Origin of the sequence: Arcicella lustrica (assembly GCF_034930985.1) — a bacterium.
GTDB lineage: Bacteria > Bacteroidota > Bacteroidia > Cytophagales > Spirosomataceae > Arcicella > Arcicella lustrica.
Genome location: NZ_JAYGIM010000008.1, coordinates 230,686 through 288,356, shown reverse-complemented (window position 1 = coordinate 288,356; position 57,671 = coordinate 230,686). Strand labels below are relative to the sequence as shown.

Below are 57,671 nucleotides of genomic sequence, written 5' to 3'. Positions count from 1 at the left end.
ACGTGAAATCAACTTCTTTTATTTGGACAATGGTCTGCGTGAACGCATTATAAAAGAAGAAAATACGTATAAAATCCTCAATACTGATTTATCTTTTTCTGAAACAGAAATACTGACGATACTTGAGAATGAACCAGAAAAGTTCAGTCCGAATGTGGTATTAAGACCTGTTTACGAAGAAGTAATTCTTCCGAATTTGGCTTATATCGGCGGGCCTTCAGAAGTGCCTTACTGGTTGCAATTGAAGAGTATTTTTGATTTTCATCAAGTTGAATTTCCAATTTTAATGCCACGGAATTTTTGTTTGGTAGTTAACAAAGCAACAGCCAAGAAAATGGAAAAATTGGATTTAACGAGCGAAGATTTATTCTTAGATGAAATTAGTTTGAAAAAGAATTTCATTGAAAAACATACTGAAAATAGTTTAAGTTTATCAAGTGAGAGTAATGCTTTTGTGCAGGTTTTTGATGAAATTTTGGTAAAAGCTGTTAAAATTGATAAAACGCTTGAAGGCGCAGTAAAAGGCGAACAACAAAAAGTATTGAATGCCCTTGAAAACTTAGAAAAGCGTTTGAAAAAGGCTGAGGAAAGAAATCATGAAACTGAAGTAAATCAGCTTTTGGGCGTAAAACAAAAGCTTTTCCCGAATGGAACGCCACAGGAACGAAGCGAAAACTTCTTGAATTTCTATTTGAATAATCCTGAATTTTTAAATCAGGTTTCCGGAGTATTTGACCCGCTGAATTTTAAATTTTATGTAATTATAGAAGAATAAAAACATTTGTTCATAAAAAAAGAGGAAAGTATTCTTGTATACTTTCCTCTTTTTTTATGCCTTTTTGGATGATATTCAAGGAATTGGTAATACTTTGCTTTCCTTAAAAGTTGACAGAATGACCATCGTTTGTGTACCTGCAACTTCTTCAATTTCATTGATTTTTTCAAGCATCAATTTTTGATATGAAGCAATATCTTTAGCAATTATCTTCAATAAGAAATCTCCAGAACCTGTAACGTGGTGACATTCAATGACTTCTGGAATTTGGTTGATTTGTGCAACGAACGATTCTGTTACTTGTTTTTTATGTCCAATTAAAGTAACAGTAACGAATGTGGTAACTCCTAAGCCTACTTTTTCACGATTTAATTGTGCGTGATAACTTTCAATAATCCCCGCAGTTTCTAATTTTTTAACACGTTCAAGTGTTGGTGCAGGTGATAGTCCTATTTCTTTTGATAATTGTGCATTAGTAATTTTAGCATTTTGTTGTAAAATTTCTAATACTTTATGGTCTATTTGATCTAGTTTAATACTCATTTCTTCGGAGTTTAGAATTGATGAAAGCCAAAAACACCATTGATAATTTCAATGGTTTTCAGAATTACATGATTGTTAGTAATGGGTTATTTTTAGTGCGATAGGAAATCTATTGCAAATCTAATAGCTTTTTTGTGATTTTTATAAGAAATTCTACAAAAAAGCAGTTTTTTAGAATAATATTTTTATTATTCGGTAATTATATACCTATCTATTAATAAAATTCTGTGAAAACAGAATTTATAAATGAAAATAGGAAAATTCAAAACAGAATCTTATTTTGTATAAATGCCTACTTTCGCTTAGAAATTTTGTTGAAAGAAATTTTTCTTTGCAAAGTACATTTAAAACGAAAGTCTTCAGCAAGACTTTTAGCTTGATGTTTCGTTGCTCTGCCTTGTACACGTTCACGCCACATTCGCCACGACGAGGCTTTCATTTCTCTTCGCATCAATTCGATTACTTCTTGTTCTTTCAGTCCGAATTGTACTAGAATGGCGTCGAATGGAGTGCGGTCTTCCCATGCCATTTCAATTATTCTATCAATATCTTGTTCGTTAAGTAATAAATCTTTCAATGTTATGTTTATGAATTAGTGAGTTGTGATTGCGGAAATCGTTTCAACAATGGTCATTCTGATAGTTGATATTTTTAAACTATGTATAAGTTATGAGTTGGAAACTCGTTCCACTGACATTCTAAAGCCCATTGCTTATAACCTTCGTAGCTAAAAAATGTTTTTTAAATCTGATTTGCTAGAAAACGCTGATTCATTCCCTAAAAAATCCGTAATTTCGTAAGATAGTCTTGTCACGATTTTGTTAATTAGCAAAACAAATGCTAATATGCGATAACCAACAAATTGATAACGATTCAGCTTATGGCAGAAGAAGAAAAAAAATCACTTAATTTCCTTGAACAAATTGTAGAAGAAGATTTACAATCGGGTAAACACGGTGGACGTGTTTTGACTCGTTTTCCACCTGAACCTAATGGATATTTACACATTGGGCATGCTAAATCAATTTGCTTGAACTTTGGCTTGGCTGCAAAATATGGCGGACAAACGAATCTTCGTTTTGATGATACTAATCCAGAAAAAGAAGAGACAGAATATGTAGATTCTATCAAAGCTGATGTACGTTGGCTTGGATTTGAATGGGCTGGCGAAGAATTGTATGCTTCTAATTATTTTGAAAGCCTTTATCAGTTTGCTGTAACACTTATCAAAAAAGGTTTGGCTTATGTAGATGACCAAACGTCTGAGCAAATCGCTTCTCAAAAAGGTAACCCTAATTTCCCCGGTGAAGATAGCCCTTACCGTTATCGTACTGTGGAAGAAAATTTAGATTTGTTCAGTAGAATGCGAGCTGGTGAGTTTGGAGATGGAGCCAAAGTATTGAGAGCTAAAATTGATATGGCGCATCCGAACATGCACATGCGTGATCCTTTGATGTATCGTATTAAACACGCTCCGCATCACCGTACTGGTGATACTTGGTGTATTTATCCGATGTATGATTTTGCCCATGGCCAGTCGGATTCTATCGAAGAAATCACCCATTCTGTTTGTACTTTGGAGTTTGATGTTCATCGTCCATTATACGAATGGTTTATCGAAAAATTAGGCATTTATCCTTCGCATCAATACGAATTTGCCCGTTTGAATCTTACTCATACAGTAATGAGCAAACGCAAATTACTTCAATTAGTGAACGAAGGAGTGGTAGATGGTTGGGACGACCCACGTATGCCAACGATTTCTGCATTGCGTCGTCGTGGTTTTACGCCAGCGTCAATTCGTAATTTTTGCGAGAAAATTGGTGTTGCCAAAAGAGATAATTTAATCGACGTAGGAGTATTAGATTACTGCGTTAGAGAGGATTTGAATAAATTGGCGACGAGAGTAATGGCGGTTTTAGACCCATTAAAAGTAGTTATTACCAATTACCCTAAAGGCGAAGTAGAAGAATTACAAGTAGAGAACAACCCAGAAGACGTAAATTCAGGAAGTCGTGCTGTACCATTTAGTCGTGAGATTTATATTGAACGAGATGATTTTATGGAGGTTCCGATGAAGAAATTTTTCCGTTTAGGTCCTGGTTTGATGGTTCGTTTAAAAGGTGCTTATATTATCAAATGTGATGATTTCATCAAAGACGAATTTGGTAATATTACCGAACTTCATTGTAGTTATATTCCAGAAAGCCGTTCGGGTTCTGATACTTCTGGTATCAATGTAAAAGGGACGATTCACTGGGTGTCAATTCAACATGCCGTAAAAGCAGAAGTAAGAATCTATGATAGATTATTGATTTTGGAAGATGCTTCGCAAGTAGGAGATGACTTCAAGAAATTTATCAATCCAGATTCTTTGACAGTTCTTCCTGAAGTATTTGTAGAACCTAGTCTGAAAGAAGCGAAAGTAGGAACCAATTACCAATTTATGCGTAAAGGCTATTTCTGTTTAGATTTAGATGCTACAGAAGAACACTTGGTTTTCAATAGAACCGTAGGCTTGAAAGATACTTGGGTAAAAGAGAAAAGTAAGTAATAAGGATTCTTTGCTATAAAAAAGGTTGCTAATATTTGTACAAGAACAAATGTTAGCAACCTTTTTCTTTTAGTAAGAAGCTTGATAATCAATCGTAAAAACAGTAATTGATATTTTGTCTTTACTTACTTTAATGGGGAAAATATTACCATTGCCATCGAAAGAGTTTGCGTATAATCCTTTATCGCCTTCACGAACAAATAAAGAATATCGTCCTTCTTCTAGGCTTACACAAAATTTACCATCTTCATCAGATTTTACACTTTTAATAAATTTGGTAGCAATGGTTTGATAAAAACCGTTTTCACGGGTTGTTTCTGCGGTATTTGTAAGGTCGTAAACAACTAATTCTCTTTGTGCTGGTTTGGCTTTCGGTGTTGGTTTATCAGGTGAAGGCATCATATTTCCAGCCTTCCAGAAAATAGTTCCACAAATTCCCTGCTGTACCAAAGCCGAACTACTGGAGTCTGCTTTAGCACCAGTGGATGTTTCGTTGTTTGAAATTATCTTTTGTACAGAAGCAGGAAGTGTAATTTTCCTTTTTAATTTTTTCTTGGTCTTCTGTCCAAAAGTACCAATCATCGAAAGGCACCCTAGAATGAGTATGAAGATTTTTACTTTGATCATATCAAAGATTATTTTCTCTTGAACAATGAATCAACAAATTCTTTTTTATTGAAAACCTGTAAATCTTCTATTTTTTCACCCACACCAATGTATTTCACAGGAATTTTAAATTGGTCAGAAATTCCGATTACTACACCACCTTTGGCAGTCCCATCTAATTTAGTGATAGCCAAAGCCGTAACGTCTGTAGTTTTTGTAAATTCTTGTGCTTGGATAAAAGCATTTTGTCCTGTAGAACCATCTAAAACCAATAAAATCTCATGCGGAGCATCAGGTAAAAACTTCTGCATCACACGCTTGATTTTAGAAAGCTCATTCATCAAGTTTACTTTATTGTGCAAACGCCCAGCCGTATCAATAATTACAACGTCAGCTTCTTGTTCAACTGCTTGTTTTACGGTATCATAAGCCACAGAAGCAGGATCGCTGTTCATTCCGTGGTCTATTACAGTTACGCCTACTCTTTGTCCCCAAAGTTTCAATTGGTCAACAGCAGCGGCTCTAAAAGTATCGCCTGCACCTAATATTACTTTGTTTCCTGCTTTATGAAATTGCGAAGCCAGTTTTCCAATGGTAGTTGTTTTACCAACGCCGTTGACGCCCACAACCATAATCACATAAGGCTTCACATTTGCTTTGAAGGCATTTGAAACATCGTCAGATTTATTTTGTGCCAATAATTCAGCAATTTCTTCTCTGAGTAATCCGTCTAATTCGGCTGTTGTTACAAATTTATCTCTGGCTACACGTTCTTCAATTCTACGGATAATTTTAAGGGTTGTATCAACGCCAACATCCGAAGAGATTAAAATTTCTTCTAATTCATCTAATACCTCTTCATCGACTTTAGATTTGCCGACCACCGCTCTACTCAATTTAGAAAAAAGCCCTTCTTTGGTTTTTTCTAATCCTTTATCAAGCGTTTCTTTTTCTTCGGTATTTAAGGTTTCTTTTTTCTTAAAAAAATCAAATAAGCCCATGTTTTGGTTATCAGTTTTCAGTTATCGTTTTGGTTTGTAGCAGTCAACTATTGGAGATTCAATATCATTAGCTGAAATTACCCAATTTTTTCTCTTTAAACTAATATTAAATAAGCTACAAATTTTCCAAATATAAAACAAAAAAAGTCCCCTAACTTTATTTAGATAGGGGACTTTCTTTAAAGTCGAAAAGATTAACCTTTCAACGCTGCTGCTACTTCGTCTTGAAGAACGATTTCTTCTTTGAATGTGTAAGCACCAGTAGCAGGGTTTTTCACTGCTTTAACGATTTTTGCGTATTTTACGCCACCTTCTTTCTTAAGGGTTGCAACTACTTTCTTTGCCATTTCTTTGTATAAGTTATTGTTATCCGTTTTGAGTTATCGACTGATTACAACCTAATTGATGAGCAAACTCAGCAATTACGATAACACAGACTTGATAACTTGTAATTGACAACTAAATGAATTACTTAATTTCTTTATGAACAGTCACTTTCTTCATGAAAGGATTGTATTTCTTCAACTCTAAACGAGCTGTAGTGTTTTTACGGTTTTTCTTAGTGATGTAACGAGACATCCCTGGAACGCCTGAAGTTTTTTGCTCAGTACATTCCAAAATCACTTGGATTCTATTGCCTTTCTTAGCCATTGCTTTGTTTGCTTAATTGGTTATAAAAAATCGTTTTCTATTGATTATCAGTAAATTACAACCAAATCAAACTGAAAAACGAAGATGTGTCTTTGAAACAGGACTGCAAAGGTAGTAAATGTTTGAGTTTTAGACAAATATGTTTTCAAAAGTTTTTAATAAATATTTGTATAAAGTGAAAAATAGTCAATTTTAGCCCTTTTTAACCCAATTTATCTTTGAATCTTTCATTTTTCAAGAATATTTGTTCGCCTCTTCAACGATTCTTCGCTTCTTAAAATCTGTATTATTTCAAGATTTTGATAATCAAACTTGTAAAATACCTGTTTTAAATTCTTTTGTAATTGGTGAATGATTCGCCGCTGCAATACTTGTTGAAATGATACTTCTCGTAGCTAATGGCTCTATAATTTCATCTACCCATAATCTTGCAGCAGCATAATAAGGCGTAGTTTGTGTGTTGTATTTGTCTTTGATTTCCTTCAAAATATTATCCTCGTCTTCTTTGCTGATTACTTTTCCTTTCGCTTTCATTGATGCTACTTGAGTTTGTAATAAAGTTTGCGCAGCTTGTTCACCGCCCATTACGGCAATTTTTGCACTTGGCCAAGCATAAATAAAACGTGGGTCGAATGCCTTGCCACACATGGCATAATTGCCTGCTCCGTAAGAATTTCCAATGATAATTGTGATTTTTGGAACGATAGAATTAGACACTGCATTCACCATTTTAGCACCATCTTTAATAATTCCTGAATGTTCTGAACGGCTACCGACCATAAAGCCTGTAACATCTTGCAAGAAAATCAAAGGGATTTTCTTTTGATTGCAATTCATGATAAAACGAGCGGCTTTATCGGCTGAATCATTATAAATTACTCCACCGATTTGTACTTCACCTTTAGTGTTTTTGATGACTAATCGCTGATTCGCCACAATACCAACTGCCCAGCCATCAATGCGAGCATAGCCACAAATAATTGTTTTTCCATACTCTTTTTTAAATTCATCAAACTCGGATTCATCTACCAAACGTTCGATGATTTCACGCATATTGTATGGTTTGGTTCTGAGTTCTGGCAAAATATCCAATATTTCTTCCAAATTTTTAGTCGGACTCTTTGGAGTACTTCTATTAAAGCCAGCTTTTTCAAACTGTCCTAATTTACCAATGGTTCTTTTGATTTGGTCGAGACATTCTTGTTCGGTATCAAACTGATAATCGGCATTGCCCGAAATAGCATTATGCGTATTGGCTCCGCCCAAGGTTTCAGCATCAATTTCTTCACCAATGGCAGCTTTTACTAAATAAGGTCCTGCCAAAAAGATAGAACTTTGTCCTTTTACCATTAGCGTTTCGTCCGACATGATTGGCAAGTAAGCACCACCTGCCACACAACTTCCCAACACAGCAGAGATTTGGGTGATTCCCATCGCACTCATGATAGAATTATTGTAGAATACTTTACCGAAATGTTCTTTGTCAGGAAAAATTTCGTCTTGCATCGGTAAAAAAACGCCTGCGCTATCTACCAAGTAAATGATTGGTAATTGATTTTGCATGGCAATTTCCTGAAAACGAAGGTTCTTTTTACCCGTAATCGGGAAGTAAGCACCTGCCTTTACAGTTTGGTCGTTGGCAACGATAACACACAATTGTCCCGAAACATAACCTAAACCACCAACTGTTCCACCCGCTGGACAACCACCATATTCTTCGTACATTTCATATCCTACAAAAGCGCCAATTTCTTGAAATTCGCTTCCTTCATCTATTAAATAATCAATGCGCTCACGGGCTATTAATTTGCCACGTTCATGTTGCTTTTGAATATTTTTAAGACCACCACCTTCTTTTATTTTTACTAAACGTTGCTTCATTTCTGAAAGCAATTGTTCATGAAATACTTTATTTGATTCAGACATAATTTTAGGAGATTTGAGATTATTGATGAATTGTAAATGGTATTATTGTTGGATAATTTACAATTATTTTTTGATAGTGTAATTTTCTGATAAAAATGGATTTTCAGTAGAATGTTTGGAGATAAGCTTGATAAAGTATTTTATGATGTTGGATAATTCGTATTTTGATACGCTAAGAATTTGTTTTCGTTTTAGAATCGAAATATTATTTGTTTGAATAAAATTTAAAAAACTTTTTTTAGATTACTCCACAAAAAAAGCCAGAAGAATTGCTTCCTCTGGCTTCAATATAAATCATACTTTATTACTCTTCTAAATCTGCTTCTTCTAAGATATAATTCATTTCATAAATATCATCAGCATTGAGCTTGAGTTTACCTTTGAAAGTGTGCATTTCATCTGTTTTGTATTTATGAGTGGCACCTTTTTTAGGCTTTAAAGACATGACAGATTCTGGACCAGCACCACCACAGAAAAAGCACTGACTGTATGGAAATGCCGAAAGTACATACATATTCGTAGCAGCATCCACAGGAATTACATAGCCTTTAATGATTACTTCTTTATTTTCTAATTTCTTTATGCCTGGGCCAAAAGTTGGATATAGCATAAAAATAGATTCTTGTGGATACCATTTTTTCTTGAAAACGACATCTTTCAGAATATCCCAAGTAAGTTTTTCAGCAGGTAAAGCCACTGGCTTTTTCATGGGTGTTGCAGCCGATAAAGCCAAAAATAAAACACCGAATACGAGTAATGATTTTATTTTCATTTTTAGTTTTTTGTTGATTTGTTGTTAGCCTTGAGCAAAGAGCCATAAGCTGTGAGCTAAAAAATGGAAAACTTAAAGCTCGTAGTTCAAGGTTTATTTAGTTTTTACTGATTTTTTAGTAAGCTTTGATGAGCTATGAGCTAAAAAAATGAAAGCTCAAGGCTCATAGCTCACAGCTAAAAGCTATTCATCCGCTAAAGTTCTTGAAATATCTATTTTATAAATACCCAAAGATGGAATAGCTGCTGCCAATAAACCAATGAATAATGCTCCGAGGAATAACCAAAATTCTTCTGTCAACAAAGATAAAACGTTGAAGTCGTAATGAAAATTTTGTTCTACATTTTTCGACATCAACCAAAGTCCAAGCCTACTTAATGCCACGCCAAATACAAAACCAATCGTGCTGATTATCAAGCCTTCTAAGAGTAAAAGAAAGAATAATTTGGTTCTACTTGCTCCCATCGAAAGCATCAGAGCCATCTCATATTTTCGCTCTTTGAGTGAATTATACAGTGAAACAAATACACTTAAACCCGAAACGATGATGATGACCAAAGCAATAATTTTTAAAGTATCAATGCCAAAACCCATCAAAGCAAACAAACGATTGATTTCGATGGCAGGTGAAGCCGTTTGCATAGTAGTATTTTGATTGATACTCCTTGCCATCATCATGCCCATCGCAGGATTTCTGAATTTTATCAGCATCGAAGTAATTTCTTTAGCTTCTTCGTCATGATGATGTTCTTCGTCCATACTTGTTTCTTCTTCTAAAAGCTTCAAGGCATTTGCTCCTTTGCCAACTTCTTCTTCGTGGTGGGAATCATGTACCGCCCAAACACTTTCGAGCGGTGTCACCATCAATTGGTCGAGTACCGAATTGGTATTTTTCAAGATACCAACTACTTTAAATTTCTTTTCTTCGTGAACGTCTCCTTCTTGATCGTAGCCATGTTGCGAAGCAAAAGTATCACCAACTTTTAGTTCCAAATTTTTGGCAACTTTCGAACCTACGACCATTTCCATTGCTCCCGAAAATACTTTTCCAGCTTCATATTCAGCTTCAAAATGTTGTAGGTACTTTTCGTTTGTACCCACAATTCTATAACCTTGATAGCTATCGCCCATAGATAATGGAATGACTGATTTCACTAAAGGATTACGAGTAAGACGGTTGGCTTCGTCCAAAGAAATATTCCCTGTCGGAGCGTCAATTTGGTAAATACTGGCTAAAATTAATTGTAGCGGACTCCCTTTTGCCCCAACAACCATATCGATGCCTGCTACATTTCGGGTAAATTTTTCTTCTAACTGTTTACCAGCCAAGAGCAACAACGAAATAATGGCAATACCCAAAGCCATTAATAAAATACTTAAAAAACTGGTGAGTGGTTTGTCTTTAAGGTTACTCCAAGATATTTTTAGTAAGTTCATCTGCTATAAATTTATACGTTTTTCCACCACATCTTTTAGGCGTTGGTCGTGCGTAACTACTACCAAGCTTGCTCCAATTTCTTCAATTTGCTTTTTCAATAAATCCACTACTTTCAAGCAATTATCATCGTCCAAACTTGAGGTTGGTTCGTCTGCCAAAATCACAGAAGGTTTATTCATCAAGGCTCTGGCAATACTTACTCTTTGCTGTTCGCCTTGTGATAATTGCGTGGTTTTTTTATGCAAATGTTCGGCAAAGCCCAAGCTTTCTGCCAAATGTTTGGCGAGGTCTTTTGCTTGAGATTTTCCTGCTAAATAATTTGCTAAAAGTAAATTCTCTAATACCGAAAGTGAATGAACAAAATGAGGTTTTTGATAAATAATTCCTACATTCTTTGCTCTGAAATCTGCTGCTGAACTGACTGAAAAATCACTAATTTCTTGGTTATTAATCTGAATTTTACCACCCGAAGGTTTCAATAAAAGAGCCATTAAATGTAAAAAAGTAGTTTTACCTCTTCCTGATTTACCCAAAATAAGCATTGTTTCACGGTCTGAACAGGAAAAGTCTGGAAAAGTAAAGCTCTTTTCACAGGAATAAGAGAAGGTTAAGTTTTGGGTGGCTATCATGCTGTTGATGTTTTTACAAAGATAACCAATGCAATGATATTGCAAGAAGTTTGAAGAATAGTTTAATAATTAGGCTATAGGAATTTAATGGGACATAGCTAAATAAATACAATATCGTCCATTGTTTTTGTTTTGGTAATAGTTTAGCTTTAGCGTAGATTTTATATTATAATATCACCTGTTTTTGTGTGATTTAAATTTAATAAGTTCTGTAAAGCATTTTCAATCAAAAATTCTATAATCAAACATTACATGAAAAAACTACTATTTTCTTTATTCATTACAGTTCTGTCACACTATTCTAGCAAAGCTCAAAAAGAGTTTATGGTGGGTTATGTTGTTAATAATGCGGGCGATACTATCCGAGGCAAAATTGATAACAAAAAATGGGTTCAAGCTCCTTCTCAGATTACATTCAAACAAGAAAATCAAAATGCTATTAAGTATAGACTAAGCGATATTCAAAGCTTTGCTATCAATAATGAGGCAACTTATGTACGCAAGAAAATATCCTTGGATATTACCCCACACATGTCTGCTAAGTTATTACATAGCTATGATAGAGTACTTGTGGATACTACTGTGTTCCTGAAACAATTGATAAAAGGAAGGCTAAATTTATACTACTTGAAGGATGGTAACACAAAAGGACATTTCTTTATAGAGAAACTGAATGAACCAATTCAAGAGCTTATCGACCATCGTTTTCTTAGAAAGACGGAATCTGGTACTTTTGAAGTACATCTTGATACATACAACAAACAGTTGTATGATTTATGTGAGGACTGTTCAAATTATTCAGGGAAAATATTCAAGTACCCTTATCAAGAAACCGCACTAAGTCCATTAATATTAAAATATAACCTGTTTTTTGGAGATAATAAAGCTCTTGAATTATCAAAAAAAGAGAAGTTTAAATATACCTTTTTCCTACATGCTGCCATAGGAACTTACAGCTTTAATATTGATAGAAATTTATCTTATTATTCAGAAAACTATAATAAATCGGGATTGAAATCTGCATCAGTTGGAGCAGGGGTATTGTTTGACCTACCTTCAAAAAGAGGAAGATTAGGCATTAAAATAGAATTATTATATAATCACTACGAAGAGGATGTACAGTTATATCATACATATGAAATACCTACTAATACTTCTTATTTAGGATTATACATTGGTCCCCAATTTTCAATTTATAAAAATGTGCCTAAAAAGATTAATGTTTATTTGAATGCTGGGTTATCTCTAGAAAAGAGATTAGCTGAAAAAAGTACAGACTTTATTTATCAGGGTTTAGGTAATGCAGTGGGCTATAAACTGGGAATAGGTACAAAAATTAGTAGAATGAATGTTGAACTATCTTACAGTAAAACAGACGCTGGACTTAGACCTTTTGTTTACATAACAGGTAATATCCAAAAAGTTTCACTTGCACTTAGCTATGCGCTTGGGGAAAATAAGTAATATTTCATAATGATACTCTTCCTACAAATTTTTGGGAAGAGTATTGTTTTAAAACAAATAAAACATTCCTAAGCTAGTGTAATTAGATAGATTTCCATTAATGTCTAAGCTATGACTATTTTGTGAAAAGAAATCGTTACTACTATTTAAATAAGTATAATTCAGTGCAAATTGTCCTAGACTCATATTGAGCATGATTTTGTCCTTTATTTGATAGACAAAACTTAAAGGGGAAAAATCAATACTTGTATTTATTCCTTTGTTGTTTAATATCTCTGAAGACTCTGTTTTTCCTATCACTCCAGCCAAAGTAAAATTACTTTTAGGAGCAAAATAGAATTGATCAAATATCTTTATGAATTTTCCAACTTGTACAGCTGGACCAAGACTAATTTGTTGGGAGAAGCTTGTTACTTGGTTAAGAGAATGTCCTCCTAAAACAAAACCATAGGCTACATAGGAATTATTTTTTCTGATTTTCCCCGCTAAAAAGCTTATACTTACATTTGTATTCGTCGCTGAATATGGACTGCTGAACTTATATTTATATGTATCGTGATTTAATGATAATGACAGGTTACCACTATAAATCCTTTTGTCAATTAAACTTTGTGAGAATAAATTGAGCGAAGATAGCCAACAAAAGATAGAGATAAGTATAATTTTCTTCATTTTGGTACAAGTTTTAATAGAGATAAATAAACTTTTCAATCATCTAATTTTCAAATTTATGTTTACTTGAAAGCTATAAATATGAAAGCAATTTATTTAATTTCAATATTAATTCAATTAAATATCTACTATGAGCTCAATATATACAGTTATTAGACTACTAGAGTTAATGATTTGAATTTAGATTTTAGCCAGTGTATTGCCAATTTTTTTTCGTAAAATTGCTTTACATTAAACAATTTTAAAGGCTTTTATAAGGTAAATGTTGTGTTTTAATAAAGACAACATAAAACTTACCTCGATATAATATATGACTTCAAGAGAAAAAATAAATCAAGTATTTGAAGAAATGGGTAAGGTGGTGGTTGGTCATGAAAAATTGACGAATCGATTACTCATTGGTTTGTTTACTGGCGGACACGTTTTATTGGAAGGTGTGCCGGGTTTGGCTAAAACATTATCTGTAAACACTTTATCAAAAATTCTTAAACTAGATTTTCATAGAATTCAGTTTACGCCTGATTTACTTCCTGCCGATTTGATTGGAACGATGATTTACAGCCGTAAGTCAGATGATTTCGAAGTGAAAAAAGGTCCTGTTTTTGCCAATATTATTTTGGCTGATGAAGTAAACCGTGCGCCTGCAAAAGTACAATCTGCTCTTTTGGAAGCGATGCAGGAAAAACAAGTAACCATTGGTGATTTTACTTATCCGCTTGATAAACCTTTTTTGGTATTAGCTACCCAAAACCCTGTTGAGCAAGAAGGTACTTTCCCTTTGCCTGAAGCACAAGTAGATAGATTTATGCTAAAGGTTTTTGTGGATTATTTGAATAAAGAGCAAGAGTTGGAAGTAATGAGGAAGATGTCGAACATGGATTTTAATTATCAGCCTCAGGCGATTCTTGATAAAGAAGACATTTTTAAAATCCGAAAAGAGATTAACGATATTACGATTTCTGAAACGCTTGAAAAATATATTATTGAACTTATTTTTGCCACTCGTAAACCGGGTGATTATGGACTCAGAGAGGAAGCTCGTTATGTACAATTTGGGGCATCGCCTCGTGCAAGTATCAATTTGAATTTGGCTGCAAAAGTATTGGCATATTTGGATGGGAGAGATTATGTATTGCCAGAAGATATTAAAGAAATTGCACCAGATGTACTGAACCATAGAATTATGCTCAATTATGAAGCCGAAGCAGATGGTATTACAACAATGCAAGTAATTGATACAATTCTGAGAAGAGTAGCTATTGGTAGATAAAAAATAATGGGAATGATTTCAAAGTCATTCCCATTATTTTTTGCCAAGTAAATATTCATCACTAAATGATTTATTCTACAAATTCCTTGTTGTGAATTTCGCTTTTGATAATGAATAATGGTCTGTTTTTAGACTGGAAAAATACTCTAAGAATATATTCACCGAGTACTCCTAATGCAAATAATTGTACACCACTAAACAGTATAATCATGAAGAGCAAAGCAGGAAAACCTTCGATAACTTCTTGGAAATAATACTTCTTAATCAGTACGCTAATAAAATAAATCAATGAAACGATAATTGAAAATACTCCTAAGCGTGACACAAATTTGATGGGAAATTCACTAAAATTAAAAATGCCACTGTAGGCTAAATTGAAAAGTTGTTTGAAAGAATACTTCGATTCTCCTGCATGACGTTCTTCTCGTGCATACTCAACACCAATTTGTTTAAAGCCAACCCAAGTACGCATTCCTCTTAAGTAACGACTTTCCTCTGGCATTTTATTCATGATATTGACTACTCTGCGACTCATTAAAGCAAAATCACCACTATCTAATGGAATATCCACATAAGCGATACTTTTCAGTAAGCGATAGAAAAGATAATAAGCGCTTCTTTTTACAAAATTCTCTTTTCGTTGTTTGCGTACTGCATATACAACATCATAACCTTGTTTTAAATAAGGATAAAATTCGGTTAATAATTCTGGTGGATCTTGTAAATCGCCATCAATCACCATGACGGCTTCGCTACCTTTTGATACTGCCAAACCAGCAGTAAGGGCTAATTGGTGTCCGTGATTTCTGGCTAAAAATAAGCAATGATATCTTTCGTCGGTCAAAGCCAAAGCCTGCATCAGCTCTGCTGTGTTGTCACGACTTCCATCATCTATCAAAACAATTTCAATGCTTTCTTGAACCGAATCCATTAAGTTATTTAACCTTTCTACTAAAAATGGAAAAGTCTCACTTTCGTTATAGAGCGGGGCGATAATTGAAATTTGAGGGGTTTTCAAGGAATTAAAATGTTTGTGGGTGAAGGCAAGTCAGCGTTATGAATTGTGAATTTCAAACATTGATATATGCTACTTGTCAATATAAATTGCTATTTGAAAAGTCCGTATTTAAGAATACAATAAATCGCTCTGAAACCATCTTTCCAGTTTATTTTTTTGCCTTCTGCATAAGTTCTTCCATAGTACGAAATCCCTACTTCATAAATACGAATATTCTTAATTCTTGCAATTTTAGCAGTTACTTCTGGTTCAAAACCAAAACGATTTTCTTCTAAATGAATCCCTTTGATAATATCGGCACGAAACAGTTTGTAGCAAGTTTCCATGTCGGTAAGGTTCAAATTATTAAGCATATTGCTTAAAAAAGTAAGGAATTTGTTCCCAATTGTATGCCAAAAGAATAGAATTCTGTGGGCACGTCCACTGGCAAATCTTGAGCCATAAACAACATCAGCATGTCCATTGACAATTGGCATCAACAAGATATTATATTCGTTAGGGTCATATTCTAAATCGGCATCTTGGATGATGATTAAATCGCCAGTTGCTTTTTGAATACCAGTTCTAATGGCGGCTCCTTTACCTTGATTGACAGCATGGCTGTGATAACTAATCGGGAAATTATGTTGATTGATGTACTTTTCTATTTCAGTATTTGTATCATCTGTAGAACAGTCATTAACCACAATTACTTCTTTTTCGATGTCATTTACCAATTGTAATGCCCTGACTTTATCAAGAATTAAATGGATGGTTTTGGCTTCATTATAAGAAGGAATGACAATAGAAAGTTTCATTGAGTAAGAAAATTTAGGATTGGTTTATCGGTATAAACAAGTAAAGAATGTGTTGTTGAATAGATTCTGTGATAGAGAAATGAATCAAATCGTTCTGTACACGATAAACCTTAATTATAATTAGCCTCAAATATAGCGTAAAAAGTTTAGATTAAGCCTTTTGCTGTTCCAAAACCTGATTTGATTTTCCTTTTCAGCGTACTCAGTTTTTAGAGAATTTACTCTTTTTGAGCAATGGATACACTAAAACAGAAGCTAAAATGATGAATGTTCCTGCATAAAAACCTGTTGTCATCTGTTCTTTTTCTCCGAAAATTAAATAGGCTAAAATGATACCGTAAACGGGTTCAAGGTTTAAAGTAAGATTGAAAGTAAATGCCGAAAATTTTCGAATCAATTCTACTCCTTCGGCAAAAGCATATACTGTACAAACAAAAGCTAAAATCATTATCCAAAGCCAATCTAAACCTTGTGGTATGATTTTGAAATCGACACTTCCTTCAAAAAATAAATACACAACTGGCACAAAAGTGAAAATGGCAGCACCCAACATCTCATAAAATGTAATGATTTGTGGACTATGATGTTTGGCAAATCTGGAATTGATTACAGAAAAAAGAGCACTCAGAAATGCTGAGAAAACACCTACAAAAAGCCCAAGAATATGATTTACTTCAAACAAAAAGATTAAGTACAAACCTACAATTACCATCAAGCCCAAACCAACTTCTATAACCCTGATTTTTCTTTTATCCCAAATCGGTTCTAACAAACTTGTCCACAATGAGCCAGTTGAAAAACCTGCTAAACAAATGGCTACTGTCGATATTTTGGCAGCATAGAAAAACGTGAACCAGTGTAAAGCAATAATTCCGCCTGTTGCTAATAATTGCCAAGTAGCTTTGGTAGAAACTTTAATGGAAACGTTTTTCAAGTATAAATAAATAAACAAACCACCCGAAGCCAGGAGTGTTCTGAAAAAGACAACGCTTAAAGAATGTGCCGAAATTAATGCACCTAAAATAGCGGTAAACCCAGCGATGAGTACAACTAAATGGAGTTGGAAATAATCTTTTATACTGTTTGTTTTCATGAAGTTTTTTCGCCAAATGTTAATGGCAAATCACGTTAAAAAATGTTTTGATTCTATCTTTTTCATTAGAGTCTGACTTAAGTCCAACCCTATTGGAAAAGAGGAAATTAACCTGTAAAAACTCCGAACTACCTCGGCACGGTATAATATAGAATAACGCCAATACCTGTAAAAACTAAATTCGGCAACCAGACGGCTAGGAGCGGAGGCATTCCGCCAGATTGTGCAATTCCTTTACTCATCATAAAGAATAAAATATACAAAAAGGCTAACATAAAGCCCAAAGCAATTTGAAAACCGACTCCGCCTCTTGATTTACGAGCAGAAACAATTACGCCAATAACACTCAGAATAATTACGGCAAATGGGTTGGCAAAACGTAAGTATTTCTCAATCAAGAAAATCTCAATGCCATCTGCTCCACGACTTCTGATTTGACTAATGGTTCTTTCTAGTTCAGAATTAGTTAACGTTTCATGAATTTGATAAGTACTTTCAAAATCTTTGGGAAGCAAATTGAGTGTTGTGTCAATTTTTGTTCCGTAAGTTAATTTTTGTTTGCCGTCAGGTAAGAATGTTCTTACTCGGTAATCAAAAATCGACCATTTTCTTCTGGTAGAATCCCAAGTGATATGGTCGGCAAGTAATTTGGTCTTTAATTCATGTCCTTCAATTTTATCTAAAGAAAATTTATAACCTGTTTGCGAACCTGTATCGTAGCTTTCCATATAGGCGTAATCGTGTGGACCAATTTTGATATGCACATCTCTGCCACTATAATAATAAGAACCTACTACGTACTTTCTTTCAAAGGCAATTCGGGTTTTATTGGCATTAGGAATTACCCAACCAACCATAAAAAAAGTAAGAATCCCAACGATGGAAGAAGCAATAATATAAGGACGGATAAAACGAGTAAAACTTACTCCTGTACTCAGAATCGCAATAATTTCGGTGCGAGCAGCCAAATTAGCGGTAAAGAAAACCGTAGCAATAAACACCATTAGCGGACTAATATAATTAGCCCAATAAGGAATAAAATTGAGGTAATAGTCAACCAGAACAGCGTGAAGAGAAGCTTTATTATCGATGAAATTGTCGATTTTTTCAGTATAATCAATCACCATAATAATAGAGACGATGATTAACACGGCAAAAAAATACGTTGTAAGGAATTTTTTAATGATGTATAAATCAAGAATTTTCATTTTTCTGTAAGTCACAATAGCGCCAATCGCAGCTATTCAAATCATAATATTTTACAAAGCTACGAATAAAAAAAAACTCTCAGGTTTGAAGTCATCATTTGCAGGATTAAAAATTGTTAATAAGCACTCGATGAAGGAATTAAGACTGCATCTAAGAAACTTTAGGTGATTTGTATTTCTGCGGTTTTGTTCAGTTTTATACGGAAAATTGCGTGAAAAAGATGGAAAATCCTATCTCCGAGATAGGTTGTCCTATCTTTTTCACGCAAAAAACCGCAAAAAAGATGCGTTAACCTATCATTTAGATAGCTTCACCTATCAAAATGATGGAACAAGCTATGAAAAAGACCCAACGACCTATCTAAAAGATAGCTTGTTCATTCTTTGAGATAGGTTCAAGCTTGTTTTTGATTAAAAAAGATGTCTTTAAGATTCTTGACTCATCTTTTAGCATTTACGGAAAATTTAACCGAATAATAAGTTTTTTGGAGATAAATGGCAGTTTGACCCCAATCCTTTACCCTATAGCGATTATATTTATAACGTTAAACTTAATCTGAACTCGATGATTGATACAAATCAGGAAATAATAGATAAGAATATCCTTGAAATTGCTAAAGTAGCTTGTAAACTACCGGGAGTAGTTGTTTTGCACGACCTTCGAGATTGGTCAGTTGCTTGGATGTCTCCAAGAGGGCTTGGCGAACTTGGCGTGACTTTAGAAGAAATTACCAGTTTATCTTCGGAAGAGTATTATTACCGCTATTTCAATCCAGAAGATTCTAAAGATTATGCCCCTAAAGTGTTGAGTTTGATGGAGCGCAATATTGCTGATGAAATTTGTACTTGTTTTCAGCAGGTGCGTTTTCGGATTAATGCTCCTTGGAAATGGCACATGGCAAGTACAATGGTTTTTGCTCGTGATGAAGAAGCAAAACCACTACTTGCTATTACTATAGCATTTCCTATCGACACCATGCACCACATGACGTTTAAGGCAGAGCGATTACTAGAAGAAAACAATTTTCTGCGCAATAATTTCCAGTTATTTTCAAGCCTGAGCAAACGGGAATGTGAAATTTTAAAATTACTGGCAATGGGAGTAAGCTCAATAGAAACAGCAGAAAAGCTATTTATTTCGATAGGAACAGTTGAAACACATCGAAAAAATATCAAGAAAAAACTCAATACTAATTCCTATTTTGAACTTTGTCAATTTGCTAGAGCCTTTAATTTAATTTAAAGATTTTTCGTAAAATACCCAGAAATGGGTATTGATTAGCGATGTTGGCATCGCTAATTTGCAGTAAAAGTTGTTGAAAAGTAAGAATTTAAGATACTTATAAAATCCATTTCAAGCTATTTTATGATGAAAGAGTAAAAAAATGACCGTATAATAAGTTTTCAAGGGCTTATGATTGACAGAATGATAGTCATTTTTATTTTTTCAGTATTTTCGATAATCTTTTCAGGATAAAGACTTTAGGCTATACATCGATTTCACCAAGTATATCCTTCAAATTTAACACACATCATAAGGTAATAAAGTCGATTGTTTTTCGATAAAACATGCAAATCGCATGGGTGATAGGCACGTCCATACTTTAGGATGACTCAAAAGGAATGTTCATAAAATATAATAAACCTTTATAAATATTACAGTATGAAAAAACTACTATTACTTTTAGTGACTATCTGTACAATCGGTGGGAGTGCCCTTTGTCAGGAAAAAGTTAAAATTAAAGCCCCCAACGATGGGAAGTTTGCGATTGGTTTGGGCATAGGAACAACACCCGGTTTTGATGTTTCTTACCAATACAACAGCCATTTGAGTGTTAAGTTGAATTACAATTACTTCAAATACAACACGAATGCGCAATTGGATATTTCGGATGAGAAGGTTGAGCTAGATGGAAATTTCGACATGAGTGCTGTTGGTTTATCGTTAGAATATTTCCCTTTTGAAAAGAGTAGCTTTAAACTAATTGGAGGCGTGAGTTATGTATTGAAAGGCGAATTAGGTGTATTAGCAACCCCAACAGAGAATTATACTTTTGGCGAGACAGTCTTTACTCCTGAAGAAGTAGGAAGTTTCAGGTTTGGGCTAGATTACGGTAAAGGAATTGCACCTTTTGTTGGCATCGGTTTTGGAAGAGCTGTTCCCAAAAAACGAATAGGTTTTGGTTTTGAATTAGGAACATATTACCTGAAAGAACCAGTAGTATCATTAACAGGCACAGAACGCCTAAGTAGTATGAATGAACAAGAAGCAAAAGTACAAGGCAACATGAATGACTGGCGTTATTGGCCAATGCTAAATCTTAGATTGGCAGTACGCATAAACAAGTAAATAACTTTAATCCTAAAAGATAAGAAATCATGAAACTAAAATATCGTAACTATATCCGTCCTATATTTTATACAATTTTTGGACTCTTTGTCGTCTTTGCCTGTCAGAAAATCAATCCATTCGAAGACGTAGAATTAACAGTCAATACAGACATTTATAAAGCTCCAATTTTGCTCAGGTTTGTAGATGGTAATGCAGATGCAACAAAAGTACCAGAAGGTTTAACTGTAACGATTTCTGGGCCAGATAAAAGTTTAGTATTAGACGATGCAGGCGGGAAAGATTATACTGTTATTGGAAATGTACTTCCATTGGTATTAAATAAGAATGTTAAGCCATCCGAAGCAAATCCTATTGAATTTACGGTTGCTGTTTCTGGAGTGGGCTATGTATCAACCAGTAAAACGATTACTGTTGTTAGTGCAGATAGTACTTTAGCATTTGACGTTCCCCTAACAAGTGTCGCTAGTCCTCCGCATGGTACAGCAGCAGCAACAAGTGTATTATCGTTGACGACTGGCTCAACAATTAATGTACCCGCTACTGCCGATAAAGCTGAGACGGCTCAGATTACGATAGCACCGGGAACACAAGTAAAAGATGCGACAGGAAATGTTATTAACGCAACAACTGTAAAAACACAAGTTGTTCAATATGGTACTGAAACTCAGGAAGCATTGACTAGTTTTCCGGGAGGTTTTGCTGCAGAGAATGTTGCTATGCAGAATGGAACTACTACTGAAGGTTCATTTATTACTGGTGGTTTTGTTGCGGTTGATATGGAAGCAGAAGGTAAAAAGGTTACAAGCTTTTCAAAACCAATTGATGTAAAAGTAGGAGTTAGCACAGAACTTGAAAACCCAGAAACAGGTCAAAAAGTACATGAAGGAGATAAAATTCCTACATGGAGTTATGATAGTGAGACAGGAGAGTGGAAAGAAGAAGGAGAAGCAATTGTAACAAAAGGAGCTGATGGTAAGTTGACAGCAACTTTTAAAGCAGCACACTTATCTTATTGGAATTTAGATTGGTATTATAGAGGATGTAGTAATAGGAGTACCACACTAAAATTTAGAGTAGCTTCCAATATCAATACTTATACAAATAGTTATGATTTTTATGGCTATTTATATTTAGTAGCTCCAAATGGTAGTCGCTCATATTATACATCAATTTCAAATTTTGATGTTTTAAATGGTAATTTGAATAATGGTTTTATCAATGCTGGAAGAGCCCCAAATAATTTCAGAGTTCAGCTTGACATTTTTTCAAGAAACAGTTCAGCTCTAATTGGTCGTTCTGCAGCTTTTGACCCTTGCTCATCTACTCCAGTTAATGTAAATGTCTCAGTACCTAATATACCACCATATATTAATATAGATATAGATTTTACAGTAAAATGTAGTAATAAGACCCTAAATATTAAACCATCAACTTGGGTAGATTTTTATGATAGTATTGATAGACGATGGGCGTCAACTTATGCGAGAAGCGGTAAGGCAAGTACTACTTTAAGAGAAGGAAGACCATATACTTTTTATACCTACTATGATGGTAAAAGTTATTCAGGTAGGGTTACGTTTGGAAAGAATTCATCTACCATCGTTACTTCTGGAGGTATAGGCATAACTGGAAATACAAGTTACAATGCTTCAACTGGTAGAGTAAGTGTCTTGGCAAGTTATACTGCTAATGATTGTAAATAATGGATTGAATATAATTTAAACAATAAAGGGAAGTCTTCATAAACGAAAACTTCCCTTTTTATTTTTTTCTTCAGATTTTCAATCCAAGTTACACAACTGCTACTTTAACCGTTAAAGTTAATTCTTCAAATTCAACTTCTTGTCCGTCGGCTAATTCGCTGACTACTTCCAACGATAGTGCTTGTACTTCTTGACTGATAAAGTCTTTGAAAGCCACAACGCCTGCGGTTACTTCTGCATCTGAATCTAATAATTGAATGCTGATTTTATCAGTTATTTCAAATCCTGAATCTTTACGTAAATTCTGGATACGATTAACAAAATCACGAGCGATACCTTCTTGTTTCAACTCAGGAGTAATGTTGATGTCTAAAGCAACAGTAATACCCGCATCTGATGCCGTTAAGTAGCCCGGTAAATCTTCTGTTTGTATTTCAACGTCTTCTAAAGCAATGGTGAAATTCTCAAGAACAATCGTTTTACTTTCTTCCAAAGCTTTCAAATCATCGGCTGTCATGGCAGTAATTACTGCGGCAACGGCTTTCATATCTTTTCCGAATTTTGGCCCTAATGCCTTAAAGTTTGGTTTTACTTTTTTCGACAATACGCCCGAAGCATCGTTTAAGTATTCTACGGCTTTGATATTTACTTCTGTCTTGATAAGTTCGTCCACATGGCGAATTTGTTCACGAGTTTGTTCACTCAAAATCGGAATCAAGATTTTAGATAATGGCTGACGAACTTTAATACGATTGGTTTTTCTCAATGAGTGAATCAAAGAACAAATTCTTTGTGCCAAATCCATTGAGGTTTCCAGTTCTGTATTAATCCATTCGTGCTGTACTTTCGGGAAGTTCGTTAAGTGAACAGACTCGTTGGTACTTGTTTTGGTGTCCGTTAAGTTTTTATACAACCAATCTCCATAAAAAGGAGCAATTGGCGACATCAACTGAGCAATCGTTTTCAAACAGAATGCTAAGGTTTCATAAGCCGATTGTTTGTCTGCCGTTACTTCGCCTTTCCAGAAACGTCTTCTGCCCAAACGCACATACCAGTTTGAAAGATGGTCACCCACAAATTCTTGGATGGCACGTCCTGCTTTTGTTGGTTCGTAAGTATTATAGGCCTCGTCCACTTCTTTTATCAAAGTTTGTAATTTTGATAAAATCCATTGGTCTAATTCTGTCGCAATCGTTTTGTCGAGCTTGCCTGTTGGCGAGTAGCCATCTAAATTGGCGTACAAAGCAAAGAAATTATAAGTATTCGTAAGCGTTCCGAAGAATTTGTTACGTACTTCGGTAATGCCTGCTAAATCAAATTTAAGGTTATCCCACGGCTGTGCGTTGGTAATCATGTACCAGCGAGTTGGGTCTGCACCGTACTTCTTCAAGGTTTCAAATGGGTCAACGGCATTGCCTAAGCGTTTAGACATTTTGTTGCCGTTTTTGTCTAAAACTAAACCTGTTGAGACCACATTTTTGAAAGCAACTGAATCAGAAATCATTGCCGAAATAGCGTGCAAAGTAAAGAACCAGCCACGAGTTTGGTCAACACCTTCCGAGATAAAATCTGCTGGGTAAGCTTCATCAAAAATATCTTTATTTTCAAATGGATAATGCCATTGTGCATAAGGCATTGCTCCAGAATCAAACCAAACGTCGATTAAGTCCGTTTCACGAGTCATCACTTTGCCCGAAGCAGAAATTAAATATACTTCATCCACAAACGGACGGTGCAAATCTTCTTTTCCTTCTTTCAACAAAGTCAAGAATTTTTCGTTGGCTGCACGTTGCTCTGCTGATAATACATCATCTTTCAAAGCGTGAGTAATGCCATTTTCTAATTCTTTCAAAGAACCAACGCATACTTCTTCGCTATCTTCCGAACGCCAAATTGGTAGCGGAGTTCCCCAATATCTTGAACGGGATAAATTCCAGTCAACCAAGTTTTCCAACCAGTTGCCAAAACGACCAGTACCTGTTGACTCAGGTTTCCAATTAATTGTGTTGTTCAAGGCAATCATTTTATCTTTTACTGCCGTTGTGCGGATAAACCAAGAATCTAATGGATAATACAAAACTGGTTTATCGGTTCTCCAACAGTGTGGATAAGGGTGATCAAACTTCTGAACATTGAAGGCTTTATTTTCAGTTTTTAACTGAATCGCAATGCGTTCGTCAACTGATAAATACTTGTCTCTTCCTTGTTTGATGCGTTGCTCTTCTTTTTCTGCGTCTGATAAATACGCTTCTTTTACTGGTTCGTTGGCATAATCAGTAATTTCAGCCACAAAACGACCTTGACGATTTACGATTGGAACATCTTTGCCATTTTCGTCTTTTACAAAAATCGAAGGAATTCCACTTTGTTGTGCCACTCTAAAGTCGTCCGCACCAAAAGTTGGCGAAGTATGAACGACACCTGTACCGTCTTCGGTCGTTACAAAATCGCCGATAATTACACGGAATGCTGGACTTTCTGGCTGAACGTAAGGCATTAATTGTTCGTACTCGATGCCTTCTAGGAAATTGCCTTTGAATTCGATTACGATTTTCCAAGGAATAATTTTGTCTCCGTCATTATACTTCGAAAAATCGCCATCTTTTCCTTTTTCGTTGAAGTATTTTCCAACCAAATCTTTCGCCAAAACTACATTTACAGGCTCGAAAGTGTATGGATTGAAAGATTTTACTAAAACGTAATCAATGTTTTTTCCGACCGTCAAAGCTGAGTTTGCGGGTAAAGTCCAAGGAGTAGTCGTCCAAGCTAAAATATAAATATTGCTACTATCGGCAGAATCAAACAAGAATCCAGATTTACCAGTCAATTTTACTTTAAATTGAGCCGTCAACGAAGTATCTTTTACATTTTGATACGTTCCAGGCATATTCAATTCATGTGAAGAAAGTCCCGTACCTGCCGCTGGCGAATAAGGCTGAATGGTATAACCTTTGTAGAGTAAACCCTTTTCGTAAAGTGTTTTCAACAAATGCCAAACCGATTCGATATAATCGTTTTCATAAGTAATGTATGGATTATCTAAATCCACCCAATAGCCCATCTTTTCGGTCAAATCGTTCCATTGGTCAGTGAATTTCATCACTGTTTCACGGCACTTTTTGTTATATTCTTCAACCGAAATTTTCTTGCCAATATCGTCTTTGGTGATACCTAATTCTTTTTCTACTTGCAATTCCACAGGTAAGCCGTGAGTGTCCCAACCGCCTTTGCGTTTTACTTGCTTGCCTTTTAAAGTTTGATAACGACAGAAAATATCCTTAATCGCACGAGCCATCACGTGGTGAATACCCGGAGTACCATTTGCCGAAGGTGGTCCTTCATAAAAAGTAAAAGTTGGATTGCCCTCACGGGTTTCGATAGATTTTTCAAAAATCTTTTCGTCTTGCCAAAATTTAAGGATTTCGTCTGCAACCTGACCGTAGTCAAGGTTTTTATATTCTTTAAAATTCATTATGGACTATAATTCGTTAATTGCTTTGTTAAAAATTATCTGCTGAGATGTTTTTAATGTAATAGGTTAGGAAAATTCCTGCAAAAGTACAATAAATGACTGGCTTTTGGAAGGATTAAGTACTAAGAAAAGTATTTTCAATATTCCAACGTTTTGGAGAAGAATGGTGTCTTTGCTGAGTTGGACATTCTGTTTCAAAAACAATCGTTTAAAAACCAACAAATAAACTGATGAAAAAAACACTTGTATTGACAATATTCTGTTTTTTTAGTTTGATTGCCTGTAAATCAGAGGATGTTGGCCCTAAAACTTTAGTAGGAGAATGGTCGCCAACTGATCGGTATCAATCCAGAAATAAAGATGGTACTTGGGGCAAATGGTATGTTTTGATTGGCATTACAGCAATGCCAGGCTGTAAATTTACAAATGATAATCGTTTCTATTTGACGGGCTCAAGCTACCATAATGATTGTTGTATTAATGGTGTAAAATACAAAGCCATAGATAATAAGATTTCTTTTTTGAATGTAGCGAGCGCTTGTAAATCGCCAACTTGTGTTCCTGATGGGTACATTTTTGAAACAAATCGTAAAGACACCTTAGTATTAGAAGAAAATTCTTTGAGAAGGGAATTTTACAGAACTAAGTAAAAAATAACCTTAAAGAACATGAAAAAGCATTTTCTAATAACAACTTTTCTTTTTTTGATTTTACTTTCTTGTAAAACAAAGGAAGAAATAAACCCGAATAGTTTGGTGAATAAATGGGTCGCTACTGGGCAGATGCAATCAAAAAAAGCCGATGGTACTTGGAGTGATTGGTATGTACTTCAAACTTTTGCTGCTGTAACACCTTCTGTTTGGGAGTTTACAAAAGGAGGCGATTTTTTGAGAAATGGAAAAGCTGGAGGAGAATGTTGTTTTGCGGGTAATAAGTACCAACTTACTGATAACCTAATTACATTTTCAGACCATTGTCCATTAGCTGATTGTGCTTTTATTTGTAGTCCTTGGAAAATTGAATATTTGAAAAACGATACTTTGGTGATAGAGCAGTGTACAACTAGAAACCAATTTGTTCGAGTAAAATAAATGTTTAAATCTTTGAAATTATGAAAATACTTTGTCTCTCACTTATTTCTTTTTTTGTTTTACTTTCTTGTAAATCAAAAGAAGAAATTGCTCCTAATGGTCTGGTAGGAAAATGGGTAGCCACTGGCTTGACACAATCCATGAACCAAGACAGTACTTGGAGTGCTTGGCGTGTTAATCCAACTTTTGCTTCCGTAACACCTTCTATTTGGGAATTTACAAATGATAGAAAGTTTCTCAGAGATGGAAAACCCGCTGCTGAATGTTGCTTTGCTGGTAATAGATATGCTGTTTCTGGGAATAAAATTACTTTTACAGAAACTGCGACTAATTGTGCTAATGTTCTTTGTTATAATTGTGGCACTAATTATTGGGAATTTTCAAAACCTACCGATGATACCTTAATACTTCAACAATGTATTACTAGAAATCAATTTGTTAGAGTAAAATAAAAATTTTAGGCTTTCCAACCTTCAAAATAATTTCTACGTCTTTGCTAAAAACAATTTATAAAATTTAAACTTTGAAATAACATGAAATTATTAACATTATGTGCAGGACTACTGTTGATGGCTAGTGCTTGTCAATCGGTAGAGGAAGTAAATCCATCAAAAGAAAATTCAGCAAAAATTTCTGCGGATAAATTGGTCGGAAAATGGAATCCTACTTATATCCAAAAAGGTAAAGAAGTAGATGCAAAGTGGACAACAATCAATACTTTGGTTGCTTTGCCGACCATAGAGTTTACGGCTGACGGAAAATTTTTAAGTGATGGAAAACCCGGTGCTGACTGTTGCGGTTGGGTTGGAAATAAATATACTTTGAAGGACAGTAAAATTATTTTCTCTGATTTTAATCCATGTCCAAATGTTGCTTGTATCGCTATTGCTTGCGACGGTTGGACAGTCCAAAAAATAGAAAGTGATACTCTTGTATTAGAAAGTTGCTTTAATGTTAGCAAATTCGTCAAAGCCAAATAATAATCGGTTTACGAAACATTGTTTAACCTCATAACAAGTATTAAAATTGTTTTTGCCTCTGTGAGTAAATCTTGCAGAGGTTTTTTTGTGCCATTCGTGAAAGTGAGAAGTATTATTGAGCCTTTAAGTTCAAGAATAAAGCATGTTGTGAGAGGAGAATATAAATTCTTTACTAAAAAATCATAAAATTATTTTATTTAATGTTTTTATTATTATATTTGCTTAATCAATTAAGCAACCATGGAAAATAAACAGCTCGAAACGTTATCAAAATCGAATGATTTTTATCTCGAATTATGGAATCAAGCTAGGTTAGGTAGCAGGGAAGCATACGCCCAACTTTGTGAGAGCCATTATAGAACATTGTTTAACTATGGGCTGAATCTGACAAAAGATAGAGAATTGGTCAAGGATGTGATTCAGGACTTGTTTTTATACCTTTGGGAAAAACGTAATGTAATTGGGGAAATCAATGTAATGACGATTTACTTGATTCGTGCTACTCGAAATAATTTGATTTCACAGTTACGTAAAAATCAATGGAATGTACTCTACGATAATTTTGATAGTGAAGATGAGCTTACAGATGAGCAAACAATAGAAAGTAGCTTAATCGAATATGAACGATATTCACAAAACGAGCAAAGGATGAGAAAAGCCATTGAATTATTACCAAAACGCCAAAGAGAAGTACTTTTCTTGAAGTTTTACCAAGGAGTAAGTAATACAGATATTGCAAATTTGATGAATATTAATAATCAATCGGTGTCTAACCATCTTCAGAAAGCACTGATTACTTTAAGAGCTTTATTCCCTAACCACTGGAAAAAATTGTTTTAGGCTTTCTCAATTACATAGCGATATTATGACGATGACTTCCTCTCAATCATAATATTTTATACTAAGTTTGTAACAATATATAGCAATAAAGGACTATAGATATGATAAATCTATCACAAGATGTATAAGTGTTTATAGTTGTTTTGCTTACCTTTGATGGTGCAATTCTCCACAAGACCGCTATTATATTGTCAAATTTATAAAAATGAATGTTGTATTAAGGAATATTAGAGGTTTACTACTCCTTCAATTAGTTAGTTATGTATTGCCTTTAGTTGTTATACCCTATGTTTTTAGGGCTATTGGTCCTATTTATACAGGTAAAGTAAACTTTTCTCAATCGTACATCAATTATTTTTTGTTGTTGATTAATTACGGCTTTGATATTACTGGTACAAAGCGTATTTCGGTAGTTAAGGATAAGCCCAAAGAATTAGTTGAAACGTTTAATGAAATTATTTCTACCAAGATTTTCTTGTTCGTTATTAGTACTGTTGTATTTCTTATTTGTACTTTATTGATACCAACACTTCGTTCAGAGTTTGCTCTTCATTTTTACTCTTTTAGTTTTTGTTTGGGTTGGGTATTTTTCCCGACTTGGTTTTTTCATGGTATTCAAGAAATCCAGACGGCTGCGCTTATTGCTTTGTGTTTTAAGTTAGTTTCTTCAATCGCTATTTTCTTTGTTGTGAACGATGTTGAGTCATTTTATTGGTTTAACATTCTGACAAGTTTAGGACAAATTTTGGCGGGTTTATGGGCATTTTATCTTGCCATGAAACGCTACAATATTAGCTTTTACTTCATTAAGCTTCAACGAATTATTGAATTATTGATTGAAGAGCGTTTCTATTTTGTCTCTACAATCGTGGTTAATTTATACACTACTACGAATGTTTTTTTGATTGGCTTTCTGTTAGACGATAGGAGTGTCGGAATTTACTCAGCAGCAGTTAGGCTTATTACTATTGTTGTTACTGTTTGTATTAACCCGATATCGCAATCTATTTTCCCTGAGATTGCGAACAAAATGAATGCTAATCTCCAAAAGGGTTTAGAATTAGTCCAGAACATTATTCCTGTAGTATTCTTCATCACAGTTTTAGGAACAGTTTTTCTCTATATAGTAGCGCCATTTATTGTTTCCTTTATTTTCGGTGAGAAATTTGTTGACTCAATAGGCGTATTTCAATACTTGTGTATCATTCCAATTTTATCCAGTTTGAGTTTGTTTCAAGCACATACCATGTTAAGTTTGAAATTAGATAGATACATTCTGAATATTACTTTGATTGCTGGTATTGTTAGTGTTGCTATCAATCTTATTTTTATCAATATGCTTCAATATTATGCTTCAGTACTAGCATACGTTTCTGTGGAGGCATTTATCTTGATTGCTGGATATTTTGTACTGAGATATAAAGGATTGACTGTCATTGTTTTTGATAACTTCTCTGCTAAATCATTCCGTTATTTAATCAAGAATTTTAATCTTTTTGGAAATAAATCAGCGGAAAATTGACGGGTGGAAATGGCGTAATATGATGAATATTTGAACAATTTCACTTCGACCATCTCGTATAAATCTCTATTCCCTTGATTAATCGGTAATATCTTCTCGATAAATTAAAATAATCGTTTAACTTGTCTTATATTTATCCAATTTTATAAGCAATCCATTTAACTATACTGAGATGAAAAAAATGTCTATTAAGGCTGTTGCCGAAACATTAAAAATTTCAACTGCAACTGTTTCTTATATCCTTAATGGCAAAGCCAAAGAAAAACGTATTAGCGAAGAACTTACGAAAAGGGTGCTAGCGTATGTTGAAGAAAACAATTTTAAGCCCAATCACCTCGCTAAAAGTTTAAGAACAGGCAAAACCAACGTAATTGGATTAATTGTTGAAGACATTGCCGATCCGTTTTTTGCCAGTGTAGCTGGAAATATCGAGAACATCGCTTATGAAAATGGCTATAAAATTATCTACAGCAGCACCAAAAATAACCCCGTAAAAGCGAAAGAATTAATCAATACTTTTAGAGAAAGAAATGTAGATGGCTATATCATTACACCAACAGAAGGACTTGAAAATGACATTACTCAGTTGATTAATAGCGGTTTACCTGTTGTGCTTTTTGATAGAAATTGTACGGATATCGACGTTAGTTATGTTGGAATGGACAACTTTGATAGTGCCTACAAAGCTGTAAAGCATCTGATTTCAAAAGATTATAAAAACATCGCTTTGATTACGCTTGATTCTTCACAAGCACAAATGATTGACCGTTTATTAGGCTATGAAAAAGCTGTTTATGAAAAACGTATTCCTTCAATCATCAAGAAGTTTGAATACTCTTCTGCCAAAGTAAACAATATTACGGAGGAAATTGAACAATTTTTAATAGAGAATCCATCTGTAGATGCACTTTTTTTTGCAACCAATTATTTAGCAATCAGCGGTATAGAATTATTAAATCGTAAAAGAATCAAAATTGGAAAAGACATCGGTATCATGGTATTTGATGATAACGATTTGTTTAGAATTCACCAGCCTTCAATTTCGGCAGTTGCCCAACCCATTACCGAAATGTCCAAACAATTAATCAATACTTTATTAATGCACATGGAAAATACGGATAAGTACGATGCCCAAGAGTACATTATGCCTGCTTCTATTATTATTAGAGATTCTTCATCGAAAGAAGAGATTGCTTAACTGATTAACCTACCGTGTTGCTCCTTTTCGTTTTTTCATTAATATTCGAGCCTTTTTACTGCTAAAAAGTAATAAAAATGGGTTCTAATTTTGCTTGTCTATAAAATAGCTAAAATATACCCTTCAAAAAGTACTTTTTTTCTCCTTAACCTGAATTGTCATTCTTTGATAAATATAACAATAGAAATATTTTGTGATATATTTTTTTTAAATTAGATTTGCTTAATCATTTAAGCAAATCTAATTTCGATACTCCTTTCACTAAATTTCTAAATGACAAGAAATAATCAATCAGTATTCTAACCGAAACTAAACGTCATTACTATTGAAAGCAGGGTATGTTAATTACAAATCAATGAGAAAAGCAATCATATTATCAATCCTTTTTGTCACTTTAGCTTTACAGGCTAGAGCACAGTTTTTAGCTCAGCAAAATATTGATTATTGTGCTAAACAGGCGAGTAAAACCATTAGTGTTTTGCCAACAGATGGACAATTGAATATTCCAAGAAGCATTAATAAGAATACAAAAGATTGGCGATTGGTTGATTACCAAGATTGGTGCAGTGGCTTTTGGTCGGGTGCATTATGGTACTTGTATGAAGGAACGAAGAACCCTTTTTTCAAAACCCAAGCCGAGAGATTCGACAAACAATTATTGCCATTATCCGAACAAAAAGTAGCTTATGACCACGATTTGGGCTTCCAAATTTTTTGTAGTTATGGCAACGGTTACAGACTAACTAAAAACCCCTCTTATAAAAAAGTAATGCTAAACACAGCGAATGTATTAGCAACTTTATATAATCCAAAAGTTGGGACGATACTTTCTTGGCCCAGAGAAGTACAAAAGTTTGGTGCGCATAATACCATTATTGATAATATGATAAACCTAGAATTGTTGTTTTGGGCATCCAAAAATGGAGGAAATAAAAACCTCTATAAAATTGCCGAAACACATGCTTTGACGACGATGAAAAACCATTTCAGGGACGATTATACTTCATATCATGTGGTTTTGTATGATACCTTGACGGGGAAAAAAATCAAAGGAATTACTCATCAAGGCTACGCCGACCATACTATGTGGGCAAGAGGGCAATCCTGGGCTATTTATGGTTTTACGATGTGTTATCGTGAAACGAAGAATCCTAAATTCTTAGTTTTTGCCCAAAAAGTAAGTGACGTATATTTAAAAAGTTTACCAGACGAAAGCCTAATTCCTTTCTGGGATTTTAATGCACCTGATATTCCTAATCCTCCTCGTGATGCTTCTGCGGCAGCGGTTACGGCTTCTGCTTTGCTTGAACTTTCTACTTTGGTAAAAGATAAAAAGAAGGCTGTGCTTTATTATTCAAAAGCCAAGAAAATGCTTGAAAGTCTTTCAACAACAAATTATCAAAGTGGCGCAGTGAATGATGCCTTTTTATTGCATTCGACAGGAAATATGCCAATTGGTGGCGAAATAGATGCTTCAATCATTTATGCAGACTATTATTACATCGAAGCCTTGTTGCGTTATAAAAAAATGAATCAAAAGAAATAAAATAAATACTCTTTATAGAAGATTAATGATGAAAAAGATTTTAGCGATAATTTTTACCTTGGTTTTTGCCCATACCTTGCTCGCACAGAAAGGTATCATAGATAGTACCAGAACAACGATTACTTCACCCGATAGAAATATCCTTTGTACGGTTTATCAAAAGATTGATGAAAAGGGCAAGAAAGCTATTTTTTATACGGTAAGCTACAAAGGCAAAGCTGTAATATTAGAATCTGAGCTAGATATTCAGTTGGATAATCACCTTTCAGAATTGGCAATGGCACTGAAAGTAGACAAAACTGAAAAGTGGTGTGAAGACTTACAATTTGTAGGCATTAAAACCAGCCAGAAAGATACTACTTGGAAGCCCTTATATGGTGAACGTTCTTTGATTAGAGACCATTATCAAGCAGTAAATCTTGCTTTTAAAAAAGCTAGTAATGCCGACTATACTTTAGAAATCCAAGTGCGTGCTTATGATGCGGGCGTAGCTATCCGTTATTATTTCCCTGAGAATCCTAAAGGCTCTTACTACCAAATTACGGCTGAAAATACAGAATTTGCCTTACCCTCGGGAACAACTGCATTTTATACACAATGGGCGCAAGGAAAATATGCTGAATTACCCCTTGAAAATTGGGTGGATGCAGGGGAAAGACCAATGCCTTTACGTTTGAGTAATGGTTTGTGGGCTTGTTTAGCGGAGGCTCAAATGGTAGATTATGCCAGAGCTAAATTTATCATCAGTAAAACTAAAAAGAACACCATTCAAACAGCATTATACGGTGGTGTAGATGGTATTACGTATTTCGGTACGCCTTGGCGAGTAATTATGATAGCTGAAAGCGAAGGAAAATTGATTGAGAATAACGATATTATCCTGAATTTGAATACGCCTAATAAGATAGCCAATACAGATTGGATTAAGCCGGGGAAAATCATCAGAGAGATGACCCTCACTACTGAAGGGGCAAAAGCCGCCATTGATTTTGCCGTAAAAAGAAACTTGCAATACGTGCTTTTCGACTGGAAATGGTATGGCCCCGCCCTTACTTGGGACACTGATGCGACGCAAGTAAAAGCAAAAATGGATATGGCCGAAATAGTAGCTTATGGCAAAGAACGAGGTGTGGGAATTTGGTTGTATGTAAACCTTCAGTCACTGTATAAACAAGCGGATGAGATTTTTCCATTGTATAAAAAATGGGGAATTAAAGGGGTGAAATTTGGCTTTGTACAAGCTGGTAGCCATCGCTGGACTACTTGGGTAGAGGAAGCCATCAAGAAATGCGCTGACAATCAGTTGATGGTGAACGTTCATGATGATTGGCGTCCGACAGGAGAAATGCGTACTTATCCAAACCTAATGACTGCCGAGGGGGTAAGAGGTAACGAAGAAATGCCAGATGCTACACACAACGTAACATTGCCTTTTACAAGATACATTGGCGGTGCCGCAGACTATACCATTTGTTATTTCGATAAACGTATCAAAACTACGCATGCACATCAGTTGGCAATGGCAGCGGTATATTATAGCCCTTTGCAAACCTTGTTTTGGTACGACCAACCTAAAGCGAGTAATGATGAACCAGAACTGGAGTTTTGGAATAAAATTCCAACTACTTGGGATGAAACAAGGGTAATTCAAGGAGAAATATCGAAATATATTACCACAGCCAGAAGAAATGGGAAAGATTGGTTTGTGGGTACATTGACAAGTAACGAAGGACGAACGCTAAAAATAAAGTTAGATTTTTTACCCAAAGGCATTAAATATACCGCCAATATTTATGCTGATGATAGCACTTTAACCAGTACTACAAAAGTTGGTATCCAACGCATTACAGTAGATAGCGCTACTGTATTGGATGCCAAACTTTTACCATCTGGTGGGCAAGCCATTTGGCTTACTCCGCTAAAATAATAAATCGACTAAGTAATTGGTAGTTGTTCTGCTTATTAACGAAGCCAATTTAGGCTGATTAAAGCCTTCGCCAAAACGTCAAAATATTTTAATAATATCAAAAGAAACCCTTTCTAAAAAAATTTCAGTGAAGATGGAAGTTTACACAAAATCTTCACTGATTTTATAAGAATCTTTAAATTTATGTACATCGGAGTTGACATCGGAGGCTCGCACATCACAGCGGCACAAGTAAATATTGAGGATGGGGAAATCATTGCTTCGTCTATTGTAAGAAGTAAGTTGAACCCTCATGCTTCGTCAGAAGAAATCTTAACAGCTTGGGCAAACGCCATTGTCCAAACTAGCAATCAAGTAAAAAACTATTACTTGGGTATAGCCATGCCTGGGCCGTTTGATTATGAAAATGGGATATGCTTGATGAAGAATGTTAATAAGTATGAAAGTTTGTATGGCTTAAATATCAGAAATGAGCTTTCGGAGCGACTAGCAATACCTATTGAGAATATTAGTTTTAGAAATGACTCAGAAGCATTTTTGGAAGGAGAAATGCTGTTTGGAGCAGGTCAGCAGTATGAGAAAGCCATTGGCATAACGATGGGAACAGGTTTAGGAACATCCATCTATCATGAGGGAGACGCCAAAGACATGGCAATGGGGATAAACCATCAATTACTAGAAGGTGTTGCAGAAGACTATATTTCTACCCGTTGGTTTGTGAAACGCTACCATGAATTGACAGGTAAGACCGTTGATGGTGCCAAACAGTTAGTAGAAAGCTTTGAAAATGATGAAGCCTCACAAGAAGTATTCACAGAATTTGCCAAAAATGTATGTCTGTTTATTGATGATTTTACCAAGATTTTTCACCCAGAGTTAATTATAGTAGGCGGAAATATTGCAGGTGCTTCGCCTTTGTTTTTTCCAGAAGTTGAAAAAATGTTATCAGAAAACACTCGTAAAATACAACTTATCAAATCTTCTCTGAACGAACAAGCGGCCCTAATGGGTGCGGTTGGTCTATGGAAAAAACAATTAAAATAAATTTCAATAATGACTCAAAAGATAAAACTAACCGAAAAGCAATACCTAGTTACTTTCATTTTCGTTACCTCACTTTTTATGCTTTGGGGAATAGCCCATTCAATGAGCGATGTATTGAATAAACACTTTCAAAATGTATTGAATGTTTCTAAATCTCAATCGGGACTCATTCAACTTTCGGTTTTTGGCGCTTATGCTGTTATGAGTATTCCTGCGGGAATATTTATGAAAAAATTTGGGTATAAAAATGGTGTATTGTTTGGCTTGTCACATTTTGCTATTGGCACATTTTTGTTTGTTCCTGCGGCCAATGCTACGTCGTTTACGATGTTTCGTTTAGCGTTGTTTATTTTAGGGTGCGGTATGGCTACGCTTGAAACTGTTGCTCACCCTTTTGTAGCATCGTTAGGAAACCAACAAACTAGCGACCAAAGAATTAACTTTTCACAGTCATTCAATGCGGTGGGTACTATTATTGGTCCAGCCATTGGTTCCTACTTTTTATTGAGTGGTAGTGTTGAACATTCCAACGATTTGAGTTCTGTTAAAACACTTTATACAGCTATCGGTTCTGTAATTGCTTGTATCGCTATTGCCTTTGCTTTTGTGAAGGTGCCTGCCTTTACGGATGCTCATGAGATTCTTGAAAACGATGTTAAAAATCCATCATTCAATACCACCCAAAAAACTTTATGGCAGAATCGTCATTTTGTATGGGCAGTAATTGCACAATTTTTTAATGTAGCAGCTCAGGCTGGCACTTGGTCTTACTTTATCAACTATGGTCATGAAGTAATGGGATTTACCGATGCTACCGCTGGTAATTACATGATTATCTTTATGGCAATGATGGCCCTTGGGCGTTTTGTAGGTACTTATTTAATGAAATTTATTCAGCCTAATATCCTGTTGTCTTTCTTTGCTTTGGGCAGTATTATTTCTTGCTTGATTGTCGCTCAGGCTTGGGGCTGGACTTCATACATTGCCCTAATGTTTATCAATTTCTTCTTTAGTATCATGTTTCCAACTATTTTTAGTTTAGGGCTAAAAAGCTTAGGAAAACATACTCAACAAGCCTCGTCATTTATTTCAATGGGTGTTGTTGGGGGAGCTTTCTTTCCATTGTTAATGGGTTTGGTAGCTAACCAAAATGTGGCACACGCTTACTATTTACCGATTATATGCTATGCTATTATCTTTTTGTTTGCCTTCAAAATGTATAAAGTGAAATAGTGTTTGTAGTAGGGATTTCATATTGCTGTAAAAGAATGAAAATGATACAAAATAAGCTTCAGTTTTTGTTGATGATATGTTTAATGTTTTCAGGAAAGACTGAAGTTTTTTCACAGGGTTTTTCTTTAATCGACCATCAAGTACAAACTTGGGTAGATAGCGGATATTATCATGGTGCTAATTTGGTTATTGGTAATCGTCAAAAAGTGCTTCATCGAAAATCATTCGGAAATTATCAACCCGAAACCAGTACTTATATTGCTTCAGCAGGTAAATGGCTGGCTTCTGCTACGATTGCAGTGTTAGTAGACGAAGGTAAATTATCTTGGGACGATAAAGTAATAAAATGGTTGCCAGCATTTACTGATGCCAAAGGACAAGCTACGCTTCGTCAGTTGTTTTCACATACTGCCAATTATCCTGATTACCAACCCAGAGGAAGACACAGAGACGATTACCAAACGTTAGAAGAATCTGTCAGGTATATTTTACCATTATCTATTGAAATGCCCTCAGATTCTTCGGTAAAACGCCAGTTCAAATATGGTGGTTTAGCCATGCAAGTGGCTGGAAGAATGGCAGAAATAGCTAATGGGAAAAGTTGGGAAACGATATTTCAAGAAAAAATCGCTCACCCTTTACAAATGTCTCATACACATTTTACTCCCGTAGATTCAGTAGGAGGAGGGCATAGCCCCATGCTTGGTGGAGGGGCAGTTTCAACAGTAAATGATTATGCCCATTTTTTACAGATGTTTTTAAATAAAGGTGTTTACAAAGGCAAAAGAATTTTATCCGAAAAAGCCATTGCTGAAGTGCAAGCAGACCAAATTGGGGATGCCTTTGTGAAAATGCCAGAATTTCCTCAAAAAGTACGTGCTGCCAAACATAAAAGTATTTATGGCTTGGGGTTATGGAGAGAAGAAATTGATAAGAAAGGTAAAGCTACTTTAATCAGTAGCCCAAGTTGGGCAGGTGCTTACCCTTGGATTGATTATAAAAATGGTGTTTTTGGCTTTCTATTAACACACATAGTGGATGGGAAAATGGGTAAGAATAATTTTAATTCTTTTTATGCAAGTCCAGTTTTGGCTTATTTATTAAGATCAGAACTTCGAAATAACCATTAAATTAACGATTTAGGCTATGCCGATTTCGATTGGTTTAGGGTTGAAAAATTAAGTATTATAACAATTTATTACCAGTATAAAACCAATGAAAGTAAAACAGATACTCTTCCTCGTTACTATTTGTTGTTATTTTTCAATAACAAGCTTTGCTCAAAAGCATCAAAACCTGTACTTCACCAAAGATAGGGTTGATTTACTAAAACAGAGGATTACTACGGAAGAAGAATTCAAGAATAATTGGAACGATATACTTTCGGAGGCAAATATACTTTTGACAAAAAAAGATTACGGTAAAATTGATTATCTATCGTTAGCCTATTTGGTTACAGGTGAAAAAAAGTATGCAGATAAAACCAAAACCCTTTTGCTGGATTTGTGTACACGCACTACTTGGTCGAATCCAGAAATGCTAAAACGCCAACCTGCTTGGTCTTCAGATTTAAAGACGGCTGAAAACTGTTGGAATGTAGCGATGGGATTAGAAGGTGTTTATAATGAATTAAGCAAAGAAGAGCGAAAGACAATCGTTGATGGTGTGATGCGAATGGGAATCCGTCCAGCCGTCAACGAATGGCTTTTGCCCGAAAACCGTATTCATAGTTTAAACTCTATGGGGCATAACTGGTGGACAGCCTGTGTGTATATGGCTGGAGTGGCTTCGTTGGCTATTAAAGACGATGCCCCAGAAGTAAATGCTTGGATTGAAGAAATGAATCAAGCATCAAAAGAATGGTTTGGTTTTGCTGGAGACCAATTGCAAGCAAAACCAAAAACTTGGGACGCCAAAGGAGGAATGTACGAAAGTGTAAATTATGCTGCTTTCGGAGTATCTGAATACTTGTTCTTTCGTTTAGCTCATCAGAATGTACTTCCCAAAGTAAAACAACCCGAAATTTCACTATTGAAAAACATTCCTAATTTCTTTATGCACGTGGCTTATCCACGTGATGGAATGCTTTACTCATTGAATTTTGGAGATAGTCATAAAAATATAGCAGGCGAACGCCCTGTGAAATTACTTTGGGCATTAGGCTATCAAAATCCAAATGCTTTGTGGTATTTGAACCAAATAGAGAATTTTCAACATCGTGAGGGCTTGTTCAAAAATGCACCTTTGGGCATTCTGTATCATCCAGACATGAGTAAAGCTCCTGTTTTACCGAACTTACCTACGTCCGAAATTTTTGAAGATATGGACTGGACGACCATGCGGACTTCTTGGGAGAAAAATGCTACCATGCTAGGCATAAAGTCAGGGCATACTTGGAATCACTCACATGCAGATGCTAATTCATTTATATTGTTTCATAAAGGCGAAGCTGTGATTAAAGATGCTGGCAATAGCAGTTATGGCACAAAAGAATATCCAGAGTATTTTTTCCAAAGCCCTGCTCATAATGTACTTACTTTCAATGGAAAATATCAACCAAAAGAACAACAATACGGAGGTTCTCCATTGCGTGGTGAAATGAGCGAATTGCTTGATGCTGGCGATATTAAATATGTGATGGCGAATGGTACAGGGCCAACATCAAGTATTTATGCTAGGAATTTCCGTCATTTTTTATGGCTAGGCAAAGTAATTCTAGTGATTGATGATGTGAAAGCTTATGAAGCTGGTAAATTTGAATGGCTTTTGCATCCAGAAGGAGAATCAAAAAAAGAACGTGGCGACATCAGTATTGTGAATAAAAAAGCGGCTGTGTTAGTACGTCCACTTTTCCCTGAAACCTTAGTAGAAACAGGATTTAATCATGATTTTCCAGAGAAAATGGTATTGTCTGAAATACTTGCACCAAAAGAAGACAACGTAAAAGAACAAGAGAAATATTATAGTATTGCTTCGCCAGAACCAATGCGACAAACAAAATTTATTACTGCTATCATTTTAAAAGATTCGATAAACGATAAGAATATTCCAGAAATAGAGCGTTTGAAAGGAGATGAAATGATTGGCGTACGCATCAAACAAAATGGAAAAGTAACCGATGTATATTTGAATCTACAAGCAGATGGACGATTGATGCACTTAAATAGTATCAAAAACTTTAATGGATTTACAACAGACGCTTACTTGACAAGTATTACTTATCCAGAAAATAAACCCAATGAAATAAGTGATTACTTTATTGGTTACGGAAGCTTCTTGCGTAAAGAGAACAAAACGTTGTACAGCTCACTTTCTAAATTATTTTTTATAGCAAAGAAGCAAGATAAAACGTTTAATATAAACGTTAGTGGTCAGCCAATTATTACTGCCACTTTTAGTCTTGATAAAAAGCCAGAAACTGTAATTGTCAATAAGCAAGTAAGTACGATTGACTATACAAACAGTCAGTTGAAAATTAGGTTAGAAAAATAAAAGCTAAACCCATGAACATAGAGAAAATTAGAGAAATCTGTTTGTCTTTTCAACATACCTCAGAAGGCATAAAATATGGTGACCAACTTTGTTTCATGGTCATGGGTAAGGTTTTTTGTTCATCTAATACTAAGAATTTAGATAAGGTGAATTTCAAAGTAGCAGATGAATTATTTGAAGAGTTTTGTGATAGAGAAGGTGTCATTCCTGCACCTTATGGTGGAGCAAAATTCAAATGGGCACAAGTAACGAGTTACGATGTATTGACGGATAAAGAATGGAACGATTTAATCAAAGAGTCTTACGAATTAGTAAAAGCAAAATTGCCCAAAAAGGCTTTTTTGAAAACAGATGAATAATGTCTGCTATCGAAAATTAGCTATTATTTTGATTAAAATACTGCAAAATCAAGATGTTTTTTTCACTTTTGTTAATCGAAAATTTATTTAAACAATTTAACAAAATGAGAATCCTACGAAATACATTATTGACTTTTTTCCTCTTTTTTAACCTAGTTTGTTCTGCTGCTGTTGTGGACACTGTTGTTACTTACAGTGCTGTCATGAAAAGAAATATTAAAGCAACTGTGATTGTTCCTGATAATTATAAAAGCCAAAAAGCTTTGCCAGTTGTCTATCTTTTGCATGGCTATAGCGATAACTATTCAGGCTGGCTAACCAAAGCAAAAGGTTTTGAAAAAGCAGTTGACCAGTACAATATGATAATCGTTTGTCCAGACGGTGGGTTTTCAAGCTGGTATTGGGATAGTCCAATTGACCCAAGTTATCAATATGAAACCTACGTATCGACTGAATTGGTAAAATGGGTTGATGATAATTACAAAACCATCAAAGACCGTAAAGCCAGAGGAATTACAGGTTTAAGTATGGGCGGACATGGTGCTTTGTATCTTGCTTTGAAACATCAAGATGTTTTTGGAACGGCTGGAAGTATGAGCGGAGGCGTAGATATTCGTCCTTTTCCGAATAATTGGGATATGACCAAACGCCTTGGGAAATATGCTGAACAGCCAGAACGTTGGGAAAAGAATACCGTAATTAACTTACTTCATTTACTTACGCCTAATTCACTGGCTTTAATTATTGATTGTGGTACGGAAGATTTTTTCTATAAAGTAAATGAAAACCTTCATGAACAATTATTATACAGGAATATTCCTCACGATTATCTTACCAGACCGGGTGGTCATAACTGGCCATATTGGTATAATGCTATTCAATATCAATTGTTATTCATGAATAACTACTTCGCAAAAGCGAAATAATTCTAATATAAATATTTTAATATGGAACATTTGTCATCACGCAAACTAAAAACAGTTCTAAGCTTTGGACTTTTAAGTTTATCAACAATGTGTTATGCACAAAAAAGCAGTGTTGTGACTTTCAAGAATGAATTGTCAAGAGAGAAAAAAGATGAATTGATTATCTTGAAAAGAGCTTTCTTAGAAAAAAAGCTTGGTAAAATTTCAACATCAAAATATGTAGTTTTTACTTCTGAAACGAAGCAACCAATTCTTGCTCAGTACGATGATATGAATGCTGATGGCAAATGGGATGAAATTGTATTATTACAATCTTTTTCTGCGAAACAAACTAAAGTTTTCAAGATTTCAGTAGCTGATAGACCTGCTACCATTAAAGCGGTTGTGAGAGCAAATGTGCGTCATCGTAGAAAAAATGCTGATGATACTTTCGGCGATATTTTAGAGAAAGATGTTGTAAAAGGAACACAACCAGCTACCGATTTTTCAAAACAACCTTTACCTCCATTTTTAACTGAAGGACCAGCTTGGGAGAATGATAAAGTTGGTTTTAGAGTTTACTTTGATACTCGTAATGCCAAAGATATTTGGGGGAAAACCACTACTCAAATGGTTTTGGATGAAGTAGGAGTAAACCCTGCTATCAATTATCATAACCAAGCAGATTGGGGAATGGATGTATTGAAAGTAGGGAAATCGTTAGGAGCTGGAGCTTTGGCTTTGACCTTCAAAAATGCTTCTGGGAAAGATACTTTGGTAAGATTAGGAGATAATAATTTTGAAGAAGTACAGTATGAAAAAGTAACGAATGGACCAATTAGGGCTGTTTTTAGACTAAAATACAAAAACTGGAAAATTGCTAAAAACTTAGAACCAGTACAAATTGAGGATGAAATAAGTATTTGGGGAGGACAGTACTTTTATGAAAGTAAAGTGTCGTTGAAAAATGCACCGAAAGGTGCAATTTTAACGACTGGAATCGTGAATTTGCATAGCAAAAATTCTTATGAACTTACTTCAAACAAAACGCTTGGGCTTTATACGTATGACCAACAAAGTGAGAATCATGATAATTTAGGCATGGCGATTTTAGTACCTAAAAATAATTTAGTTTCATTTGGACAAACTCCCAATCAAGGCGCTGGCATCTTAAATACTTATACTGTCAACTTGAAATTGGTGAACGGAAAGACTTCCTTTAGGTTTTATGCAGGATGGGAAAAAAGCGAAGATTTTTTTAAAACGAAAGAAGGTTTTGAGACATTTCTGAAGCAAGAAATGGAGTAAATGATAGTATTTGAATTGTTTCACACATAAACATGAGTCATCCCGAATTTTGTGGATGACTTGCCAAAGAAAAACCTCCTTGTTTATTTTGTGAATTACGACAAACACAAAAAAACAGGAGGTTTTATCATGCACAAGGCACTTCTACAAAAAAACGATAGTTTTACAAAAAAACAAATGCTTCGTATTTTCTTCTTAAAAAAATAGATGTTTACCTTTCTGATTTAGCGTTTACTTTAGACAATCTTCTTGATAAACGTCTTGTTGAGACTTTCTACAATTTATTTGTTGCTATTCTTTTGAACAGGAATGGCTCTATTGGGTTGCTTCTGAGTGAGTTAGGAGGATTTATTTGTGGATTCAACCATGCACCAGCTGGAACAAAACGTATCAGTAACCTGCTACGTTCAAAGAAATGGACAGCTACTGTAATTGATGATTTTCTATTTGCTCGCAGTAAAAAACGCATTGAACAACTAATCCAAATGGGAAAACGTCCCTTGTTAGTATGGGACGATAGTAAAATTGAAAAGCCTGAGAGCTGGTTTACCGAGGGTCTATGTAGTGTAGAAAGTAGTAAAGCAAAACGTCTGACAAAAGTCAAGAAAGGATTTTATCGTCCACCCGTAAGTCGTATCTGTGTACCAGGTTATCGCTGGACTGCTACATTGCTTTCTGCTTTGGGTGAAGTTCCAAGTGTTTGTCAAATGACTTGGTGGACTACCAGAGGAAAACATAAAGAACACGGTGCTAATATTATCTTTAGGATGCTGGAAAAATTGCATCAATCTATTGGTAAAGGTGTTTTACATGTACTTGATAGAGGTTATGTAAATGCTTGGACAATTGAGTGGTTTACGCATTTTCAGCAGGATTTCTTAGTTCGTTGGAAGAAAAATCATTTACTCGTTCATACTAATAAAGGCAAAAAGAAGACACATTTACTAGCTCGTTCCTTTAAAGCTAAACAACGTAAGATTGTATTTGATAATCAACGTAAAATAGCCAAGAGTATTTCTATCGCATGGGCAGAGGTACAACACCCTGATTTTGAAGGGATTCCTTTGTCTTTAGTGATTGTTAGAGATAGGAAAAATCATCAATCTCCTTTGTATCTACTTACTTCAATTCAGGTTAAAAATGTCGAACAGGCTTGGGAAATGTGTCATTCTTATATGCATAGATGGTCTATAGAACAGACTTTTAGATTTTGTAAAACAGAATTAGCCATTGAGTCACCAAGATTATGGTTTTTCGAGAATACTTGTAAGTTACTTGGAATCGTAGCACTTATCTATGACTTTTTGATGAACCTAATGAACAATTGGGGAAATTGGATACAATTAGTATTAAAACAGTGGTGTCATAGAACAGGAAATCGGTACCGAAAGGCTTCGATACCGATTTACAGAGTAAGAATAGCCATTCACAATATCCTATGGATAAGCTTTGCCCAAAATTCGGGATGACTCATGTTTAATAGGTGTACAAGCCAAGCTCAATTAAAAATGATGAATGGCTAATTAATATCTTGTTACATAATAAAAAGATTATGTATGTCTTGAATATTTTATAGCGTGTAAAGGTTCTTTAATTGTTTAAATGAAAGGTGTTGAGAGAGTTAAGATGTATGAGTAGAAACTAATCCTCAACAAATTTGTAAACAAATGGAATGTAGAGAGTACTTAATCGACAAACCATGTTTATTTTTCGACGAAATAGTTTTAGAATTCTACATTAATCCCAAACTTAAAATAATAACATATGTATCCTTTTTATCATGAGTTTCAAGAGAATGATTGTTTGGATATAAAGTGGATAATCGTTTCTTTACATTGGCTAGACCAATACCACCAAATGTTTTTCTTTGATTATTGGTAGTTAAGTTTGATTTACTGTTTTCTACTTCAAAGTATAGCTTATCATCTTCAACTTTAAGAAGTATTTTGATAAAGCTGTTTGAGTACAAATCTCCAATGCAGTGTTTGAAAGCATTCTCCACAAAAGTGATAAGAATCATTGGAGGAATATTTCCATGAATATTACCTTCTATTTCAAACTTTACTTGTAGTCTTTTAGTATTCCTCATTTTTTCTAACTCAATAAAATTAGATAAGAAATTAACTTCCTTTTCTAAGCTGATAGTTGGTTGATTAGACTCATAGAGTACATAATCTAGCAAACTAGATAGAGATAAAATAGCATCACTATTCCGTTTATCATCCGTAACAGAAAGACTATAAATATTATTGAGTGTATTTGTCAAAAAGTGAGGGTTAATTTGAGATCTTAAATAATCAATTTCAACTTGCTTTTTTTCAGAAATGCTTTTGATGAGAGAAAAGATGAGATTAATAAAAAAGGCAGGTAAAGTGGTTAAAAATGTTTTAAGAATTAAAGAAATAATGACGTTAAATTCAAATACACCCCAAAAGCTGTTATAAAATTTACTCGAATAGTAAGGGTATTCAGATCCTTTAGGTAAAAAATCGTAATGAAAGATTAATTGAATCCTAATGTTAAAAACAATTGCCAAACTAATTACAAAGATTGCTCCATATAGAATTGTAGCTAGGTATCTACTCCTGTCACCATTATCCCATAATGGTGAAATTAGATAAACAAAAATGTAGAAAAAGATGGCGTCGGTAAGTGTGTAATAAGAAATGACAACGAAATTGTATTTTGTACTAGTTACAGGAAGTGTCATAGTTTGCCAGAAACCAATAAACATTATTAACCAAAAAATACAATGCAATAAAATTCGCCTCTTAGCTGATATCCCTTCAATTGGATATATTTTTAAAAATAATTCTGCAACTTTTTCCATGTTACTTGATAGGTTTAATCTTATTTATTCATTATCAGGTCTTGCATAGCCTTTAGGTTAATGTTAATTGCAGTTTAGCGATGAATAGATGCTTTTGATTTTCTATTTGAAGAGAATGAGTATTAGGGAAAAAGTTTATCAATCGTTTTTTTACGTTTGCTAAGCCAATACCACCAAATGTTTTTCTTTGATTATTAGTAGTTAAGTCCGATTTACTGTTTTCTACCTCAAAGTATAACTTATCATTTTCAACTTTAAGAAGTATTTTGATAAAGCTATTTGTGTACAAGTCTCCAACACAGTGTTTGAAGGAATTCTCCACAAAAGTGATAAGAATCATTGGAGGAATGTTTCCATGAATATTCCCTTCTATTTCAAAGTTTACTTGTAGTCTTTTCGTATTCCTCATTTTTTCTAATTCAATAAAGTTGGATAAGAAACTCACTTCTCTTTCTAAACTAATAGTTGGTTGATTAGACTCGTAGAGTACATAATCTAATAAACTAGATAGAGATAAAATGGCATCACTATTCCGTTTGTCATCTGTAACAGAAAGACTGTAGATATTATTGAGCGTATTGGTTAAAAAGTGAGGATTGATTTGAGCCCTTAAATAGTCAATTTCAATTTGTTTTTTTTTAGATATATTTTTAGCTAATGAACGAGTGAGTTTAATAGAAAATGCAGGCAAGGCGGTAAGAAATATTTCAAGAATAGCTCTATAAATGGAGCCAGACTTGAAAAGGAATGTATAGTCATTGTAAAATAAAATCATATAACTAAAGTCTACTTTACTATCTTTATGTATATCATTATCAAAAATATATTGAATTCTAATATAAAAAATTATAAATAAACTTATAATTAATGTAGATATGTGTAAAATTGTAGATATGTATCTATGTTTACGATGTTGTGTCCATGCAGGAATAGTTCTATAAGTTATTACATAAAAAAAGATTATATCAAGAATTACTAAATAAGAAGTTGTAATGAATTTGTAGCTTGTAGTAGCTAAGGGAGTCATTAAAGCTTGCCACAAAAATATAAACATCACTAACCAAAAAACACAATGCAATAAACCCCTTTTCTTAGCAGACACCCCCTCAAGAGGATATATTTTTAAAAATAATTCAGCAATTTTTTTCATGATAATTGATAGGGTTTAATCTTATTTATCTATTATTGAGACTTGTATAGCCCTTATATTAATCCTAATTGTAATTTAATTATGAATTGATTCTCTTGATTTTCTATTTGAAGAGAATGTGTATTAGGAAAAAGGTTTGTCAATCTTTTTTTTACATTGGCTAAACCAATACCACCAAATGTTTTTCTTTGATTATTGGTAGTTAAGTTTGATTTGCTGTTTTCTACTTCAAAGTATAGCTTATCATCATCAACTTTAAGAAGTATTTTGATAAAGCAGTTTGAGTACAAATCTCCAATGCAGTGTTTAAAAGCATTCTCCACAAAAGTGATAAGAATCATTGGAGGAATGTTCCCATGAATATTACCTTCTATTTCAAAGCTAACTTGCAGCCTTTTAGTATTCCTCATTTTTTCTAATTCAATAAAATTAGATAGGAAATTAACTTCCTTTTCTAAGCTGATAGTTGGTTGATTAGACTCATAGAGTACATAATCTAACAAACTAGATAAAGATAGAATGGCATCACTATTCCGTTTATCATCCGTAACAGAAAGACTGTAAATATTATTGAGTGTATTTGTTAAAAAGTGAGGGTTAATTTGAGATCTTAAATAATCAATTTCAACTTGCTTTTTTTCAGAAATATTTTTAGCTAATGAACGAGATATTTTTATGAAGAAGGCAGGTAAAGCGCTAAGAAATGCCTCAAGAATACCGGAGAAAATGTATCCAGATTTAAAAAGATAAGTACAATCGTTGTAAAACCTTTTCAAATATCTAAAGTCTAGTTTAGTATCTTTTAACAAATTATTATCAAAAATAAATTGAACTCTAATATAAAAAAGTATAGACAAACTTAAGATTAATGCAGAAATATATAAAGTAGTAGTAATATATTTATACTTATTATAATTTGACCATAGTGGAACGATAATATAAGTTATTGTGTAGAAATAGATTATATCAAGAATTAATAAATAAGAAGCCGTAATAAAATTGTAACCAACACCTGCTAAGGGATTTCCAAAGGTATGCCACAAGCCAACAAACATTACCCCCCAAAATATACAATGCAATAAAATTCTTCTCTTAACAGATACTCGTTCAAGAGGATATATTTTTAAAAATAATTCGGCAATCTTTTCCATATTAATTAAAAGGGCTACTCATTGTAGTTTAATTATAGTCTTTTACAAGAGTTTTAATTGTAGTTTAACTATGTATAAATCTTCTTGATTTTCTATTTGCATAGAATGAGTGCTAGGAAAAAGGTTTGCCAAACGTTTTTTCACATTGGTTAAGCCAATACCACCAAATGTTTTTCTTTGATTATTAGTAGTTAAGTCCGATTTACTGTTTTCTACCTCAAAGTATAACTTATCATTTTCAACTTTAAGAAGTATTTTGATAAAGCTATTTGAGTACAAGTCTCCAACACAGTGTTTGAAGGCATTCTCTACAAAAGTGATAAGTATCATTGGAGGAATGTTTCCATGAATATCCCCTTCTATTTCAAAGTTTACTTGCAGTCTTTTCGTATTCCTCATTTTTTCTAACTCAATAAAATTAGAGAGGAAACTTATTTCTTTTTCTAGGCTGATAGTTGGTTGATTAGACTCATAGAGTACATAATCTAACAAACTAGATAAAGATAGAATGGCATCACTATTCCGTTTATCATCCGTAACAGAAAGACTGTAAATATTATTAAGGGTATTTGTTAAAAAATGTGGGTTAATTTGAGATCTTAAATAATCAATTTCAACTTGCTTTTTTTCAGAAATACTTTTGATTAGAGAATGAGTGAGTTTGATAGAGAAGGCAGGTACGGTGTTAAGCAAGATTCCAAGTACGGCTGCAAAAAGAAACCTAGGATATTTAAAAAGATATAGATAATCTTTGAATTTTTTTTCCAAATGTATAAGGTTTGTTTTAGTCTCTTTTAGCAAATTATTATCAAAAATAAATTGAGCTCTAATACGAAAAATAATTACAATGCTAGCAATTAGTATAATTATACTTATGATTGTAGCTAAATATTTATGCTGATAGTTATTCTCCCAAAGTGGAATTATTTTATACATCATCAAGTAGAAATAAATCATATATTGTACTATTAAATACAAGACAGTTATGAAATTGTACTTTAGCTCTGAAGTAGGTATGGTCGATATTTTCCAGGTGACTACAAACATCATTAACCAAAAAACACAATGCAATAAAACTCTTCTTTTAACAGATATTCCTTCAATAGGATATATTTTTAAAAATAACTCAGCAATTTTTTCCATGTTAATTAATAGGTTTTATCTTACTCATTAGGGTTTCTTTATAGTTTTGTCCCATAGGTATCATTACGTTGTTTTTGAGTTCTATCAAACTGTTACTTCCATCAATGGCAGATATTTTGTCGGTAGCGATGATATAAGATTTGTGTACCCTCATAAAACTTTGAGGAGGAAGAATCTCTACCATCTTTTTCATGGTAATATGTGTGATAATTGGTCGTTCGTTATCAGTAATGATTTTGATATAATCTCTTAACCCTTCTACATAAATAATTTCATTGAAATTTACCTTTATCATTTTACTGCCTTCTTTTACATACACCATAGTTTCTGAAGAAGTATGGCTTTCTTCATTGTTTGTAGCACTGTATAAACGTTCAACTTTTTCGATAGATTTTTTAAATCTATCGAATGAGATTGGCTTTTTCAGATAATCAATTACATCCAAATCATAGCTTTCTAGGGCATAATCAGCATGGGCTGTCATAATGATTACGTGTGGACTTGGTGAGAGCATCCTGATAAAATCTAGCCCAGATAAATGAGGCATTGAAATATCAGTAATGATTAAATCAACAGTTTGATGGGTTAAAAAATTGGAGGCTTCAAGGGCGTTATCAAACACTTGAAGGAGTTCTATCGACGAAATGCGTGATAAATAATTTCTAATGAGGTTTTGGGCAGGTTCTTCATCTTCAAGAACAATGCAACGGAGGGTTTTCATACGTTTAGGTTCAAGTAGATTAATTAAGGTAAGTAAGGGCTTATATTACCTTTTTATAGTCATGATTATTTTTTGTAAATCATGACTATAAAAAGGTAATGCGAAAAATATTTATGTTAAGCAATCTCTTCAAAACCACAATAAGGAACAAGTACTTTTGGAATTTTGATACCTGTTTCAGTTTGATTGTTTTCAAGAATCGCTGCTAAAATACGTGGTAAAGCTAAAGCTGAGCCATTGAGTGTATGCAATAACTGAGATTTACCTTCGGTTTTCATTCTTAATTTCAAACGGTTGGCTTGATAAGTCTCAAAATTTGAAACAGAACTTACTTCCAACCAACGACCTTGGGCGGCAGACCAAACTTCCATATCGTAAGTAAGGGCAGACGTAAAGCTCATATCTCCGCCACATAAACGTAATACTCGGTAAGGCAATTCTAATTTTTGAAGAATACTTTGTACATGTAAAGACATTTCCTCTAAAGCTGCGTAAGAGTTTTCTGGCTTTTCGATACGGACAATCTCAATTTTATCGAATTGATGTAAACGATTTAAACCACGAACGTGAGCTCCCCAAGAACCTGCTTCACGACGGAAACAAGGCGTATAACCAGCATTTTTAATTGGCAAATCGGTTTCTTGTAAAATCACATCACGGTACATATTCGTGATAGGTACTTCTGCGGTAGGAATCAAGAACAAATCATCTTCGGTAGCATGATACATTTGTCCATCTTTATCAGGTAATTGCCCAGTTCCAAAGCCTGATTCTTTATTGATTAAAATAGGTGGTTGGATTTCTGTATAACCCGCATTGATAGCTTCATCTAAGAAAAAATTAATCAAAGCACGTTGAATTCTTGCACCTTTTCCTTTGTAAACAGGGAAACCTGCACCCGTAATTTTGTTACCTAATTCAAAATCTATGATGTCGTATTTTTTAATTAAATCCCAGTGAGGTTGTGCATTTTCTGGTAAAGTAGGAATTGTTCCATTTTCTAAAACTACTTCATTTTCTTCTGGTGTTTTACCAGCAGGAACACTACTATGAGGCAAGTTTGGTAATGTAACCAATACTTCATATAATTCAGCTTCGGTACTTTTCAAAACTTCTTCTAATTCCTTAGAACGAACTTTCAAAGCACTGGTTTCGGCTTTAGCCGTTTCAGCTTCTTCTTTTTTACCAGCTTTCATCAAGCCCCCAATTTCTTTGGCTAAGGCGTTCGATTTGGCTAAAGTTGTATCTAACTCAACTTGTGTTTCACGACGTTTCTCGTCTAAAACTAATACTTTCTCAACAATTTCTTCGGCGTCTTTGAAGTATTTGCGTTTTAAGCCTTCAATTGTAGTGGCTTTGTTTTCTTTAATTTGTTGTATTTGTAACATAAATTTTAGTCGAGTACTTTCAGTATCTTTTTAAATTCTTCTAAATTAATGAGATTAATTTTGGGAAAATTTGTTTCACGTAAAATGTTAAAATGCCTATCATTGGTTACTAAATAGTTTGAATTAGAAGCAATAGCACAATCTACAAACTTATTATCATCAGGGTCTATATCTAAGAGTAAGTTCCATTCATAATATCTTGTAATAAACTCAATGTTAGGTAAATATGTGAGAATTTGCATAAATGATTCGGCAACTTCTTTTCCCAATCTGAGACCAATTATTTCTTCATATTCTTCCAGAATATCAGTTGTTACACATAAAGTATAATTACCATTTAATAAACCTTCAAAGACCCAATGCGTTTTTGATTTACGTGAAATCGAAACCCATAAAATATTAGTATCAATTACTAATTTCATTTTTTGGAGGATTTTCGTAAATGTTCATTGGATAATCGTTCAGCATCTTCTTCAGTCCAATTATTTTGGTCCCAAGTTTTGTCTGCTAAATCCATTGCTTTATTAGAAAAATATTGGGCTAACATTTGTTTAATAGACTGTAAATCTTGTTCGGAGACTTTACGAGAATATAATTTAAGAAGCTCCAATTGTAAATTAGTCAATGGTTGTTTTACTGCTTGCATATCCTTATATTTTACATTTCCACAAAGATAAAAAAAATAGCCGTGCTGGAAACAGGTTTCACAACACGGCTATTCAGCGATGTCGTTATTATCAAGGAGCGGAGAAAATTTCTTTCATTGCATCTTCATATAAAAAGCAACGTTCGTTCAAAGCATTCAAAGCCGCAGCTTTGTTTTTGCCATGAATCAACAAAGTAATATTATGCTCGGAAGCCCCATAGCAAATCATTCTGATTGGAATGTTTTTCATGGCTTCTAATACTTTCAAGGCAATTCCTTCTTTGTCGGCCGAGAAATTTCCTACGATACAAACGATAGTTTGGTCTTTATCACACTCTTCTAAATCAGCGAATTGACGTAATTCCGCCATGATTTCTTCTAAATGTTCGTCGTTATCAATGGTTACAGAAACGGATACTTCCGAAGTTGTAATCATATCAACTGGCGTTTTGTATTTTTCAAATACTTCAAATACTCTACGCAAGAAACCATAGGCATTCAACATTCTGGTTGAGTGAATGTAAATAGCTGTTAAATTATCTTTAGCAGCAATGGCCTTAATTTCACGGTCAGATGTTTTATCGGCAATCAAAGTACCATAAGCTGCTGGTTCCATCGTGTTTTTTAAACGAACAGGAACACCTTTCATTTTGGCAGGAGTAATAGTACTTGGGTGTAAAATTTTTGCACCGAAATACGCTAATTCTGCTGCTTCTTCAAAAGTCAACTCACGAATTGGGAAAGTTTTCTTTACGATTCGTGGGTCGTTGTTGTGCATTCCGTCGATGTCGGTCCAGATTTGTACTTCTTCTGCCACGATAGCACCGCCAATTAATGAGGCTGTATAATCAGAACCTCCACGCTTCAAGTTATCAACTTCGCCACGAGGGTTTCTACAAATAAAACCTTGAGTAATGAATATTTGCTTATCAGTTAATTGAGATAAAATCGAACCTAACTTTTCTTCAGTAAATTTCAAAACTGGCTCATTGTCGGCATCAATCAACATAAAGTCTAAAGCAGGCAATAAGGCAGCACTTACACCTTCTTCACGCAAGTATGCTTCAAACATTTGGGTAGAAAGCAATTCTCCTTCTGCTACGATTTCTTTTTCTTGTTTTACCGAAAATGGTTTGATATTTACTAAAGAACGAATGAACGAAAACTCTTTTTCAATGATTGCTTTTCCTTCGGCATAACCCGCTTCTGTACTATAAAGCTCCTTGATAAAAGATTCATAGTGAGCATACAATTCATTGATTTTCTGAGTTGCTTCTGCATCATTATTTGCTTTTAGGGATTCTCCGATAGAAATCAAAGCGTTTGTAGTACCCGAAAGGGCAGACAAAACGACAATTTTACGATTACCATCTTCAGTAATCAAATTTTTAATTGAGTGCATTCGCTCGGGCTTCCCAACGGAAGTTCCCCCAAATTTCCATACTTGCATTTTCTAAACGATTGTTTTCTTAAATAATATTTTTAATTTTTTCTAAAAAAGTATCTATGTCGATGATTTCTACTTTTGGAAAATCAATGTCTTTTAATGAGTTGAAGTGTTTATCATTCGTGACGATAAAATCTACATTTCCGACTATTGCTGTATCTACAAACTTGTTGTCGTCATAATCATTTTCTAAAAGTCCCCATTTAAAGAAAATCTCATTTTTTTCTACATTTGGCTTTGCAAGCAACATTTCAATGATGTTGTCTGCAATAAAAGCATTTGTCTTTTGCTCAATGATTTCAGCATATTCTAGCAGTAAATCATTACTAATAATAAGAGTAAACTTCTGTTTTAGAAATGCATCAAAAATAGGTCTATACTGAGACTTTTTTCCAATTGAAACGAGTAAAACATTTGTATCTAAGATAATTCTCATGATTCATAAGGCGTTCTTAGATGTTCGTTTGCCCATTCTTTCATTGTATCTTCAGTCCAGTTATTTTCATCCCACAGTTTGTCCATTTCTTCACTTGCTTTCTCAGCAAAGTAATTGCCAAGTAACAGTTTAATTTCAATCAATTGACTATCAGTAACTTTGTAGCTAAACAACTTTACTAATTCTAATTGAAGATTCGTGAGTTTTTGAGCAGTTACCATAATTTCGATTTAATTAATGTGAATAATAAAAATAGAATCAATCTTATGCCTTGATTATAAAAACACACATACTCTTTAAAACGCCAACATTTTCACCGCCGTAATGGCTGCTTCATCGCCTTTATTTCCGTGGATTCCTCCTGCACGGTCTAGTGCTTGTTGTTCTGTATTTGGAGTAAGTACACCAAAGATAACAGGTTTGTCGTATTTTAAACTAACAGTGGTAAGTCCTTGAGCTACAGCATTGTTGATATAATCATTATGCTTTGTTTCTCCTTGAATTACGCAACCAATACAAATTACGGCATCAATGTCTGATTTTTGAGCCATTTTCTGTGCCGCAAAAGTCAATTCATAACTACCCGGAACGTTTACTCTGATAACATTTTCTTCTTTTGCCCCGTAGGCTAAAAGTGTTTTGTGCGCTCCTGCCGCTAGTGCATTTGTTACTTCTTCGTTCCACTCTGCTACTACCATTGCAAATTTTTTATTACTTACATCTGGTAAGTTTTCAGTGGAAAAAATACTTAAATTTTTATGTGCTGAAGACATGATTTATACGGGCTTTAGGCTATAAACTTTAGGCATTTTTATTGACTAAGCTTTAGCTTATGGACAAATGGTACAAAAAAAGGGATAAGAACCTTATGCTCTTATCCCTTCTGTATCAATATATTGATTGATTTCTTTATTCAGAGACAGAGCCTTCTAACACCGCTTTATATTTCTTAGCGTTGATGGATTCAGATGACTCTGCATATTTTTCTACGATTTCTGTATAAACAGCCAAAGCTTCTTTTTCTTCTTTATTTGCTTCGTAAGCAGCAGCCAACTTCATTAAATAAGTAGGCGTAAAGAATTTATTAGCTTTGTATTCAGCTGCTTTTTTGTAATAATCAATAGCATCGCTGTATGCTTTTTTCTCTGTATAAGCATCACCGATTAAAGAATAAGCACGAGCTTGAACCAATAAATCTGAACTGCTGAAAGATTTTAATTGCTCAATTGCTACATCGTATTTACCTTCTTTCAAGTTGGCAACACCTGCATAAAAGTTGGCTAAGTTTCCAGCATTTCCACCGAAATCATCCGCTACTTTAGTCAATTCTTTTGCTGCTACTTTATTTGAATCTGCTTCAAATTGATAAACTGCATTGAATAATTTTGCTTGACCTTCCTCATCCTGAATAGTAGCATAATATTTATAGCCAAAGTATCCTAATACTACTACGACTAATACACCAGCAACACCTGCAAATAATCCTTTATTGTTATCTACAACGTGTTGTACTTTATCAAGATCGTTTCCTAACTCAGTTTTCAATCCTTCTGCACTTTCCAAAAACTCGAGGGGTGTTTTTTCGTCTTTCTTTGTCATTGTTGGTTTTTATCTTTATTTGTTGTTGGTTATTTGTCTTTGTATAATTGATTGATAATGAGTTTACAAAGCAAATAACTAATCATTTTTTACTAGCTTCAAAATCGGATTGCAAAATTAGGAAATCTCTTGGAACTTTAAAGGTTTTTGTGTAATCTTTTCAAGGCTAATTTCAAAACTACCTAAAATAATGGAAATTAATGAATTATTTGCCTAAGTTTTTCGCTTAAACACTGCAATTCTGCTGAATTATGGTGTTGAAAACTATTTTTGTCGAAGCCAATTTTCTGGGTTTTGTTTGTCGAATGTTTTCCAAACTTGAAAATTTAATTCAGAAGTTCCGTCTGTATCCGAAGCTACTTCTCCTACTTTTTGTCCAGATTGTACTCTTTGTCCGTTTCTTACCGAAACATTTGAAAGTTTACTGTAAATGGTAAAATAGTCGCCATGCTGAATAGCCACCACCATATAAGTACCCGGAATTGAAACAACAGATTGCACTATGCCATCATAAACTACTCTTACATCGTTTCCTGCACTTGTCTGAATATCAATGCCATTATTGTTGGTTCTTACTCCTTTTAAAACGGGATGATTATGCACGCCAAAACGACTAGCAATAAAACCAGAATTAACCGGCCAAGGCATTCTGCCACGCAAGGCTGAAAAGGAACTTGCCAATCTTGTTTCTTCAACATTCATGGCGATGGCTTGTCTGTTTGAAGGTACTTTTTTGTTACTTTGGCTACGCTTATTCGCCAATAATTCACGCTCTTGCGAACGTTTAATTTCACGTTCTACAATTTTGGCAATCATTGTTTCCAAACGTTCTACAACTTTTTTGTTGGCTTCTAATTGCGCTCTTAATTTTTTCTCTTTCTGACTTAATTCAGTTACAACTTCCGTTTGCTTGCCTTTTAATACTTGTAGGTTTTGCGTTTCTGTGATTTTTTCACGCAAAACGGCATCTTGCTCTTGCTTTTTTTGTAAAATCTTTACTTGTTCTGTCAATAATTCAGAGCGTACTTGTTGAATTAAAAGTGCCTGTTTTTCACGAGCGGTAGAGTATTGTTGAAGATATTTATAACGACGAATTAATTGATTGAAATTACTTGAAGAAAACAAGAAACTAAGTTTATTGACTTTATTACTGGTTTTTGCTGCAGTAAAAACCATTTTAGCATATTCTGCTTTTAGTTTTTCGAGGTTGCCCGAAAGTTCTCCTGTCGCTTTTTTTAACTCTTCGGCTTCATTTTGAAGTAATTGTTGATTTTCAGAAATAATGTCAATCTGTTTGGCTTGCTTATCAATTCTTTCGCCTAATGCGTTGAGTTTGCCCACGCTTGCTTCTTTTTTTTGTTCAGTCTTTTCAATGATTTTATTGATTTCCTGAATTTTCTGCAAGTTTTCTCGCTTTGCCGCTTCTAATTTTCTCTTTTTATCCTGAGCAGTCGATAGGTTCGGAACGAAATATAACAAAACAAGAAGCAGTCCTGAAACGAATTTCAGGGCTGCTTGATGATGCTTGATATGTAAATTCAACTTTTTGATAAAAGATTAATTTTTATTTAATAGTTTTTCAGGTACTCTGAAAGGAAATTCCAGTGGAGTATCTAATAGTTCAACCTTAGTATGTTTAATGTTCACAAGAGTTTGATACATTTTTTGATCTTCTTTCGATTGATAATCTAAAGTAATTAAACTTGACTGTGGAAACAAAAATTGATTCAAGGTTGTAAAGTCATCAAAGTCTAAAGTTAATTTATTACT

General features: G+C 34.3%; 55 protein-coding genes (2 of these 55 only partly in view). 24 read left to right on the top strand and 31 right to left on the bottom strand.

The window, feature by feature from the left end:
- Window positions 1–775, top strand: the 3' portion of a protein-coding gene (gene bshC / locus VB798_RS11995) for a bacillithiol biosynthesis cysteine-adding enzyme BshC (protein ID WP_323258708.1). The gene continues 773 nt to the left of window position 1, outside the view; the window shows 775 of its 1,548 coding nt (coding positions 774–1,548); its start codon lies off the left edge, out of view; it ends in the stop codon at window positions 773–775.
- A gap of 75 nt (window positions 776–850) precedes the next feature.
- Here bshC and VB798_RS11990 read toward each other — a convergent pair whose 3' ends face one another.
- Both VB798_RS11990 and VB798_RS11985 read right to left on the bottom strand, forming a co-directional pair.
- Complete coding sequence (locus VB798_RS11990; RefSeq protein ID WP_323258707.1) at window positions 851–1,318, bottom strand: Lrp/AsnC family transcriptional regulator; 468 nt, start codon at window positions 1,316–1,318, stop codon at window positions 851–853.
- A 292-nt stretch (window positions 1,319–1,610) separates the two neighbouring features.
- Complete coding sequence (locus tag VB798_RS11985; RefSeq protein WP_323258706.1) at window positions 1,611–1,895, bottom strand: TIGR03643 family protein; 285 nt, start codon at window positions 1,893–1,895, stop codon at window positions 1,611–1,613.
- Between the two features lie 303 nt (window positions 1,896–2,198).
- Here VB798_RS11985 and VB798_RS11980 point away from each other — a divergent pair, with 303 nt between their 5' ends.
- Window positions 2,199–3,872 (top strand): glutamine--tRNA ligase/YqeY domain fusion protein, encoded by a 1,674-nt coding sequence (locus VB798_RS11980; RefSeq protein ID WP_323258705.1) that lies wholly within the window; start codon window positions 2,199–2,201, stop codon window positions 3,870–3,872.
- Window positions 3,873–3,941: 69 nt separating this feature from the next.
- On the opposite strand, the gene VB798_RS11975 is transcribed toward VB798_RS11980, so the two are convergent.
- The 8 genes from VB798_RS11975 to VB798_RS11940 all read right to left on the bottom strand — a co-directional run bounded on the left by VB798_RS11975 (window position 3,942) and on the right by VB798_RS11940 (window position 10,895).
- On the bottom strand, window positions 3,942–4,499 hold the full coding sequence (locus tag VB798_RS11975; RefSeq protein WP_323258704.1) for a hypothetical protein: 558 nt from the start codon (window positions 4,497–4,499) through the stop codon (window positions 3,942–3,944).
- A gap of 8 nt (window positions 4,500–4,507) precedes the next feature.
- Window positions 4,508–5,479, bottom strand: coding sequence for a signal recognition particle-docking protein FtsY (gene ftsY, locus VB798_RS11970; RefSeq protein ID WP_323258703.1), 972 nt, complete (start codon window positions 5,477–5,479; stop codon window positions 4,508–4,510).
- A 194-nt stretch (window positions 5,480–5,673) separates the two neighbouring features.
- Window positions 5,674–5,826, bottom strand: a complete 153-nt coding sequence (locus VB798_RS11965) for a DUF4295 domain-containing protein (RefSeq protein ID WP_309924211.1) — start codon at window positions 5,824–5,826, stop codon at window positions 5,674–5,676.
- A 121-nt stretch (window positions 5,827–5,947) separates the two neighbouring features.
- Window positions 5,948–6,130: a 50S ribosomal protein L33 gene (rpmG, locus tag VB798_RS11960; protein WP_184135005.1), complete on the bottom strand. Its 183-nt coding sequence runs from the start codon at window positions 6,128–6,130 to the stop codon at window positions 5,948–5,950.
- Window positions 6,131–6,436: 306 nt separating this feature from the next.
- Window positions 6,437–8,056, bottom strand: coding sequence for an acyl-CoA carboxylase subunit beta (locus VB798_RS11955; protein ID WP_323258702.1), 1,620 nt, complete (start codon window positions 8,054–8,056; stop codon window positions 6,437–6,439).
- A gap of 304 nt (window positions 8,057–8,360) precedes the next feature.
- Window positions 8,361–8,828, bottom strand: a complete 468-nt coding sequence (locus VB798_RS11950; protein ID WP_407654149.1) for a DUF3299 domain-containing protein — start codon at window positions 8,826–8,828, stop codon at window positions 8,361–8,363.
- A 183-nt stretch (window positions 8,829–9,011) separates the two neighbouring features.
- Window positions 9,012–10,265: an ABC transporter permease gene (locus VB798_RS11945; protein ID WP_323258701.1), complete on the bottom strand. Its 1,254-nt coding sequence runs from the start codon at window positions 10,263–10,265 to the stop codon at window positions 9,012–9,014.
- Window positions 10,266–10,268: 3 nt separating this feature from the next.
- Window positions 10,269–10,895 carry an ABC transporter ATP-binding protein gene (locus VB798_RS11940; RefSeq protein ID WP_323258700.1) on the bottom strand — a complete coding sequence of 209 codons (627 nt, stop codon included), beginning with the start codon at window positions 10,893–10,895 and terminating at the stop codon, window positions 10,269–10,271.
- 252 nt (window positions 10,896–11,147) lie between these two features.
- Here VB798_RS11940 and VB798_RS11935 point away from each other — a divergent pair, with 252 nt between their 5' ends.
- Entirely contained in the window at window positions 11,148–12,359 is a 1,212-nt protein-coding gene (locus tag VB798_RS11935; RefSeq protein WP_323258699.1) for a hypothetical protein, read from the top strand.
- Window positions 12,360–12,407: 48 nt separating this feature from the next.
- Here VB798_RS11935 and VB798_RS11930 read toward each other — a convergent pair whose 3' ends face one another.
- Window positions 12,408–13,031: a hypothetical protein gene (locus VB798_RS11930; RefSeq protein ID WP_323258698.1), complete on the bottom strand. Its 624-nt coding sequence runs from the start codon at window positions 13,029–13,031 to the stop codon at window positions 12,408–12,410.
- 310 nt (window positions 13,032–13,341) lie between these two features.
- Here VB798_RS11930 and VB798_RS11925 point away from each other — a divergent pair, with 310 nt between their 5' ends.
- Complete coding sequence (locus VB798_RS11925) at window positions 13,342–14,301, top strand: AAA family ATPase (protein ID WP_323258697.1); 960 nt, start codon at window positions 13,342–13,344, stop codon at window positions 14,299–14,301.
- A 70-nt stretch (window positions 14,302–14,371) separates the two neighbouring features.
- On the opposite strand, the gene VB798_RS11920 is transcribed toward VB798_RS11925, so the two are convergent.
- The 4 genes from VB798_RS11920 to VB798_RS11905 all read right to left on the bottom strand — a co-directional run bounded on the left by VB798_RS11920 (window position 14,372) and on the right by VB798_RS11905 (window position 18,417).
- Complete coding sequence (locus VB798_RS11920; RefSeq protein ID WP_323258696.1) at window positions 14,372–15,319, bottom strand: glycosyltransferase family 2 protein; 948 nt, start codon at window positions 15,317–15,319, stop codon at window positions 14,372–14,374.
- A gap of 89 nt (window positions 15,320–15,408) precedes the next feature.
- Window positions 15,409–16,116, bottom strand: a complete 708-nt coding sequence (locus VB798_RS11915; protein WP_323258695.1) for a glycosyltransferase family 2 protein — start codon at window positions 16,114–16,116, stop codon at window positions 15,409–15,411.
- A gap of 202 nt (window positions 16,117–16,318) precedes the next feature.
- On the bottom strand, window positions 16,319–17,209 hold the full coding sequence (locus VB798_RS11910; RefSeq protein ID WP_323258694.1) for a DMT family transporter: 891 nt from the start codon (window positions 17,207–17,209) through the stop codon (window positions 16,319–16,321).
- Window positions 17,210–17,337: 128 nt separating this feature from the next.
- Window positions 17,338–18,417, bottom strand: coding sequence for an LptF/LptG family permease (locus tag VB798_RS11905; protein WP_323258693.1), 1,080 nt, complete (start codon window positions 18,415–18,417; stop codon window positions 17,338–17,340).
- A gap of 565 nt (window positions 18,418–18,982) precedes the next feature.
- On the opposite strand from VB798_RS11905, the gene VB798_RS11900 reads away from it, so the two are divergent.
- The 3 genes from VB798_RS11900 to VB798_RS11890 all read left to right on the top strand — a co-directional run bounded on the left by VB798_RS11900 (window position 18,983) and on the right by VB798_RS11890 (window position 22,473).
- On the top strand, window positions 18,983–19,660 hold the full coding sequence (locus tag VB798_RS11900; protein ID WP_323258692.1) for a helix-turn-helix transcriptional regulator: 678 nt from the start codon (window positions 18,983–18,985) through the stop codon (window positions 19,658–19,660).
- A 420-nt stretch (window positions 19,661–20,080) separates the two neighbouring features.
- Window positions 20,081–20,767 carry a hypothetical protein gene (locus VB798_RS11895; RefSeq protein WP_323258691.1) on the top strand — a complete coding sequence of 229 codons (687 nt, stop codon included), beginning with the start codon at window positions 20,081–20,083 and terminating at the stop codon, window positions 20,765–20,767.
- 29 nt (window positions 20,768–20,796) lie between these two features.
- Window positions 20,797–22,473: an astroprincin family protein gene (locus VB798_RS11890; RefSeq protein WP_323258690.1), complete on the top strand. Its 1,677-nt coding sequence runs from the start codon at window positions 20,797–20,799 to the stop codon at window positions 22,471–22,473.
- An 88-nt stretch (window positions 22,474–22,561) separates the two neighbouring features.
- On the opposite strand, the gene ileS is transcribed toward VB798_RS11890, so the two are convergent.
- Entirely contained in the window at window positions 22,562–25,945 is a 3,384-nt protein-coding gene (gene ileS, locus VB798_RS11885; protein WP_323258689.1) for an isoleucine--tRNA ligase, read from the bottom strand.
- 230 nt (window positions 25,946–26,175) lie between these two features.
- On the opposite strand from ileS, the gene VB798_RS11880 reads away from it, so the two are divergent.
- The 17 genes from VB798_RS11880 to VB798_RS11800 all read left to right on the top strand — a co-directional run bounded on the left by VB798_RS11880 (window position 26,176) and on the right by VB798_RS11800 (window position 44,859).
- Window positions 26,176–26,595 carry a hypothetical protein gene (locus VB798_RS11880; protein ID WP_323258688.1) on the top strand — a complete coding sequence of 140 codons (420 nt, stop codon included), beginning with the start codon at window positions 26,176–26,178 and terminating at the stop codon, window positions 26,593–26,595.
- Between the two features lie 18 nt (window positions 26,596–26,613).
- On the top strand, window positions 26,614–27,036 hold the full coding sequence (locus VB798_RS11875; protein ID WP_323258687.1) for a hypothetical protein: 423 nt from the start codon (window positions 26,614–26,616) through the stop codon (window positions 27,034–27,036).
- A gap of 20 nt (window positions 27,037–27,056) precedes the next feature.
- On the top strand, window positions 27,057–27,488 hold the full coding sequence (locus VB798_RS11870; protein WP_323258686.1) for a hypothetical protein: 432 nt from the start codon (window positions 27,057–27,059) through the stop codon (window positions 27,486–27,488).
- 81 nt (window positions 27,489–27,569) lie between these two features.
- Window positions 27,570–28,016, top strand: a complete 447-nt coding sequence (locus VB798_RS11865) for a hypothetical protein (RefSeq protein ID WP_323258685.1) — start codon at window positions 27,570–27,572, stop codon at window positions 28,014–28,016.
- Between the two features lie 240 nt (window positions 28,017–28,256).
- Window positions 28,257–28,856, top strand: coding sequence for an RNA polymerase sigma factor (locus VB798_RS11860; RefSeq protein WP_323258684.1), 600 nt, complete (start codon window positions 28,257–28,259; stop codon window positions 28,854–28,856).
- A gap of 205 nt (window positions 28,857–29,061) precedes the next feature.
- Window positions 29,062–30,378, top strand: a complete 1,317-nt coding sequence (locus tag VB798_RS11855) for an oligosaccharide flippase family protein (RefSeq protein ID WP_323258683.1) — start codon at window positions 29,062–29,064, stop codon at window positions 30,376–30,378.
- A 172-nt stretch (window positions 30,379–30,550) separates the two neighbouring features.
- Window positions 30,551–31,576, top strand: coding sequence for a LacI family DNA-binding transcriptional regulator (locus VB798_RS11850; protein WP_323258682.1), 1,026 nt, complete (start codon window positions 30,551–30,553; stop codon window positions 31,574–31,576).
- A 355-nt stretch (window positions 31,577–31,931) separates the two neighbouring features.
- Window positions 31,932–33,122 (top strand): glycoside hydrolase family 88 protein, encoded by a 1,191-nt coding sequence (locus VB798_RS11845; protein WP_323258681.1) that lies wholly within the window; start codon window positions 31,932–31,934, stop codon window positions 33,120–33,122.
- Window positions 33,123–33,150: 28 nt separating this feature from the next.
- On the top strand, window positions 33,151–35,049 hold the full coding sequence (locus tag VB798_RS11840) for a glycoside hydrolase family 97 protein (RefSeq protein ID WP_323258680.1): 1,899 nt from the start codon (window positions 33,151–33,153) through the stop codon (window positions 35,047–35,049).
- 183 nt (window positions 35,050–35,232) lie between these two features.
- Window positions 35,233–36,093: an ROK family protein gene (locus VB798_RS11835; protein WP_323258679.1), complete on the top strand. Its 861-nt coding sequence runs from the start codon at window positions 35,233–35,235 to the stop codon at window positions 36,091–36,093.
- A 9-nt stretch (window positions 36,094–36,102) separates the two neighbouring features.
- Window positions 36,103–37,326 carry a sugar MFS transporter gene (locus tag VB798_RS11830; RefSeq protein ID WP_323258678.1) on the top strand — a complete coding sequence of 408 codons (1,224 nt, stop codon included), beginning with the start codon at window positions 36,103–36,105 and terminating at the stop codon, window positions 37,324–37,326.
- Between the two features lie 35 nt (window positions 37,327–37,361).
- On the top strand, window positions 37,362–38,456 hold the full coding sequence (locus VB798_RS11825) for a serine hydrolase domain-containing protein (RefSeq protein ID WP_323258677.1): 1,095 nt from the start codon (window positions 37,362–37,364) through the stop codon (window positions 38,454–38,456).
- 85 nt (window positions 38,457–38,541) lie between these two features.
- A complete protein-coding gene (locus VB798_RS11820; RefSeq protein ID WP_323258676.1) occupies window positions 38,542–40,818 on the top strand; it encodes a heparinase II/III domain-containing protein in 2,277 nt (758 codons plus the stop codon).
- Window positions 40,819–40,829: 11 nt separating this feature from the next.
- Entirely contained in the window at window positions 40,830–41,177 is a 348-nt protein-coding gene (locus VB798_RS11815) for an MmcQ/YjbR family DNA-binding protein (protein ID WP_323258675.1), read from the top strand.
- A 104-nt stretch (window positions 41,178–41,281) separates the two neighbouring features.
- A complete protein-coding gene (locus tag VB798_RS11810) occupies window positions 41,282–42,103 on the top strand; it encodes an alpha/beta hydrolase (RefSeq protein WP_323258674.1) in 822 nt (273 codons plus the stop codon).
- A gap of 21 nt (window positions 42,104–42,124) precedes the next feature.
- The gene (locus tag VB798_RS11805) at window positions 42,125–43,390 is read left to right on the top strand and encodes a DUF4861 domain-containing protein (protein ID WP_323258673.1); all 1,266 of its coding nucleotides are present in this window, start codon (window positions 42,125–42,127) and stop codon (window positions 43,388–43,390) included.
- A gap of 299 nt (window positions 43,391–43,689) precedes the next feature.
- On the top strand, window positions 43,690–44,859 hold the full coding sequence (locus tag VB798_RS11800; RefSeq protein ID WP_323258672.1) for a transposase: 1,170 nt from the start codon (window positions 43,690–43,692) through the stop codon (window positions 44,857–44,859).
- Between the two features lie 263 nt (window positions 44,860–45,122).
- Here VB798_RS11800 and VB798_RS11795 read toward each other — a convergent pair whose 3' ends face one another.
- From VB798_RS11795 to VB798_RS11725, 15 genes are all read right to left on the bottom strand, one after another.
- Window positions 45,123–46,220 carry a sensor histidine kinase gene (locus tag VB798_RS11795; RefSeq protein WP_323258671.1) on the bottom strand — a complete coding sequence of 366 codons (1,098 nt, stop codon included), beginning with the start codon at window positions 46,218–46,220 and terminating at the stop codon, window positions 45,123–45,125.
- Between the two features lie 52 nt (window positions 46,221–46,272).
- Entirely contained in the window at window positions 46,273–47,370 is a 1,098-nt protein-coding gene (locus tag VB798_RS11790) for a sensor histidine kinase (protein WP_323258670.1), read from the bottom strand.
- 53 nt (window positions 47,371–47,423) lie between these two features.
- The gene (locus VB798_RS11785; RefSeq protein ID WP_323258669.1) at window positions 47,424–48,521 is read right to left on the bottom strand and encodes a sensor histidine kinase; all 1,098 of its coding nucleotides are present in this window, start codon (window positions 48,519–48,521) and stop codon (window positions 47,424–47,426) included.
- 42 nt (window positions 48,522–48,563) lie between these two features.
- A complete protein-coding gene (locus VB798_RS11780; protein ID WP_323258668.1) occupies window positions 48,564–49,664 on the bottom strand; it encodes a sensor histidine kinase in 1,101 nt (366 codons plus the stop codon).
- A 1-nt stretch (window position 49,665) separates the two neighbouring features.
- A complete protein-coding gene (locus VB798_RS11775) occupies window positions 49,666–50,385 on the bottom strand; it encodes a LytR/AlgR family response regulator transcription factor (RefSeq protein WP_323258667.1) in 720 nt (239 codons plus the stop codon).
- Between the two features lie 116 nt (window positions 50,386–50,501).
- The gene (gene serS / locus VB798_RS11770) at window positions 50,502–51,773 is read right to left on the bottom strand and encodes a serine--tRNA ligase (protein ID WP_323258666.1); all 1,272 of its coding nucleotides are present in this window, start codon (window positions 51,771–51,773) and stop codon (window positions 50,502–50,504) included.
- A gap of 5 nt (window positions 51,774–51,778) precedes the next feature.
- On the bottom strand, window positions 51,779–52,195 hold the full coding sequence (locus tag VB798_RS11765; protein ID WP_323258665.1) for a putative toxin-antitoxin system toxin component, PIN family: 417 nt from the start codon (window positions 52,193–52,195) through the stop codon (window positions 51,779–51,781).
- Window positions 52,192–52,419, bottom strand: coding sequence for a hypothetical protein (locus VB798_RS11760; protein WP_323258664.1), 228 nt, complete (start codon window positions 52,417–52,419; stop codon window positions 52,192–52,194). The genes VB798_RS11765 and VB798_RS11760 overlap by 4 nt, the downstream gene beginning before the upstream one ends.
- 91 nt (window positions 52,420–52,510) lie before the next feature.
- The gene (locus VB798_RS11755; RefSeq protein ID WP_323258663.1) at window positions 52,511–53,869 is read right to left on the bottom strand and encodes an aspartate kinase; all 1,359 of its coding nucleotides are present in this window, start codon (window positions 53,867–53,869) and stop codon (window positions 52,511–52,513) included.
- A gap of 19 nt (window positions 53,870–53,888) precedes the next feature.
- Window positions 53,889–54,302 (bottom strand): putative toxin-antitoxin system toxin component, PIN family, encoded by a 414-nt coding sequence (locus VB798_RS11750; protein ID WP_323258662.1) that lies wholly within the window; start codon window positions 54,300–54,302, stop codon window positions 53,889–53,891.
- Window positions 54,299–54,523 (bottom strand): hypothetical protein, encoded by a 225-nt coding sequence (locus VB798_RS11745; RefSeq protein WP_323258661.1) that lies wholly within the window; start codon window positions 54,521–54,523, stop codon window positions 54,299–54,301. The genes VB798_RS11750 and VB798_RS11745 overlap by 4 nt, the downstream gene beginning before the upstream one ends.
- A 75-nt stretch (window positions 54,524–54,598) precedes the next feature.
- A complete protein-coding gene (gene ribH, locus VB798_RS11740; protein ID WP_323258660.1) occupies window positions 54,599–55,075 on the bottom strand; it encodes a 6,7-dimethyl-8-ribityllumazine synthase in 477 nt (158 codons plus the stop codon).
- Window positions 55,076–55,211: 136 nt separating this feature from the next.
- On the bottom strand, window positions 55,212–55,901 hold the full coding sequence (locus VB798_RS11735; RefSeq protein WP_323258659.1) for a tetratricopeptide repeat protein: 690 nt from the start codon (window positions 55,899–55,901) through the stop codon (window positions 55,212–55,214).
- Window positions 55,902–56,165: 264 nt separating this feature from the next.
- Entirely contained in the window at window positions 56,166–57,443 is a 1,278-nt protein-coding gene (locus VB798_RS11730) for a murein hydrolase activator EnvC family protein (RefSeq protein ID WP_323258658.1), read from the bottom strand.
- 15 nt (window positions 57,444–57,458) lie between these two features.
- Window positions 57,459–57,671, bottom strand: the 3' end of a protein-coding gene (locus tag VB798_RS11725) for a DUF4292 domain-containing protein (protein ID WP_323258657.1). It continues 642 nt past the right edge of the window; the window shows 213 of its 855 coding nt (coding positions 643–855); its start codon lies off the right edge, out of view — the gene reads right to left on this strand; the stop codon is at window positions 57,459–57,461.

What these genes read in the sequence shown, in the direction of transcription:
- VB798_RS11990 (WP_323258707.1), bottom strand. Translation starts at nt 1,318, where the DNA reads ATGAGTATTAAACTAGATCAAATAGACCATAAAGTATTAGAAATTTTA.
- VB798_RS11980 (WP_323258705.1), top strand. Translation starts at nt 2,199, where the DNA reads ATGGCAGAAGAAGAAAAAAAATCACTTAATTTCCTTGAACAAATTGTA.
- VB798_RS11975 (WP_323258704.1), bottom strand. Translation starts at nt 4,499, where the DNA reads ATGATCAAAGTAAAAATCTTCATACTCATTCTAGGGTGCCTTTCGATG.
- ftsY (WP_323258703.1), bottom strand. Translation starts at nt 5,479, where the DNA reads ATGGGCTTATTTGATTTTTTTAAGAAAAAAGAAACCTTAAATACCGAA.
- VB798_RS11965 (WP_309924211.1), bottom strand. Translation starts at nt 5,826, where the DNA reads ATGGCAAAGAAAGTAGTTGCAACCCTTAAGAAAGAAGGTGGCGTAAAA.
- rpmG (WP_184135005.1), bottom strand. Translation starts at nt 6,130, where the DNA reads ATGGCTAAGAAAGGCAATAGAATCCAAGTGATTTTGGAATGTACTGAG.
- VB798_RS11955 (WP_323258702.1), bottom strand. Translation starts at nt 8,056, where the DNA reads ATGTCTGAATCAAATAAAGTATTTCATGAACAATTGCTTTCAGAAATG.
- VB798_RS11950 (WP_407654149.1), bottom strand. Translation starts at nt 8,828, where the DNA reads ATGAAAATAAAATCATTACTCGTATTCGGTGTTTTATTTTTGGCTTTA.
- VB798_RS11945 (WP_323258701.1), bottom strand. Translation starts at nt 10,265, where the DNA reads ATGAACTTACTAAAAATATCTTGGAGTAACCTTAAAGACAAACCACTC.
- VB798_RS11940 (WP_323258700.1), bottom strand. Translation starts at nt 10,895, where the DNA reads ATGATAGCCACCCAAAACTTAACCTTCTCTTATTCCTGTGAAAAGAGC.
- VB798_RS11935 (WP_323258699.1), top strand. Translation starts at nt 11,148, where the DNA reads ATGAAAAAACTACTATTTTCTTTATTCATTACAGTTCTGTCACACTAT.
- VB798_RS11930 (WP_323258698.1), bottom strand. Translation starts at nt 13,031, where the DNA reads ATGAAGAAAATTATACTTATCTCTATCTTTTGTTGGCTATCTTCGCTC.
- VB798_RS11925 (WP_323258697.1), top strand. Translation starts at nt 13,342, where the DNA reads ATGACTTCAAGAGAAAAAATAAATCAAGTATTTGAAGAAATGGGTAAG.
- VB798_RS11915 (WP_323258695.1), bottom strand. Translation starts at nt 16,116, where the DNA reads ATGAAACTTTCTATTGTCATTCCTTCTTATAATGAAGCCAAAACCATC.
- VB798_RS11910 (WP_323258694.1), bottom strand. Translation starts at nt 17,209, where the DNA reads ATGAAAACAAACAGTATAAAAGATTATTTCCAACTCCATTTAGTTGTA.
- VB798_RS11905 (WP_323258693.1), bottom strand. Translation starts at nt 18,417, where the DNA reads ATGAAAATTCTTGATTTATACATCATTAAAAAATTCCTTACAACGTAT.
- VB798_RS11900 (WP_323258692.1), top strand. Translation starts at nt 18,983, where the DNA reads ATGATTGATACAAATCAGGAAATAATAGATAAGAATATCCTTGAAATT.
- VB798_RS11895 (WP_323258691.1), top strand. Translation starts at nt 20,081, where the DNA reads ATGAAAAAACTACTATTACTTTTAGTGACTATCTGTACAATCGGTGGG.
- VB798_RS11890 (WP_323258690.1), top strand. Translation starts at nt 20,797, where the DNA reads ATGAAACTAAAATATCGTAACTATATCCGTCCTATATTTTATACAATT.
- ileS (WP_323258689.1), bottom strand. Translation starts at nt 25,945, where the DNA reads ATGAATTTTAAAGAATATAAAAACCTTGACTACGGTCAGGTTGCAGAC.
- VB798_RS11880 (WP_323258688.1), top strand. Translation starts at nt 26,176, where the DNA reads ATGAAAAAAACACTTGTATTGACAATATTCTGTTTTTTTAGTTTGATT.
- VB798_RS11875 (WP_323258687.1), top strand. Translation starts at nt 26,614, where the DNA reads ATGAAAAAGCATTTTCTAATAACAACTTTTCTTTTTTTGATTTTACTT.
- VB798_RS11870 (WP_323258686.1), top strand. Translation starts at nt 27,057, where the DNA reads ATGAAAATACTTTGTCTCTCACTTATTTCTTTTTTTGTTTTACTTTCT.
- VB798_RS11865 (WP_323258685.1), top strand. Translation starts at nt 27,570, where the DNA reads ATGAAATTATTAACATTATGTGCAGGACTACTGTTGATGGCTAGTGCT.
- VB798_RS11860 (WP_323258684.1), top strand. Translation starts at nt 28,257, where the DNA reads ATGGAAAATAAACAGCTCGAAACGTTATCAAAATCGAATGATTTTTAT.
- VB798_RS11855 (WP_323258683.1), top strand. Translation starts at nt 29,062, where the DNA reads ATGAATGTTGTATTAAGGAATATTAGAGGTTTACTACTCCTTCAATTA.
- VB798_RS11850 (WP_323258682.1), top strand. Translation starts at nt 30,551, where the DNA reads ATGAAAAAAATGTCTATTAAGGCTGTTGCCGAAACATTAAAAATTTCA.
- VB798_RS11845 (WP_323258681.1), top strand. Translation starts at nt 31,932, where the DNA reads ATGAGAAAAGCAATCATATTATCAATCCTTTTTGTCACTTTAGCTTTA.
- VB798_RS11840 (WP_323258680.1), top strand. Translation starts at nt 33,151, where the DNA reads ATGAAAAAGATTTTAGCGATAATTTTTACCTTGGTTTTTGCCCATACC.
- VB798_RS11835 (WP_323258679.1), top strand. Translation starts at nt 35,233, where the DNA reads ATGTACATCGGAGTTGACATCGGAGGCTCGCACATCACAGCGGCACAA.
- VB798_RS11830 (WP_323258678.1), top strand. Translation starts at nt 36,103, where the DNA reads ATGACTCAAAAGATAAAACTAACCGAAAAGCAATACCTAGTTACTTTC.
- VB798_RS11825 (WP_323258677.1), top strand. Translation starts at nt 37,362, where the DNA reads ATGAAAATGATACAAAATAAGCTTCAGTTTTTGTTGATGATATGTTTA.
- VB798_RS11820 (WP_323258676.1), top strand. Translation starts at nt 38,542, where the DNA reads ATGAAAGTAAAACAGATACTCTTCCTCGTTACTATTTGTTGTTATTTT.
- VB798_RS11815 (WP_323258675.1), top strand. Translation starts at nt 40,830, where the DNA reads ATGAACATAGAGAAAATTAGAGAAATCTGTTTGTCTTTTCAACATACC.
- VB798_RS11810 (WP_323258674.1), top strand. Translation starts at nt 41,282, where the DNA reads ATGAGAATCCTACGAAATACATTATTGACTTTTTTCCTCTTTTTTAAC.
- VB798_RS11805 (WP_323258673.1), top strand. Translation starts at nt 42,125, where the DNA reads ATGGAACATTTGTCATCACGCAAACTAAAAACAGTTCTAAGCTTTGGA.
- VB798_RS11795 (WP_323258671.1), bottom strand. Translation starts at nt 46,220, where the DNA reads ATGGAAAAAGTTGCAGAATTATTTTTAAAAATATATCCAATTGAAGGG.
- VB798_RS11790 (WP_323258670.1), bottom strand. Translation starts at nt 47,370, where the DNA reads ATGAAAAAAATTGCTGAATTATTTTTAAAAATATATCCTCTTGAGGGG.
- VB798_RS11785 (WP_323258669.1), bottom strand. Translation starts at nt 48,521, where the DNA reads ATGGAAAAGATTGCCGAATTATTTTTAAAAATATATCCTCTTGAACGA.
- VB798_RS11780 (WP_323258668.1), bottom strand. Translation starts at nt 49,664, where the DNA reads ATGGAAAAAATTGCTGAGTTATTTTTAAAAATATATCCTATTGAAGGA.
- VB798_RS11775 (WP_323258667.1), bottom strand. Translation starts at nt 50,385, where the DNA reads ATGAAAACCCTCCGTTGCATTGTTCTTGAAGATGAAGAACCTGCCCAA.
- serS (WP_323258666.1), bottom strand. Translation starts at nt 51,773, where the DNA reads ATGTTACAAATACAACAAATTAAAGAAAACAAAGCCACTACAATTGAA.
- VB798_RS11765 (WP_323258665.1), bottom strand. Translation starts at nt 52,195, where the DNA reads ATGAAATTAGTAATTGATACTAATATTTTATGGGTTTCGATTTCACGT.
- VB798_RS11760 (WP_323258664.1), bottom strand. Translation starts at nt 52,419, where the DNA reads ATGCAAGCAGTAAAACAACCATTGACTAATTTACAATTGGAGCTTCTT.
- VB798_RS11755 (WP_323258663.1), bottom strand. Translation starts at nt 53,869, where the DNA reads ATGCAAGTATGGAAATTTGGGGGAACTTCCGTTGGGAAGCCCGAGCGA.
- VB798_RS11750 (WP_323258662.1), bottom strand. Translation starts at nt 54,302, where the DNA reads ATGAGAATTATCTTAGATACAAATGTTTTACTCGTTTCAATTGGAAAA.
- VB798_RS11745 (WP_323258661.1), bottom strand. Translation starts at nt 54,523, where the DNA reads ATGGTAACTGCTCAAAAACTCACGAATCTTCAATTAGAATTAGTAAAG.
- ribH (WP_323258660.1), bottom strand. Translation starts at nt 55,075, where the DNA reads ATGTCTTCAGCACATAAAAATTTAAGTATTTTTTCCACTGAAAACTTA.
- VB798_RS11735 (WP_323258659.1), bottom strand. Translation starts at nt 55,901, where the DNA reads ATGACAAAGAAAGACGAAAAAACACCCCTCGAGTTTTTGGAAAGTGCA.